Annotated in this window: 55 protein-coding genes (2 of these 55 only partly in view); 33 read left to right on the top strand and 22 right to left on the bottom strand. The window is 71.3% G+C overall.

Annotated features, from left to right (window positions below):
- The 4 genes from BA175_RS28990 to hemB all read left to right on the top strand — a co-directional run.
- Positions 1–309 carry the 3' end of a glutamyl-tRNA reductase gene (locus BA175_RS28990; protein WP_069174535.1) on the top strand. Its footprint begins 1182 nt before the window's first position, so 309 of the gene's 1491 nt are visible here — the last part of the coding sequence; its start codon lies off the left edge, out of view; the stop codon is at positions 307–309.
- Positions 306–1292 carry a hydroxymethylbilane synthase gene (gene hemC, locus BA175_RS28985; protein ID WP_069174534.1) on the top strand — a complete coding sequence of 329 codons (987 nt, stop codon included), beginning with the start codon at positions 306–308 and terminating at the stop codon, positions 1290–1292. Before BA175_RS28990 ends, hemC begins: the two co-directional genes overlap by 4 nt.
- Complete coding sequence (locus BA175_RS28980) at positions 1289–2956, top strand: uroporphyrinogen-III synthase (RefSeq protein WP_069174533.1); 1668 nt, start codon at positions 1289–1291, stop codon at positions 2954–2956. Before hemC ends, BA175_RS28980 begins: the two co-directional genes overlap by 4 nt.
- Before the next feature lie 117 nt (positions 2957–3073).
- Entirely contained in the window at positions 3074–4069 is a 996-nt protein-coding gene (hemB, locus tag BA175_RS28975; RefSeq protein WP_069174532.1) for a porphobilinogen synthase, read from the top strand.
- Positions 4070–4591: 522 nt separating this feature from the next.
- Here hemB and BA175_RS28970 read toward each other — a convergent pair.
- The 3 genes from BA175_RS28970 to BA175_RS28960 form a co-directional block, all read right to left on the bottom strand.
- On the bottom strand, positions 4592–4942 hold the full coding sequence (locus BA175_RS28970; protein ID WP_069174531.1) for a hypothetical protein: 351 nt from the start codon (positions 4940–4942) through the stop codon (positions 4592–4594).
- A 173-nt stretch (positions 4943–5115) separates the two neighbouring features.
- Positions 5116–5679: a dihydrofolate reductase family protein gene (locus BA175_RS28965; protein WP_069174563.1), complete on the bottom strand. Its 564-nt coding sequence runs from the start codon at positions 5677–5679 to the stop codon at positions 5116–5118.
- A 278-nt stretch (positions 5680–5957) separates the two neighbouring features.
- Entirely contained in the window at positions 5958–6722 is a 765-nt protein-coding gene (locus tag BA175_RS28960) for a DUF4232 domain-containing protein (RefSeq protein ID WP_069174530.1), read from the bottom strand.
- A gap of 378 nt (positions 6723–7100) precedes the next feature.
- Between BA175_RS28960 and BA175_RS28955 the strand changes: the two genes are divergently transcribed.
- From BA175_RS28955 to BA175_RS28945, 3 genes are all read left to right on the top strand, one after another.
- A complete protein-coding gene (locus BA175_RS28955) occupies positions 7101–8579 on the top strand; it encodes a helix-turn-helix domain-containing protein (RefSeq protein ID WP_069174529.1) in 1479 nt (492 codons plus the stop codon).
- A gap of 65 nt (positions 8580–8644) precedes the next feature.
- On the top strand, positions 8645–9838 hold the full coding sequence (locus BA175_RS28950) for a phospholipase D-like domain-containing protein (protein WP_069174528.1): 1194 nt from the start codon (positions 8645–8647) through the stop codon (positions 9836–9838).
- Positions 9839–9927: 89 nt separating this feature from the next.
- Positions 9928–10356 (top strand): hypothetical protein, encoded by a 429-nt coding sequence (locus BA175_RS28945; RefSeq protein WP_069174527.1) that lies wholly within the window; start codon positions 9928–9930, stop codon positions 10354–10356.
- Positions 10357–10423: 67 nt separating this feature from the next.
- On the opposite strand, the gene argS is transcribed toward BA175_RS28945, so the two are convergent.
- Entirely contained in the window at positions 10424–12193 is a 1770-nt protein-coding gene (gene argS, locus BA175_RS28940) for an arginine--tRNA ligase (RefSeq protein WP_069174526.1), read from the bottom strand.
- A 144-nt stretch (positions 12194–12337) separates the two neighbouring features.
- On the opposite strand from argS, the gene lysS reads away from it, so the two are divergent.
- Complete coding sequence (gene lysS / locus BA175_RS28935) at positions 12338–14089, top strand: lysine--tRNA ligase (protein ID WP_175420950.1); 1752 nt, start codon at positions 12338–12340, stop codon at positions 14087–14089.
- 88 nt (positions 14090–14177) lie between these two features.
- Here lysS and BA175_RS28930 read toward each other — a convergent pair whose 3' ends face one another.
- From BA175_RS28930 to BA175_RS28920, 3 genes are all read right to left on the bottom strand, one after another.
- A complete protein-coding gene (locus tag BA175_RS28930; protein WP_069174524.1) occupies positions 14178–15608 on the bottom strand; it encodes a DUF2637 domain-containing protein in 1431 nt (476 codons plus the stop codon).
- A gap of 181 nt (positions 15609–15789) precedes the next feature.
- A complete protein-coding gene (locus tag BA175_RS28925; protein ID WP_069174523.1) occupies positions 15790–16647 on the bottom strand; it encodes a DUF3558 domain-containing protein in 858 nt (285 codons plus the stop codon).
- Positions 16648–16937: 290 nt separating this feature from the next.
- The gene (locus BA175_RS28920) at positions 16938–17783 is read right to left on the bottom strand and encodes a hypothetical protein (protein ID WP_069174522.1); all 846 of its coding nucleotides are present in this window, start codon (positions 17781–17783) and stop codon (positions 16938–16940) included.
- Positions 17784–17955: 172 nt separating this feature from the next.
- On the opposite strand from BA175_RS28920, the gene BA175_RS28915 reads away from it, so the two are divergent.
- Positions 17956–19149 (top strand): RtcB family protein, encoded by a 1194-nt coding sequence (locus BA175_RS28915; RefSeq protein ID WP_069174521.1) that lies wholly within the window; start codon positions 17956–17958, stop codon positions 19147–19149.
- 77 nt (positions 19150–19226) lie between these two features.
- Here the strand turns inward: BA175_RS28915 and BA175_RS28910 are convergent, their stop codons facing one another.
- From BA175_RS28910 to BA175_RS28895, 4 genes are all read right to left on the bottom strand, one after another.
- Positions 19227–19985, bottom strand: coding sequence for an SDR family NAD(P)-dependent oxidoreductase (locus BA175_RS28910; RefSeq protein ID WP_069174520.1), 759 nt, complete (start codon positions 19983–19985; stop codon positions 19227–19229).
- 91 nt (positions 19986–20076) lie between these two features.
- On the bottom strand, positions 20077–20412 hold the full coding sequence (locus BA175_RS28905) for a YnfA family protein (RefSeq protein WP_069174519.1): 336 nt from the start codon (positions 20410–20412) through the stop codon (positions 20077–20079).
- A 92-nt stretch (positions 20413–20504) separates the two neighbouring features.
- Entirely contained in the window at positions 20505–21257 is a 753-nt protein-coding gene (locus BA175_RS28900; protein ID WP_069174562.1) for a Mut7-C RNAse domain-containing protein, read from the bottom strand.
- A gap of 334 nt (positions 21258–21591) precedes the next feature.
- On the bottom strand, positions 21592–22032 hold the full coding sequence (locus BA175_RS28895) for a MarR family winged helix-turn-helix transcriptional regulator (protein ID WP_254668017.1): 441 nt from the start codon (positions 22030–22032) through the stop codon (positions 21592–21594).
- A 157-nt stretch (positions 22033–22189) separates the two neighbouring features.
- Here BA175_RS28895 and BA175_RS28890 point away from each other — a divergent pair, with 157 nt between their 5' ends.
- The 4 genes from BA175_RS28890 to BA175_RS28875 all read left to right on the top strand — a co-directional run bounded on the left by BA175_RS28890 (position 22190) and on the right by BA175_RS28875 (position 26799).
- Positions 22190–23374 carry a PP2C family protein-serine/threonine phosphatase gene (locus BA175_RS28890; protein WP_069174517.1) on the top strand — a complete coding sequence of 395 codons (1185 nt, stop codon included), beginning with the start codon at positions 22190–22192 and terminating at the stop codon, positions 23372–23374.
- Between the two features lie 248 nt (positions 23375–23622).
- Positions 23623–25290, top strand: coding sequence for a PP2C family protein-serine/threonine phosphatase (locus BA175_RS28885; RefSeq protein WP_079159869.1), 1668 nt, complete (start codon positions 23623–23625; stop codon positions 25288–25290).
- Positions 25287–26417, top strand: a complete 1131-nt coding sequence (locus BA175_RS28880; protein ID WP_069174515.1) for a cobalamin B12-binding domain-containing protein — start codon at positions 25287–25289, stop codon at positions 26415–26417. The genes BA175_RS28885 and BA175_RS28880 overlap by 4 nt, the downstream gene beginning before the upstream one ends.
- Positions 26377–26799 carry an STAS domain-containing protein gene (locus BA175_RS28875; RefSeq protein WP_069174514.1) on the top strand — a complete coding sequence of 141 codons (423 nt, stop codon included), beginning with the start codon at positions 26377–26379 and terminating at the stop codon, positions 26797–26799. Before BA175_RS28880 ends, BA175_RS28875 begins: the two co-directional genes overlap by 41 nt.
- Positions 26800–26829: 30 nt before the next feature.
- Here the strand turns inward: BA175_RS28875 and BA175_RS28870 are convergent, their stop codons facing one another.
- The 4 genes from BA175_RS28870 to BA175_RS28855 form a co-directional block, all read right to left on the bottom strand.
- Complete coding sequence (locus BA175_RS28870) at positions 26830–27189, bottom strand: STAS domain-containing protein (RefSeq protein WP_069174513.1); 360 nt, start codon at positions 27187–27189, stop codon at positions 26830–26832.
- 122 nt (positions 27190–27311) lie between these two features.
- Positions 27312–27797: an ATP-binding protein gene (locus tag BA175_RS28865; RefSeq protein WP_107407667.1), complete on the bottom strand. Its 486-nt coding sequence runs from the start codon at positions 27795–27797 to the stop codon at positions 27312–27314.
- Between the two features lie 82 nt (positions 27798–27879).
- On the bottom strand, positions 27880–28233 hold the full coding sequence (locus BA175_RS28860; RefSeq protein ID WP_069174512.1) for an STAS domain-containing protein: 354 nt from the start codon (positions 28231–28233) through the stop codon (positions 27880–27882).
- 171 nt (positions 28234–28404) lie between these two features.
- Complete coding sequence (locus tag BA175_RS28855; protein WP_079159868.1) at positions 28405–28989, bottom strand: hypothetical protein; 585 nt, start codon at positions 28987–28989, stop codon at positions 28405–28407.
- 293 nt (positions 28990–29282) lie between these two features.
- Here BA175_RS28855 and hemL point away from each other — a divergent pair, with 293 nt between their 5' ends.
- From hemL to ccsB, 7 genes are all read left to right on the top strand, one after another.
- Complete coding sequence (hemL, locus tag BA175_RS28850; protein WP_069174510.1) at positions 29283–30590, top strand: glutamate-1-semialdehyde 2,1-aminomutase; 1308 nt, start codon at positions 29283–29285, stop codon at positions 30588–30590.
- Positions 30587–31285 carry a histidine phosphatase family protein gene (locus BA175_RS28845; protein WP_069174509.1) on the top strand — a complete coding sequence of 233 codons (699 nt, stop codon included), beginning with the start codon at positions 30587–30589 and terminating at the stop codon, positions 31283–31285. Before hemL ends, BA175_RS28845 begins: the two co-directional genes overlap by 4 nt.
- A 166-nt stretch (positions 31286–31451) precedes the next feature.
- Positions 31452–32708, top strand: coding sequence for a hypothetical protein (locus BA175_RS28840; RefSeq protein WP_069174508.1), 1257 nt, complete (start codon positions 31452–31454; stop codon positions 32706–32708).
- A gap of 67 nt (positions 32709–32775) precedes the next feature.
- Entirely contained in the window at positions 32776–33384 is a 609-nt protein-coding gene (locus tag BA175_RS28835; RefSeq protein WP_069174507.1) for a TlpA family protein disulfide reductase, read from the top strand.
- 4 nt (positions 33385–33388) lie between these two features.
- Positions 33389–34153, top strand: a complete 765-nt coding sequence (locus BA175_RS28830; RefSeq protein WP_069174506.1) for a cytochrome c biogenesis CcdA family protein — start codon at positions 33389–33391, stop codon at positions 34151–34153.
- A 6-nt stretch (positions 34154–34159) separates the two neighbouring features.
- Positions 34160–35866: a cytochrome c biogenesis protein ResB gene (gene resB / locus BA175_RS28825; RefSeq protein ID WP_069174505.1), complete on the top strand. Its 1707-nt coding sequence runs from the start codon at positions 34160–34162 to the stop codon at positions 35864–35866.
- Entirely contained in the window at positions 35863–36942 is a 1080-nt protein-coding gene (ccsB, locus tag BA175_RS28820; protein ID WP_069174504.1) for a c-type cytochrome biogenesis protein CcsB, read from the top strand. Before resB ends, ccsB begins: the two co-directional genes overlap by 4 nt.
- Before the next feature lie 69 nt (positions 36943–37011).
- On the opposite strand, the gene BA175_RS28815 is transcribed toward ccsB, so the two are convergent.
- Positions 37012–38331, bottom strand: coding sequence for an aldehyde dehydrogenase family protein (locus BA175_RS28815; RefSeq protein ID WP_069174503.1), 1320 nt, complete (start codon positions 38329–38331; stop codon positions 37012–37014).
- Positions 38328–39023, bottom strand: a complete 696-nt coding sequence (locus BA175_RS28810) for a type 1 glutamine amidotransferase domain-containing protein (protein ID WP_069174502.1) — start codon at positions 39021–39023, stop codon at positions 38328–38330. The genes BA175_RS28815 and BA175_RS28810 overlap by 4 nt, the downstream gene beginning before the upstream one ends.
- Before the next feature lie 167 nt (positions 39024–39190).
- Here BA175_RS28810 and BA175_RS28805 point away from each other — a divergent pair, with 167 nt between their 5' ends.
- Complete coding sequence (locus BA175_RS28805) at positions 39191–39631, top strand: MarR family winged helix-turn-helix transcriptional regulator (RefSeq protein WP_069174501.1); 441 nt, start codon at positions 39191–39193, stop codon at positions 39629–39631.
- Between the two features lie 116 nt (positions 39632–39747).
- On the opposite strand, the gene BA175_RS28800 is transcribed toward BA175_RS28805, so the two are convergent.
- Positions 39748–40155 (bottom strand): PLD nuclease N-terminal domain-containing protein, encoded by a 408-nt coding sequence (locus BA175_RS28800; protein ID WP_069174500.1) that lies wholly within the window; start codon positions 40153–40155, stop codon positions 39748–39750.
- 90 nt (positions 40156–40245) lie between these two features.
- On the opposite strand from BA175_RS28800, the gene BA175_RS28795 reads away from it, so the two are divergent.
- Positions 40246–41703, top strand: coding sequence for a menaquinone biosynthesis decarboxylase (locus BA175_RS28795; protein ID WP_069174499.1), 1458 nt, complete (start codon positions 40246–40248; stop codon positions 41701–41703).
- Complete coding sequence (gene mqnP, locus BA175_RS28790) at positions 41700–42608, top strand: menaquinone biosynthesis prenyltransferase MqnP (RefSeq protein WP_069174498.1); 909 nt, start codon at positions 41700–41702, stop codon at positions 42606–42608. The genes BA175_RS28795 and mqnP overlap by 4 nt, the downstream gene beginning before the upstream one ends.
- A gap of 28 nt (positions 42609–42636) precedes the next feature.
- Here mqnP and BA175_RS28785 read toward each other — a convergent pair whose 3' ends face one another.
- Positions 42637–43242, bottom strand: coding sequence for a rhomboid family intramembrane serine protease (locus tag BA175_RS28785; RefSeq protein ID WP_069174560.1), 606 nt, complete (start codon positions 43240–43242; stop codon positions 42637–42639).
- A gap of 112 nt (positions 43243–43354) precedes the next feature.
- Between BA175_RS28785 and BA175_RS28780 the strand changes: the two genes are divergently transcribed.
- Complete coding sequence (locus BA175_RS28780) at positions 43355–44020, top strand: UbiX family flavin prenyltransferase (RefSeq protein ID WP_069174497.1); 666 nt, start codon at positions 43355–43357, stop codon at positions 44018–44020.
- A gap of 10 nt (positions 44021–44030) precedes the next feature.
- On the opposite strand, the gene BA175_RS31350 is transcribed toward BA175_RS28780, so the two are convergent.
- Complete coding sequence (locus tag BA175_RS31350) at positions 44031–44183, bottom strand: hypothetical protein (protein WP_175420944.1); 153 nt, start codon at positions 44181–44183, stop codon at positions 44031–44033.
- Positions 44184–44305: 122 nt separating this feature from the next.
- Between BA175_RS31350 and BA175_RS28775 the strand changes: the two genes are divergently transcribed.
- The 6 genes from BA175_RS28775 (at position 44306) to BA175_RS28750 (ending at position 49771) form a co-directional block, all read left to right on the top strand.
- Entirely contained in the window at positions 44306–44761 is a 456-nt protein-coding gene (locus BA175_RS28775; protein ID WP_069174496.1) for an Lrp/AsnC family transcriptional regulator, read from the top strand.
- A gap of 83 nt (positions 44762–44844) precedes the next feature.
- Positions 44845–46008 (top strand): aminofutalosine synthase MqnE, encoded by a 1164-nt coding sequence (gene mqnE / locus BA175_RS28770; protein ID WP_069174495.1) that lies wholly within the window; start codon positions 44845–44847, stop codon positions 46006–46008.
- Between the two features lie 143 nt (positions 46009–46151).
- Positions 46152–46718: a GNAT family N-acetyltransferase gene (locus BA175_RS28765; RefSeq protein WP_175420949.1), complete on the top strand. Its 567-nt coding sequence runs from the start codon at positions 46152–46154 to the stop codon at positions 46716–46718.
- Positions 46719–46804: 86 nt separating this feature from the next.
- Positions 46805–47101 (top strand): DUF4229 domain-containing protein, encoded by a 297-nt coding sequence (locus tag BA175_RS28760; RefSeq protein ID WP_069174494.1) that lies wholly within the window; start codon positions 46805–46807, stop codon positions 47099–47101.
- 396 nt (positions 47102–47497) lie between these two features.
- A complete protein-coding gene (locus BA175_RS28755; RefSeq protein ID WP_069174558.1) occupies positions 47498–48853 on the top strand; it encodes a dicarboxylate/amino acid:cation symporter in 1356 nt (451 codons plus the stop codon).
- Positions 48854–49150: 297 nt separating this feature from the next.
- On the top strand, positions 49151–49771 hold the full coding sequence (locus BA175_RS28750; RefSeq protein ID WP_069174493.1) for a TetR/AcrR family transcriptional regulator: 621 nt from the start codon (positions 49151–49153) through the stop codon (positions 49769–49771).
- 19 nt (positions 49772–49790) lie between these two features.
- Here BA175_RS28750 and BA175_RS28745 read toward each other — a convergent pair whose 3' ends face one another.
- Positions 49791–50762 carry a MaoC family dehydratase gene (locus BA175_RS28745; protein WP_069174557.1) on the bottom strand — a complete coding sequence of 324 codons (972 nt, stop codon included), beginning with the start codon at positions 50760–50762 and terminating at the stop codon, positions 49791–49793.
- A gap of 4 nt (positions 50763–50766) precedes the next feature.
- Positions 50767–52086 (bottom strand): 3-oxoacyl-ACP reductase, encoded by a 1320-nt coding sequence (locus BA175_RS28740; RefSeq protein WP_069174492.1) that lies wholly within the window; start codon positions 52084–52086, stop codon positions 50767–50769.
- A 75-nt stretch (positions 52087–52161) separates the two neighbouring features.
- Here BA175_RS28740 and BA175_RS28735 point away from each other — a divergent pair, with 75 nt between their 5' ends.
- The 3 genes from BA175_RS28735 to BA175_RS28725 all read left to right on the top strand — a co-directional run.
- Positions 52162–53439 (top strand): acetyl-CoA C-acetyltransferase, encoded by a 1278-nt coding sequence (locus BA175_RS28735; RefSeq protein WP_069174491.1) that lies wholly within the window; start codon positions 52162–52164, stop codon positions 53437–53439.
- Between the two features lie 342 nt (positions 53440–53781).
- A complete protein-coding gene (locus BA175_RS28730; RefSeq protein ID WP_069174490.1) occupies positions 53782–55692 on the top strand; it encodes an AMP-dependent synthetase/ligase in 1911 nt (636 codons plus the stop codon).
- 284 nt (positions 55693–55976) lie between these two features.
- Positions 55977–56570 carry the 5' portion of an APC family permease gene (locus tag BA175_RS28725; RefSeq protein WP_069174489.1) on the top strand. 975 nt of this gene lie beyond the right edge of the window, so the window shows 594 of its 1569 coding nt (coding positions 1–594); the start codon lies at positions 55977–55979; its stop codon lies off the right edge, out of view.

Raw genomic sequence — 56570 nt, 5'->3', positions numbered from 1 at the left:
GCCCACATCACGCCGACCGTGGTCGCCCTGCGCACCATGGCCGCCGATGTGGTGGCCGGCGAGATCGCGCGGCTCGACGGACGCCTCCCCGACCTGGACGAGAAGCAGCGCGCCGAGATCACACAGACCGTGCGCCGCGTCGTCGACAAGCTCCTGCACGCGCCCACCGTGCGGGTCAAGCAGCTCGCCAGTGAGCCCGGCGGCGCCGGGTACGCCGACGCGCTGCGGGAACTCTTCGACCTCGACCCGCAGACGGTGGCCGCCGTCTCCCGGGCAGACCTGAACGACCCGAATAGAGGGCGGTCATGACCGACAACTCACCCCTGGGCGGGGAGACCACCGAGCCGCTCCGGCTCGGCACCCGGCGCAGCAAGCTCGCCATGGCGCAGTCCGGCATCGTCGCCGAGGCCGTCGGCGAGGTGACCGGGCGCGCCGTCGAACTGGTCGAGATCACGACGTACGGCGACATCTCCCGGGAGCACCTGGCGCAGATCGGCGGGACCGGCGTGTTCGTCGCCGCCCTGCGCGAGGCGCTGCTGCGCGGCGAGGTGGACTTCGCCGTCCACTCGCTCAAGGATCTGCCGACCGCACAGCCGGAGGGCCTCGTCCTGGCCGCCGTACCGCAGCGCGAGGACCCGCGCGACGTACTGGTGGCGCGGGACGGGCTGACCCTCGGGCAGCTGCCGTCCGGTGCCCGCGTCGGCACCGGTTCGCCGCGCCGGATGGCGCAGCTCAACGCGTACGCCCGGTCGCACGGCCTCGACATCGAGACCGTGGCGATCCGTGGCAACGTCGACACGCGTATCGGTTTCGTACGAAGCGGTGAGCTGGACGCGGTGGTTCTCGCCGCCGCCGGGCTCAGCCGTCTCGGACGGACCGGTGAGGTGACCGACTTCCTGCCGGTCGCCACCGTCCTGCCCGCTCCCGGTCAGGGAGCACTGGCGATCGAGTGCGCTGCGAGCAGCGCCGACCTCGCCGCAGCTCTCGCCGAGCTCGACGACCCGCACACCCGGGCCGCCGTGACCGCCGAGCGCGCCCTGCTCGCCGCCCTGGAGGCCGGCTGCTCCGCACCTGTGGGTGCGCTGGCCGACCTCCTGGTCGACGGGCAGACTGTCAACGAACTGCGCCTGCGCGGTGTCGTCGGTTCCCCCGACGGCACCAGCATGGTCCAGCTGTCCATCACCGGTTCCGTCCCCACGTCGCACGACGACGCGGCGGCCCTCGGTCGCGAACTCGCGGCCGAGATGCTTGCCAAGGGTGCGGCCGGTCTTATGGGGGAGCGAGCACTTTGAGCCCCACCGGCCCCGTCGTATCCGACTTCCCTGTCCTGCCCGCAGGGCACGTCACCTTCCTCGGCGCCGGTCCCGGCGACCCGGGACTGCTGACTCTTCGCGCTGTCGAGGCGCTCGCGAGCGCGGACGTCCTTGTGGCGGAACCCGACGTTCTCGACGTCGTTCGCTGCCATGCGCGGGCAGGGGTGAGCACGCCTGAGATGACGGTTGTTGACATGGCGTCAGCAGCCGCCGGGGTCCCCGTCCTCAGGGATGCCGCCAATCTTGTCATGGAGGCCGCCAAGGGCGGCAGGCGGGTCGTCCGTGCTGTCGCCGGCGACCCCGGTATGGACGGCGACACGGGTGCGGAGATGCTCGCCTGCGCCGCCGCGGGTGTGCCCTTCGAGGTGGTTCCCGGTGTGGCGAACGCCGTCGGCGTGCCCGCGTACGCCGGGGTGCCGCTGCGGGACGCGCAGGGCGCCGATGTGCGCTTCGTCGACGCCCGTAACGCCTCGGACCGCTGCTGGGCCGAGGTCGGCGCGAGCGACGCGACGGCCGTCGTGTCGGCGTCGCTCGACTCGGTGGGCGCGGCCGCCGGTGAGCTGGTCTCGGCGGGCCGCAAGCCCGACACCCCGCTCACGGTCACGATCGCGGGCACCACGACGCGCCAGCGGACCTGGACGGCGACCCTCGGGACGATCGCCCAGGTGCTGAAGCAGGCGAAGGTCCTTCCGTCGCCGGACGGGCACCAGCCGGTCATAGCCGTGGTCGGGGAGCGCAGCTCCGCCGCCCGGCGCGACCAGCTGGCGTGGTTCGAGTCCAAGCCGCTGTTCGGCTGGAAGGTGCTCGTGCCGCGTACGAAGGAGCAGGCGGCGTCGCTCTCCGACCAGCTGCGTTCGTACGGTGCGGTGCCCCACGAGGTGCCGACGATCGCCGTGGAGCCGCCGCGTACGCCCCAGCAGATGGAGCGCGCGGTCAAGGGCCTGGTGACGGGCCGCTACGAGTGGATCGCCTTCACCTCGGTGAACGCGGTGAAGGCCGTGCGGGAGAAGTTCGAGGAGTACGGGCTCGACGCCCGTGCCTTCGCCGGGATCAAGGTCGCGGCCGTGGGTGAGCAGACGGCGGCCGCGCTGATCGACTTCGGTGTGAAGCCGGACCTGGTTCCGTCGGGTGAGCAGTCGGCCGCCGGTCTGCTGGAGGACTGGCCGCCGTACGACCCGGTCTTCGACCCGATCGACCGGGTGTTCCTGCCGCGGGCGGACATCGCCACGGAGACGCTGGTGGCCGGGCTCATCGAGCTGGGCTGGGAGGTCGACGACGTCACCGCGTACCGCACGGTCCGCGCCTCGCCGCCGCCGGCCGACACCCGGGAGGCGATCAAGGGCGGCGGGTTCGACGCGGTGCTCTTCACCTCGTCCTCGACGGTGCGCAACCTGGTGGGCATCGCGGGCAAGCCGCACAACGTGACGGTGATCGCGTGCATCGGTCCGGCCACGGCGAAGACCGCGGAGGAGCACGGCCTGCGGGTCGACGTGCTGTCCCCGGAGCCTTCGGTGCACAAGCTGGCCCAGGCGCTGGCGGACTTCGGCGCGCAGCGCCGGGACGCGGCGAAGGAGGCCGGTGACCCGGTGACGCGGCCGAGCGAGCGCCGTCCTGGTGCGAGACGGCGCCGGACGACGACCTGACCGGCCGGAGCGGATGTGCGGGGCCCGGTCGCTTCCTTGCGGAGCGGCCGGCCCCCGCTGCTTTTTCCGGCCGGGCTGTCGGTAAACCGGTGATGTGTGCGGGTCTAGTCTCGAAGGATGACTGAGTACGGTAACTTCCCCGGCTCGCGGCCCCGCCGGCTGCGGACCACCCCCGTCATGCGCCGTATGGTCGCCGAGACCCGGCTCGACCCGGCGAACCTGATCCTGCCCGCGTTCGTACGCGAGGGTATCGACGCCCCGGTCGCCATCTCGGCCATGCCCGGCGTGCAGCAGCACACCCTGGACACGCTGCGGAAGGCCGCCGTCGACGCGGTCGCGGCCGGGGTCTCGGGGATCATGCTCTTCGGCGTACCGCTGGACGGGAAGAAGGACGCCCGGGGCACGGCGGGAACCGATCCGGAGGGCATCCTCCAGGCCGGCCTGCGAGCGGTCCGCAAGGAGGTGGGCGACGATCTCGTGGTCATGTCCGACCTGTGTCTGGACGAGTACACCGACCACGGCCACTGCGGGGTGCTGACCGAGGACGGTCGCGTCGACAACGACGCCACGCTGGAGCGGTACGCCGAGATGGCCCAGGTCCAGGCGGACGCGGGTGCCCACGTGGTGGGTCCGAGCGGGATGATGGACGGCCAGGTCGGCGTGATCCGCGACGCACTGGACCAGACGGGCCACGAGGACGTGTCGATCCTCGCCTACACCGCGAAGTACTCCTCCGCCTTCTACGGCCCGTTCCGTGAGGCGGTCGGCTCCTCGCTCAAGGGCGACCGCAAGACCTACCAGCAGGACCCGGCGAACATCCGTGAGTCGCTGCGCGAGCTGGCGCTCGACCTGGAGGAGGGCGCCGACATGGTCATGGTCAAGCCCGCCGGCCCGTACCTCGACATCCTGGCCAAGGTCGCCGAGTCGGTGGACGTGCCGGTCGCGGCGTACCAGATCAGCGGCGAGTACGCGATGATCGAGGCCGCCGCCGAGAAGGGCTGGATCGACCGCGATGCGGCGATCATGGAGAGCCTGCTGGGCATCCGGCGGGCGGGCGCGCGGATGATTCTGACGTACTGGGCGACGGAGGTCGCGCAGCGGCTCGGGCGCTGAGGCCGGGCGTCTCCGGGCATCCGGCCACCGCGGGCCTGACGACGACGTCCTGGCCGGGCCGGTGGTGCCCGACGAGCGGACCGGGCGGCGGGGGAGCGCGGCGTTCGTCGGTCCGGGTGCGGCCGAACGTGATGCCGAGGGCTGCCGGCCGCGGGGTGGTTCGCGCGTGGTGCGGACGCAGCCCGTCTCGTCGGTGCCCTGGTCGCAGGGCTGCCCGCCCAGGGCGGCTCACCGGTCGGCTTCGTCCGCCGCCGTCGCACGGACGGGAGCCCGCCCCAGGCGCCCGCCGCCCCGCCGCCGCCCCGCTGCCGCCCGGTGCCGGTCGGCCCGCCGGGCGAGCGACGGGGGGATGCGCCGGGCGCGGGGCACCCGGTCGGGCCGAGGTCCTGCGGCGGTCTCCGCCGCACCTGCCGGCCGTCTGAGCGCGGGGGCCGGAGGCCTCCGTCGCACTGCCCGCCGAACGGGATGTCCGTGCGCACGCCGGGGGACTCCGCGGCCTGCTCGACGCTCCCTGACGCCCGGTCAGGGCCAGTCGACGAGGCCCATGAAGGCGACGAAGGCGCACAGCACGACGGCGGGGGCGGCGCACGCGAGCAACACGCGGGCCGGATCGCGCCGTCGGCGCCAGGGCAGGGCCCAGCTCGCCACCAGCACGACCAGGGACAGCAGCAGGCCCACGCGGAGGACACCCCAGCCCACGGCGAACGAGTCGGTGAAGCGGTCGGCGGCGGCGCCGTTGCACGCGTCGCAGGCCATGGGGGAGAGCGCACCGTAGAAGAGCGCCGTCCCCGCTGCGGGCAGGGTGAGAAGTGTCGAGAGCAGGGGTGCGATCCAGGCGTGAGGGCTACGGGGATCGAGCAGGTCGTCGGGCATGTGTACGAGTCAACCGGGGTGGGCGAGCGGGCACATGGGCGCTCCTACTCAGTCCCACCGGAACGACCACGTCTCCTGGCCCACGAGGCACTTCTGGGCCCGCCGCCGTCGCTTCCGCCGGACGTGCCCCGTTCGTGTGGCTGCTCATCGTCGTCCTGGCGTGCGACGGACGCTCAGCGTCTCGTCTCGTACCTGGTGAGGATCACGCCGCAGGGAAGCGTCCGCGTCTCCACCAGGTTCAGGTTCACCCAGCTGTCCAGCACGGGGAAGAACGGTGTGCCGCCGCCCACCAGGACCGGCGCGGTGGCCAGCACGTACTCGTCGATCAGCCCGGCCCGCACGGCCGCTCCGGCGAGCGTCGCGCCGCCGATGTCCATCGGGCCGCCGTCCTCGGACTTGAGCCGGGCGATCTCGGCGACCGCGTCGCCGGTGACCAGGCGGGTGTTCCAGTCGACCTCGTCGGTCGTCGAGGAGAACACCACCTTCTCCCTGTCCCGCCAGCGGCGCGCGAACTCGATCTCCTGCGGGGTGGCGTCGGGCCGCTGGTCGCCGGTCGGCCAGTGGGAGCTCATCGTCTGCCACAGCTTGCGTCCGTACAGCGACAGGCCGGTCGCCTGCAACCGGTCGGACCAGAACTGGAACAGCTCGTCGCTCGGCACGCTCCATCCGATGTCGTCGCCGGGCGCGGCGATGTAGCCGTCCAGGGACAGGTTCATGCCGTAGGTCAGTTTCCGCATGGGCTCCAGCCTTCCGCACCCCGGTCTCACGCGTACGGACCGGCGCGCGGGAAGCCACCGCCGTCGGCAGAGGGCGGTGGCACAGGAGGTGGTCCGGACGCGCGTGCGGTGCACGAGCCGGTGGCCGTCCGGGTTCTCCATGGCGACCCCGAGGCGTTCTCGTTTTCCGTACGGATGCGGGGACAGGGCCGGGGGCGTGCCGCCGTGAACGCCCGCAGCCACGCCGGGATCGGTCACCAGGCGTGGCTGCGCGGAGGACGGGGCTCCCGGGGGTGGGATCAGTACATCAGGGCGTCGTCCATCTCCGTCTGCCAGTAGGTGACGGCCAGGGTGCTGTCGACGTAGACCGGCTTGGCGAGCGGGACGCGCGCCGAAGTGCCGGTGGAACCGGAGCCCTCACGGCCCTGGAAGCTGACCGTCAGGTCCTTCGTGGAGTAGCCGCCCGTGCCGCTTCCGTCGGCGGAGGAGGTCATGACGCCGGAGTAGGCGGACTCCCCGGGGCTGAGGGTGACCACGGCCTGCGGCTTGCTGTCCTCGAAGACGTCGGGGACGGCCTGTGCCTCGCCGAACCGCAGGAACGGGTAGTAGTAGGCGTTGCAGGCCTTCGAGCCGGTGTTCGTCACGGTGAGCAGCATGTGGTTGACGGGGCGGGTGACCGCGGTGAGCGTCACCTTGGTGTTCCCGCCGTGACACGCGAGGGTGACGGGACCGCTGTCGCTGCCGGTGCCCTTCGGCCTGCTCGCGACGGGCTGGGCGTGGGCCGATCCGGAACCGGATCCCGAGCCCGAACCGGAACCCGAGTCGGAGCTCGCGGCGGAGTCCTGACCGGCGTTGCCCGAAGCCGAACCGGTGGAACCCTTGCCCTGGTCGGCAGGCGCCTCGCGGCCGGCCGGCGGCTGCTCGGACGGGGCGGCGGCCGCCGGGGCGGAGCTGTCCGCCGCCTGGCCGTCCTGCTGACAGGCGGTCAGTGTGACCGCGGCCAGCAGTGCGGCGGTGGCGAGGGCGGAGGTGCGGGCGGCGCGGCGGACGTGACGGTTGCGCATGAGGTGGTTCTCCCCGTTCAGAAGGTCGGTCGTGCCCGGGGCGCCGCTTTGGCGCACCGGGCCGTGCTGGATGTACTGGACAATGACGAGTGGTCAGAGGTGGCACAGGAGCGTGACGACGGTCGCTGTGGAGGCGATCAGCACTCCTGTGGCGACCGCGTCCGTCAGGCTCAGTCCGAAGCGGGTACGCACTGCGTCTCCCGGGGTGGACGAGGGTGGGGCCGGCGGTGTGCCCCCATCCTGTCCGGCGCTGGAAGCCGGGGGCAACGGCTCCTGGCCGGCATGGGACGGTGGAACGGCGAAACACCCTCTGACCTGCGCAGACAAGTCCTCCCTGGAACGCGTTCCCGGGACGGATCAGAGGGAGGAACGGTCGGGGTGGGTACCGAGATCCAGGATTTCGCGGCAGAGCTGAGTGGGCTCAAGGAGCGTTCCGGGCTGAGTTACGGAGCGCTCGCCCGGAAGCTGCACATGAGCACGTCGACGGTCCACCGGTACTGCAACGGCGACGCCGTGCCGCCTGACTACGCGCCGGTCGAACGCTTCGCCCGGGTGTGCCGGGCGACTCCCGACGAACTCGTCGGACTGCACCGGAAATGGATCCTGGCCGACGAAGCGAAGCGGCGGGGGGCGCGGAAGGCGGGGGCAGGTGCCGCGGCCGAGCCCGCCGCCGCAGCGGAGCCCGGCCCCGGCCCGTCGGAGAGCGTCACCCGCCACGAGGAACCGGAGCCCGAACCGGAGCCCGAACCGGAGTCCACGCCGGAACCAGAACCGGAACCGGTCCCGGAAGGGGCGCAGGACGCGGGGCGGGGTGCGGTACGGGAATCCGGTCCCCGGCCGGTCGAGGGTCCGGTCTCAGGGCCCGCACCCGGGGACGTCGAGGCTGCCGAGGAGTCGCGCGCGCCGGCCGGGGCGGAGCCCGCCCGGCGGCCCTCCCGGCGCCGGCGTGTTCTGCTCGCCGCGGTGGCCCTCGTCGCGCTCACCGTGCCCGCCGCCCTCGTCGTCCGCGGCCTGACGCACGACGTCGACGGCTTGGGACGTACCGAGGCCGCGGACGTGACCGTCCCGGTCGTCCCGAGCGTCAGTGGGAACGGGAGCCGTACCGCCGGCGTGTCCGCGACGCCCAGCCCGCCGGTCTCCCCGTCGGCCGGCGACAGCCCTTCCGCCTTTCCCTCGTCCCCTTCCTCCGCCTCCGCCGGAGCCCCGGCGCGGCAGGGCGGCGGGGCGGACGGGCGGGGCGTCCCCGTGAGCGCCGTCATCAGCTCGTACAACTGGGAGTCGCCCTGCGGGCAGTACTACCTGCTCGACCGTGACCCCGGCACCGTGCCGCCACCGCCCGCGCCCCAGGACACCCGCAGCTGGGCGAGGGCGCTCGGCGGTGTGGACGGGGGCGACATGCTGCTCGAACTCACCCTCCAGGGGACGTCGCGGGAAGCGGTGGTGCTCAAGGACCTGCATGTGCGGGTCGTGGGGCGCGAACCGGCGCTCACCTGGCCCGCGTTCTCGATGGGGGACGGCTGCGGCAGCGGTATCACGCCGCAGACCTTCGACATCGACCTGGACGAGAACCTGCCGCGCTCACGGCCGGTCGCGGGGCAGCACGGCGACGTCGTCGTACCGGCCAAGGACTTCCCGTACCGGGTGAGCTCCACGGACGTGGAGGTGTTCGACCTCGACGCCCATGTGGAGGGCCACGACGTGACCTGGTACCTGGAGCTGGAGTGGAGCAGTGGCGGCCGCAGCGGGACCCTGCGCATCGACGACAACGGCAAGCCGTTCCGTACGAGCAGCCTCACGGGCCGGCCGGAGTACCGCTACCGGCCGGACACGGCCCGCTGGGAGGAGCCCGAACTCTGATCGGCTGCGGAGGGGTGCGGAGTACAGTCGGAGAACTCCCATTTTCTCCCTTCGGCAGGTGCCCCATGTTCAGTGACACAGACCACAGACCGGAATCCGGTTACCCCGAGCGCATCCTGCGGTTGCGGCGACGGCTGGAGCGGCTGATCGGTATCGCCGCCACGGAGGGCAACGCTCTGCTCCCGCTCCACAACGGGGACGAGATATTCGCCGCGATGCTCGGCGCGATCCGTGACGCCGAGCACACCGTGGACATGATGACGTTCGTGTACTGGCGCGGTGACATAGCCCGCGAATTCGCCGAGGCGCTGTCGGAGCGGGCCCGCGCCGGGGTGCGGGTGCGGCTGCTTCTGGACGGCTTCGGCAGCCGGCTGATCGAGAAGGACCAGTTGGCGACGATGGACGCGGCCGGCGTGGAGGTGGCGTGGTTCCGCAAGCCGCTGTACCTGTCGCCGCTCAAGCAGAACCACCGCTGCCACCGCAAGGTGCTCATCACCGACGAGGAGACGGCGTTCACCGGCGGGGTGGGAATCGCCGAGGAATGGTGCGGCGACGCCCGGAACGAGCACGAGTGGCGCGACACCCACGTGCAGGTGCGCGGCCCCGCGGTGGACGGTCTCGCCGCCGCGTTCGCCCAGAACTGGGCCGAGTGCCACGCGGAGCTGTTCACCGAGCGTGACCGGTTCATCGAGCTGCGTCCGCAGGGCGATGCGATCGTGCAGGTGGTGCGTGGTTCGGCCAGCTTCGGGTGGCAGGACATGCAGACCCTGCTCAGGGTGGTCATGGAATCCGCCGAGGAGCGGGTGCGGCTCACCACGGCGTACTTCGCACCCGACGACTACTTCGTGGAACTCCTCTGTGCCACGGCGGGGCGGGGGGTGACCGTGGAGATCCTGCTGCCCGGCCCGCACACGGACAAGCGGGTGTGCCAGCTGGCGGGCCAGCACCACTACGAGGAGCTCATCGGCTGCGGTGTGAAGATCTACGAATACCAGCCGACGATGATGCACACGAAGTCACTGACGGTGGACCGGGTGGCCTCGCTGATCGGCTCGACGAACTTCAACCGGCGCTCGCTCGACCACGACGAGGAAGTGATGCTCGCCGTGCTGGACCAGGAGTTCACCGCGGTCCTGGACGGTCACTTCGAGGAGGACCTGACGAGGAGCGAGCTGATCGAGGGCGGCCGGTGGAAGCGCCGCTCCCCGGTGCAGCGGGCGCGCGAGGCCGCCGTCCTGCCGATCCGCCGCTGGCTGTGACGGACGCGTCCCGGCGCTTCGGGTGTGCCGGCCCCGGCGGGGGGCATACGGGCCTTCACCTGCCGTCCGTCAGGTGAAGGGAGTGCGCCATGAGCGAGTCCGTCCAGGCACCACCGGAAGCGGCTGCGGTGATCACGGAGCCGGTGCCCGACCTGCAGCTGCAACTGCTGATCCAGCTGCTGGACAGAGAGCTGCGGTCCAGTCTGCCGATCACCCTGACCCTCACCGGCGGTGTGCTCCACGGGGACGTGATCGGTCACGAGGCGTGGAAGGCCGACTGGGCGAGGAGTCTGCGCCAGGTCGAGGGCGAGGGCGCCAACCTGATCGCGGAGTTCCCCGAGAGCGTGGACCAGGGAATCCGGGAGCTGGTCGCGGGTGAGGGAGCGGGGCACCTGCCGCGCTGGATCCACCTGAGGGACGTCACGCTCCTCCTCGGCGGCACGGGAACGCTGCACCTGCCCCTGTGGCGCGGGCGGCTGGCGGACGTGTCGGGATGGGCGCTGGGCCGGCCCCAGTAGGACGTCGGGCCGCCGGGTGCGGGGCCCGGCACGCGAGGTGCCGGGCCGCAGGCCGACGGACGGCGCGTCAGAGGCGCTCGGGCGTCCTGATGCCGAGGAGCCGCATGCCCTGGTGCAGGGTGCGGGCGGTGAGTTCGACGAGGAACAGCCGGTTCTCGACGACCTCCGCCGGATTGTCCTCGCTCAGGACCTGGCACTGGTCGTAGAACGTGGTGAGGTGCGAGGCCAGCTGGTACAGGTACGCCGCGAGCTTGTGCGGCTCGTACCCCTGGGCGACGTCGGCGAGGACCTCGCCGAACTGATCCAGGTGCAGGCCCAGCGCGCGCTCGGCCTGTGCCAGTTCCAGCTCCGGGTGCGCGGCCGGCCTCGCCTCGCCCGCCTTGCGCAGGATGGAGCGGATCCGGGCGTAGGCGTACTGGAGGTACACCGAGGTGTCGCCGTTCAGCGACACCATCTGGTCCAGGTCGAACTTGTAGTCCCGCACGGCCGAGGTCGAGAGGTCCGCGTACTTCACGGCGCCGACGCCGACGTACCGGCCGTTCTCGGCGATCTCCTCCTCGGAGAGGCCCACCTTCCCGGCCTTCTCGCGCACCACGGCGGTGGCCCGCTCGACGGCCTCGTCCAGCAGGTCCTCCAGCCGGACGGTGGTGCCCTCACGGGTCTTGAACGGCTTGCCGTCCTTGCCGAGGACGGTGCCGAAGGCCAGCTGGTGCGCCTTCACGTCCTCGTTCAGCCAGCCGGCGCGGCGGGCCGTCTCGAAGACCATCTTGAAGTGCAGGGACTGCCGGGCGTCCACCACGTAGAGCAGGGTGTCGGCCCCGAGGTTCCGGACGCGGTCCCGGATCGCGGAGAGGTCGGTGGCGGCGTAGCCGTAGCCGCCGTTCGACTTCTTGACGATGAGGGGGACCGGGTTGCCGTCCGGGCCCTTCACGTCGTCGAAGAAGACGCACAGCGCACCCTCGGAACGGACGGCGACGCCCGTCTCCTCCAGGATCCGGCAGGTCTCCTCGAGCATGTCGTTGTAGCCCGACTCGCCGACGATGTCGGGGTCGTCGATCTCCATGTCGAGCTTGTCGAAGACGGAGTAGAAGTAGATCTTCGACTCGTCGACGAAGCGCTGCCAGTGCGCCAGGGTCTCGGGGTCGCCGGCCTGGAGGGCCACCACACGGTCACGGGAGCGGGCCTTGAACTCCTCGTCGGAGTCGAAGAGGACCCGCGACGCCTTGTAGACGCGGTTGAGGGACGACATCGCCGCCTCGCCGTCCGCCTCGTCACCCTCGTGCTTCAGCTCGCCCGGGTGCTCGAAGAGGTACTGGATGAGCATGCCGAACTGCGTGCCCCAGTCGCCGATGTGGTGGCGCCTGATCACCTTCTCGCCGGTGAACTCCAGGATCTGGACCATGGCGTCACCGATGACGGCCGACCGGAGGTGGCCGACGTGCATCTCCTTGGCCACGTTCGGCTGGGCGTAGTCGATCACGGTCGTGCCCGGGGCGGACTTCTCCGGGACGCCGAGCCGGTCGCCGTCGGCGGCACGTGCGGCGAGCGTCGTGGTGATCGCCCGGTCGGTGAGCGTCACGTTGAGGAAGCCGGGGCCGGAGACCTCGATGTCCTTGATGAGCTCACCCGCCGGGAGGGCGACCGTGACCTGGGCGGCCAGCTCCCGCGGGTTGCCCTTGAGCTTCTTGGCGAGCGCGAGGATGCCGTTGGCCTGGAAGTCGGCCCGCTCGCTTCGTCGCAGCAGCGGGTCCGCGGCGCCGGCCTCCGGCAGAGCTGCCGTCAGGGCGTCCGCGAGCTGCTGCTGGAGCGTGGAAGCGAGGGAGGGGACCGAAGCCATGAGCGGCTGCCGTTTCCGTAGGGGGCGAAGGATCACCCCAGTATCCCACGGGGTGCAAAGCCGTTTTCGCGCTGCGGGTGGCACCTGGGAGAATGGGGGTGCCCCTGACGGGGTGCCCCTACGAGTCCTACACGAGAGAAGGACGTGCCGACCGTGGCTTCGAGTCAGAGCAGCACCGAGACCGACTGGGTCTCCCGCTTCGCGGACGATGTCATCGCCGAATCGGAGCGACGTGCGCCTGGCAAACCGGTCGTCGTCGCGTCCGGCCTCTCCCCCTCGGGCCCGATCCACCTGGGCAACCTCCGCGAGGTCATGACGCCGCACCTGGTCGCCGACGAGATCCGCCGTCGCGGCCACACCGTGCGTCACCTGATCTCCTGGGACGACTACGACCGCTACCGCAAGGTGCCGAACGGCGTCGCGGGCGTCGACGGGTCCTGGGCCGAGCACATCGGCAAGCCGCTGACCTCGGTGCCCGCGCCGGCCGGGTCGGCGTACCCGAACTGGGCGGAGCACTTCAAGGCCGCCATGACCGAGGCGCTGGACGAGCTCGGCGTGGAGTACGACGGCATCAGCCAGACCGAGCAGTACCTGGCGGGCACGTACCGCGAGCAGATCCTCCACGCGATGCGGCACCGCGCCGACATCGACGCCGTCCTGGACCGCTACCGCACCAAGAAGGACGGGCCCGCGGGCGGAGGGAAGAAGCAGCAGAAGAAGGTGGACGAGGCCGAGCTGGAGGCCGCCGAGGGCTCCGGCGCGGCGAGCGAGGACGACGGCAGCTCGAACACGGCCGGCTACTTCCCGTACAAGCCCTACTGCGGCAACTGCGAGAAGGACCTCACGGTCGTCACCGCCTACGACGACGACACGACCGAGCTGAACTACACCTGCTCGGCCTGCGGCTTCGCCGAGACGGTCCGGCTGAACGAGTTCAACCGCGGCAAGCTCGTCTGGAAGGTCGACTGGCCGATGCGGTGGGCCTACGAGGGCGTGATCTTCGAGCCCAGCGGGGTGGACCACTCCTCGCCCGGTTCCTCGTTCGTCGTCGGCGGACAGATCGTGCGGGAGGTGTTCGGCGGTGTCCAGCCGATCGGCCCGATGTACGCCTTCGTCGGTATCTCCGGCATGGCGAAGATGTCCTCCAGCAAGGGCGGTGTGCCGACCCCGGCCGACGCGCTGAAGATCATGGAGGCGCCGCTGTTGCGCTGGCTCTACGCGCGCCGCAAGCCCAACCAGTCCTTCAAGATCGCCTTCGACCAGGAGATCCAGCGGCTCTACGACGAGTGGGACTCGCTGGGCCGCAAGGTGGCCGACGGCTCGGTGCTGCCCGCCGACGCCGCCGCCTACGCCCGTGCCGTCGGTACGGCCGCCGGTGAGCTGCCCGCCACGCCGCGCCCGCTGCCGTACCGGACGCTCGCGTCCGTCGTGGACATCACGGCCGGTGCCGAGGACCAGACGCTGCGGATCCTGAGCGAGCTGGACCCGGAGAACCCGCTGACCTCGCTCGACGAGGTACGGCCCCGGCTGGACCGCGCCGAGAACTGGATCTCCACCCAGGTCCCGGCGGAGGCCCGCACGATCGTCCGTGACGAGCCGGACAAGGAGCTGCTCGGCTCCCTGGACGAGCAGGGCCGCGAGTCGCTGCGGCTGCTCCTGGAAGGACTCGACGCGCACTGGTCGCTGGACGGGCTGACCACGCTCGTCTACGGCGTGCCGAAGGTGCTGGAGGGCCTGGAGCCCGATGCCGGTCCCACGCCCGAACTGAAGGTCGCCCAGCGGTCCTTCTTCGCGCTGCTGTACCGGCTGCTCGTCGGCCGGGACACCGGGCCGCGGCTGCCCACACTGCTGCTCGCGGTGGGTGCGGACCGGGTCCGCAGGCTCCTCGGCGCGTAACCCGCAGCCCGGGACACCGCCGGGCGGGCCGTTCGACGGCCCGCCCGGTTCTCCTTGTCCGCGTACCGCGCTCCCCCCGCGCGCTGCGTCACGCGATGTGGTCGGCGGACATCTCGTTGTCGAACCGCTGCCGGAAGCCCGGCAGCAGGCGGCGCAGGAGGGCGCCGCTGCGGGGGTGGCGGACGTTGTGGCCGTCGGCGAGGTGGATGTCGAGCACCGCGGCATTGGGATAGGCCTGGTGCTGGTGGGTGTAGGCGGCGAACACCTCGTAGGCGATCTCGCCGAACTCGGCCTCCGCCGCGGCCCATTCCGCCTCCTGCTGGGCGTCCCGGGGCTGCTCCGGCTCCGGAGGGGCCTGCTGCTCCGGAGCCGGACGGGCCGGCTGCGCCGTCTCGGCCCGCTGCTCCCGCGGGTCCTGCTCCGCGGCCGGGCCGGGCTGCGGTTCGGCGGCCCGGGGGTGCGGGAACGCGCCGATGGTGCCCACGTTGCCGAGCGGGCGGGTACGCCCGGGCCCGGACGGGATCTGTACCGGGGTGGGCTCCAGGCCCTCGACGTACGTCGGGTTGTACGCACTCTCGTAGGCGTCGTCCGGCACCTGGGGAGCCGCGAACCACGGGCTGTCGTGGGAGCCGGGGCCCTCCTCGGGCCGCTCCCCCTCGTGCGCCCGGTCCTGCTGGTCGGCCGGCCGGCTCTGCTGGTGCTGCTCGTCGAGCAGGGGCTGCCGCCGGTGGTGTTCCGGCTGCGGTCCTCCGTCCCCCTGCTGCGGGGCGTACGCGAGCTGCGGCGCCTCCTGCCGGGGCTCCACCGCGGGCGCGGGCGGCAGGAGGGCGGGCTCGATGCCCGCGGCGGCGAGGCCCGCCGGAGCGGTCTCGGCGAGCGGGACGCCGTACTTCGCCAGGCGCAGCGGCATCATCGACTCGACGGGCGCCTTGCGGCGCCAGTTGCGGCCGAACCGGGCCTGCAGACGGGCCTGGTAGATCAGCCGGTCCTGTTCGAGCTTGATGACCTGCTCGTAACTGCGCAGCTCCCACAGCTTCATGCGCCGCCACAGCTTGAAGGTGGGGACGGGGGAGAGGAGCCACCGGGTGAGGCGGACGCCCTCCATGTGCTTGTCCGCCGTGATGTCCGCGATCCGGCCCACGGCGTGGCGGGCGGCCTCGACCGAGACGACGAACAGCACGGGGATCACCGCGTGCATGCCGGTGCCCAGCGGGTCGGGCCAGGCGGCGGCGCCGTTGAAGGCGATCGTCGCCGCCGTCAGCAGCCACGCCGTCTGGCGCAGCAGCGGGAACGGGATGCGCATCCAGGTCAGCAGGAGGTCCAGCGCGAGCAGGACGCAGATACCCGCGTCGATGCCGATCGGGAAGACCAGCGAGAACTGGCCGAACCCCTTCTCCTCCGCCAGTTCGCGCACGGCGGCGTACGAGCCCGCGAATCCGATCGCGGCGATGAGTACCGCACCGGCGACCACGACCCCGATGAGTACTCGGTGTGTGCGTGTCAGCTGCATCGCGGCCACCCGCTGTCCCCTCCCGACTTCGTTGGACCGGCCCCCGTTTCGGCATCCGGCGCGCCACAGCCTGGCACATGCATGCGAGGCGTGGTGCGTGGGGAGGGGGCGGAGCCCGGGCCGCCAGGGCGGTCCGGGCTCCGTGGAAGTGCCGCTGCGCAGGGGTGTTCGCGTCCCTGCGGTCTCCGGTCTACGACTTCGCGGTCGCCCTGACGGACGTCTTGCCCGTCGACTTCGCCGTCGTCCTGCCGGACGACGTGGCCGGCGTCCTGCCGGCGGCGGTGTCCGACTCCTTCGCCGACGACGTGGGGGAGGCCGGGGCCGAAGGCGTGCCGGCGGAGGGCGCACCGGCGGCGTCCACCGCCGCGACGGCTTCCTCGGCGGCCTTCCGGGCGTCCTTCAGGATGTCTCCGGCGTCGGGGGTCTTCGCTCCGGCGTAGCCGGCACCGTTGTAGGTGAGGCTGACGACGACGTTGCCCGTACGGGCCAGGACGGTCGCGTACTTGAAGTCCTCACCCGTCTTGGTGAGGTCGTAGGTGACGGTCGTGGCCTGCTCGCCGATGCCGGGGGTGGCGGTGGCGGCCACCTTCTTGGCGCCCTCGGCCGCCTGCGCCTTCGCGACCTGCTTGGTGTACTCCTCCGTCGCCCGCCGGGCACCGCTGCCCAGGGACTGGTCGGACTCGAACCGGGTGAAGCCGACGTCCAGCCAGCGGTACTGCGAGCCCTTGACGCCGTTGTCGTCCAGGCCGTTCCAGGAGCAGCTGCCGCGGGTCGCGGTGTCGCTCGACTTGCCGGGCGTGCCGCCCTTGTTCTTCGTCTTCGGGACCAGGGACTCGACCGTCTTCCGGCCGATCGACGTGCAGGCGTCCGGGAGGCGGGCGTACTTGGCGGCCTCGACGGTCGGTTCCGTCTTCGTCGCGCTCGGCGCGGGGGAGGAGGCCGAGTCCTTGGCGTCGCCGGAGTCCGACGAACAGCCGGCGACGACGAGTATCACCGGTACGGCGGCGCAGGCGAGTATGCGGGACAGTCGCGGGGCTGATCGGTGCATGGTTCCTTCACTCGGGCGGTACGGCGGTCTCGGTCGTGCGGGCGGTCGGCTGTGCGTCGTTCCGGCTGCGGGGCACTCCCGCCGGGGGAGCTCCTGCTGCGGATCGGCCGGTGTGGCCGTCGTGTCGTAGGTCGGTCGGCGTGTCTGATCTCGTCGGGCTTCGGTCGGCCGGAGCGGCCGGGACCCGGTGCTCCGGACGGCCACGGTACGACGGACGGTGGCGGCGCGGCGCCCCGGGCAGGGGTCCGGGGTGTGTGACGGATCCCCTGCCGGGGCCGGTTCCGTGCCGGTCACTCGTTGAGGGTGTCCGCCAGTCTCCGGGCCAGGGCCTGGGCCTTGTCCTGCAGTTCCCTGCTGTCGGGCACCTTGGCGACGACGGCGGGCTGCTCGCTGTACAGGACGGTGACGATGACGTTCGATGTGCGGAATACCACGCTCACGGTGCGGTGCTGGGCCGTCGATCCGGCCCGGGTGAGTACGTCGTCGAGGAACGCGGCGTCCCCGAGACCGTCGAGCAGCCGGGGCCGGAGTTCCTCGTCCGGACCGGTGCCGGTGGCGTCGCCGGGGTCGGTGCTGCTGTCGGAGCCCGCGTCGTTCCCGGCGTCACCGGACGGTTTCGCGGAGGGGGTGGCGGAGGCCGGGCCGCCCGGAGAGCCGGAGGCGGGCGGGCCGGGGGTGCCGGAGGCGACGTCCGTGGTGCCGGACGCCGCCGGCAGGTCTGCGGCGTCCTCCTGGGCGGCGTACACCTCGCGGGCGCGGTCGTCGTCGCTCACCGCGGGGTCGTAGGACACCACACGCTCGAAGTCGATGGAGAGGTTCCGGGAGGCGTCCGGGGCGTCCGACTTCCAGCGGCAGCCGACCTTGCGGTCGGTGTCGTAGGTGACGGTGGCGGTGCCCTCGTACACCTTCTCCTGCTGTTCCTCGGGCAGTTCGGCGGCGCCCGGCAGCAGGTCCCTGAGGGTGGAGCGGGGCACGGCGCGGCAGGATTCGGGCAGTGTCCGGTACTTGCCGGGAGGTGCGGCCGAGACCGTCGGGCTGCCGGCTTTGCTGTCGGCGCGGGTGTCGTCGGCGTCGGAACCGGCGCTGCAGCCGGCGACGAGCGCTGCGAGCAGCGCGACGCCGGGTACGTACGCCATGTGTCGCACGATCCCAGGCTCCCTTCGGTACGGAAAACAGGTTGCCGCCCGATGGCGGCCGATGGACACAATGTGTATCGCACGCGCCGCTGTGAATGCCGGTCGGCCGACCGATATGCCGACCTTGGCACCGGTTTTGCGCTTCAGTCTTTTCCGGGGGAATCGGGGAGTTATGTCGTATGTAGAGGTGCCGGGCGCGAACGTACCCATCCGTATGTGGGCGGACCCGGCCTCGGTGGAGGACGCCGCGATGGGGCAGCTGCGGAACGTGGCCACGCTGCCCTGGATCAAGGGCCTCGCCGTCATGCCGGACGTCCACTTCGGCAAGGGCGCGACGGTCGGCTCGGTGATCGCCATGCACGGCGCCGTCTGCCCGGCGGCGGTGGGTGTGGACATCGGGTGCGGGATGTCGGCGGTGAAGACGTCGCTGACGGCGAACGACCTGCCGGGTGATCTGTCGCGGCTCCGGTCGAAGATCGAGCAGGCGATCCCGGTGGGCCGCGGGATGCACGACGACATGGTGGATCCGGGCAGGCTGCACGGGTTTCCGACCTCCGGCTGGGACGACTTCTGGTCGCGGTTCGACGGAGTCGCCGACGCGGTCAAATTCCGGCAGGAGCGCGCCACGAAGCAGATGGGGACGCTCGGAAGCGGTAATCACTTCATCGAGTTCTGCCTCGACGAGGCGGGGGCCGTGTGGCTGATGCTGCACTCCGGGTCCCGGAACATCGGCAAGGAACTCGCCGACTTCCACATCGGGCAGGCTCAGAAGCTCCCCCACAACCAGGGCCTCGTCGACCGCGATCTGGCGGTGTTCATCGCCGACACCCCCCAGATGGCGGCGTACCGCAACGACCTCTTCTGGGCACAGGAGTACGCCAGGTACAACCGGTCGATCATGATGGGTCTCTTCCAGGACGTGGTCCGCAAGGAGTTCAGGAAGGCGAAGGTCACCTTCGAGCCGGTCATCTCCTGCCACCACAACTACGTCGCGGAGGAGCGCTACGACGGCATGGACCTGCTGGTCACCCGGAAGGGGGCGATCCGGGCGGGTTCCGGGGACCTCGGCATCATCCCGGGCTCCATGGGGACCGGTTCGTACATCGTGAAGGGCCTGGGGAACGCGAAGTCGTTCAACTCCGCCTCGCACGGGGCCGGGCGCCGGATGAGCCGGAACGCCGCGAAGCGGAGGTTCTCGACCAAGGACCTGGAGGAGCAGACCCGGGGTGTGGAGTGCCGCAAGGACTCGGGTGTGGTGGACGAGATCCCGGCCGCGTACAAGCCGATCGAGCAGGTCATCGACCAGCAGCGGGACCTGGTCGAGGTCGTCGCCAAGCTCAGGCAGGTCGTCTGCGTGAAGGGCTGAGACCGCCCGCCGCCCCGTCCGCCCCGTCCCGTCCGGCCCCGGACCGCATGCGGTCCGGGGCCGGACGCCGTCGGAGGTCAGAGGGTGCGGTGGACCTTGGAGTTGGAGGCCTGGGCGCGGGGGCGGACGACCAGCAGGTCGATGTTGACGTGGCTGGGACGGGTGACGGCCCAGCGGATCGTGTCGGCCACGTCGTCGGCGGTGAGCGGGGCGTCGACGCCCGCGTAGACCTGGGCCGCCTTCTCGGTGTCACCGCGGAAGCGGGTCGTGGCGAACTCCTCGGTCCGGACCATGCCGGGGGCGACCTCGATCACCCGGACCGGGGTGCCGACGATCTCCAGGCGCAGGGTCTCGGCCAGGACGTGCTCTCCGTGCTTCGCGGCGACGTAGCCGCCGCCGCCCTCGTACGTGGAGAGCGCGGCGGTGGAGGAGAGGATCACGACCGTGCCGTCGCCGCTCGCGGTGAGGGCGGGGAGCAGCGCCTGGGTGACGTGGAGGGTGCCGATGACGTTGGTCTCGTACATCCGGCGCCAGTCGGCGGGATCCCCGCTCGCCACCGGATCGGCGCCCAGCGCACCGCCCGCGTTGTTGACGAGGACGGCCAGGGAGCGGAACGCGGTGGCGAACTCGTCGACGGCCGCGCGGTCGGTGACGTCCAGCGCGTAGGCCGTCGCCTGGTGGCCCGCCTCGGTGAGCTCGGCGGCCAGCGCCTCGATGCGGTCCTTGCGGCGGGCGGTGAGCACCACGCGGTAACCGGCGGCGGCCAGCTGCCGGGCGGTGGCGGCACCGATGCCGCTGCTCGCGCCGGTGACGACGGCGATGGGGGTGGCGGCCATGGCGAACTCCTCGGACAGCTGATCGGTACGGGCCAAGGATAGGCAGGCCGTCCGGACGCGGGGCCGTCGGCCGGTGACGTCCGGCCGGGTCTCAGTGGTTGCGGGGCGCGTACATGATGAGTGCCATGCCGGCCAGGCAGACCAGCGCGCCGATGACGTCCCACCGGTCCGGGCGGTAACCGTCGGCGGCCATGCCCCAGGCGATCGACCCGGCGACGAACACCCCGCCGTACGCGGCGAGGATGCGGCCGAACTCGCCGTCCGGCTGGAGCGTGGCCACGAAGCCGTACGCGCCGAGCGCGAGGACGCCCGCGCCGATCCAGATCCAGCCGCGGTGCTCGCGGACGCCCTGCCACACGAGCCAGGCACCCCCGATCTCGAAGAGCGCGGCGACGGCGAACAGGGCGACGGAGCGGGCTACGAGCATGGGACCAGCGTTTCACGTGGAACCGGAGCCGGATCGTGGGCCGTGCGCGTGTGACGGCAGGGCGGCGTGACCACTCCGCCCGGGTCCGGGCCTCAGAGGGCGGGCCCGGCCCCGCTCCCCGTGCCGCCGAACTCGCGCACCGCCTCCGCCACGATGGTCTCCAGACGGCTGTGGTGGGCGCCCCGCCAGTAGACCCGGCCGCAGGCGGTGCACTGCGCGAACACGTCGTAGGTCCGCTGGGTGCCCTGCTCCAGCAGGCCGCTCACGGAGTCCTTGTCCGCCTCCGTGAGCTCCCCGTTGCAGGCGGTGCAGCGGGTCCAGGGAGCGAGCGGCGGGGCGAAGCGGCTCAGCACGTCGCGCAGCTGCTCCTCGGGACGGTCGCTGTAGAGGTAGGCCCCCGCCCAGATCTCCCTGCGCCGGAGCAGTCCCCGGTCGCGGGAGAGCAGCACCCGCCGCTCCTTCGCCGAGAGGGCCGCGAGCGCGGGGTCTCCGATGTCCGTGCTCCCGTACGCCGCGTCCACGCCGAGCAGGCGCAACCGGCGGGCCAGCGTGCCCAGATGGACGTCGAGCAGAAAGCGCAGGGGCGCGCCGGGGACTTCCTGCGGGCGCCGCACGGCGCGCACCTCGATCCGCTCGCCCGCCTGCGGGATGTGGGAGGCGGGGACCGGCATGCCGTCGACGAGGAGCTGCCCGGCCTCGGTGAGCGGGATCCCGAGGGACTCCACGACGTGTCCCAGGGTCGAGGATCCGTCGGTGACGACGGTGGTGCGCCCCCGGCGGCGCTCGTGGGCGACGAAGAGCCGCAGTTCGGGGGCCACTTCGAAGGCGATCTCGGGTCCGTTCACCCGGTCAGGATGCCACTGCGCGGGCTGGGGGGAGAGGCCGGGGACGCGCTCCGCCCCGGCGGAGAGAGGACGTTCGGAGCCGGCCGTCGCCACGGGGCCCGAGGGTTGTCCCGCAGCCCCGGTGGATCAGCGCGCCGCGTCGGATGCGGTGCGTCGCACGGCGGAGGGGCGACGGCATACGGACGTATGTGGACGTGAACGGGATGTATGGGGATGTTCCGACAGGGCGGCGAGGTGCCGTAGCTGTCGTCGCGCGCCCGCCGTGCAGCGCGGGACGCCCCTCGGGCGCGGACGGGCGTGGCCGCCGGGGCCAGGGGCCGGTGCGGGATCCGGGCTACGCGCTGTGCCGGCGTTCGTACGGCCGGTCCACCGTCCGCGGCGGACCGCCGATCGCGGCGCAGAACGCCGAGAGACCGACGGCCAGCGCGCGGCGGTCGGCCGGGGTCATGCCGTCCATGGTCAGCCGCAGGAACTCCGCGCGGCGGAGCCGGAGCGTGCGCAGGTGGACCGCGCCCGCCTCGGTGAGCCGCAGCTGTATCTCGCGGCGGTCCTCGGCCCGCGGCGACCGATGGAGGAATCCGGCGGCCTGGAGCCGGTCGCACAGCCGGCTCACCGAGGGTGCGGCCATCGCGAGGTGCCGTCCCAGGCTGCGCATGTTGATGCCCGGTTCCCGTTCGACGGCGTACAGCACGCGGGTCTGGGTCGGTGACACGGGTGCGGTGTCGAAGGCGTCCCTGCCGCGCTCCCAGGCGATCTCGATCATTTCCAGAAGCATGACGGCCTCCGGAGCGCCGGCAGATACGTCCCGGGCCGCGGGGATGGAATCCTCACACATGTGACACTCCCGAGTGAGCCTCTGCCGACCGTGGTGGCCGACCGGTGCGAGCAGTCGCAGATTCGACGATAAGCCAACGAAAGCAGGACGTGTACAAGTGGAGAGACCCAGCGCGGTCGAACGCGAGCTGCGTGAGGCCGCGCCGCACCAGATCCTCGAGGCGCTCCGGACCCATCTCGGGCTGCGGTTCCAGGCGGTGGCCGTGGAGCTGCTCATGGCCGACTACGCGATGTCCCGGTTGCAGCCCATAAGTGATCTGCCGCACACCCGCGACGCGTTGCCGGTGCGCGTCGGCGCGCCGGGCCGGGCCTTCGGGGCCCAGCGCGCGCACTGCGAGCGCGACCCGGCGGGCGCGACCACGACCGTCTACCTGCCGGTCAGTGTCCGCGGCGACCGGATGGGTGTGCTGAGTGTCACCCTCCCCGACCGGGGGGACGAGGGCCCCGGCGCCCGGGAGCTGGACGAGCTGCAGGCCTGCGCGGACGCGCTCGCCCACGAGGTCGTCGTCGCGGAGCGGGACACCGACGTCTTCCTCCGGGCCCGGAGGGTGGAACGGCTGACCCTCGCCGCCGAGATGCAGTGGCAGCTCCTGCCGGGGCGGTCGTGCTCCCGCCCGGAGTACGCCATCGGTGCTCAGCTGGAGCCCGCCTACGACATCCACGGCGACAGCTTCGACTGGTCCGCGTCGGCCGACGAACTCATCCTCACCGTCAACAACGGGATGGGCGAGGGCATAGACGCGGCGATGCTCACCAACCTGGCCGTGAGCGCACTGCGCAACGCCCGCCGGGCCGGGCTGAGCCTGGCCGACCAGGCGTACCTGGCCGACCAGGCGGTCTTCGGCCAGCACCACGGGGAGCGGTTCCTGGCCGCGCTGCTGCTCCGCTTCCATCTGCCCACCGGGCATGTGCAGATCATCGACGCGGGATCGCCCCGCATCTGGAGGCTGCGGGCAGGGGCCGTCGAGGCCGTCGAACTGGAGGCCCAGATGCCCCTGGGGATGTTCCAGGACACGGTGTACACGGTGCAGGACTTCACCGTCGAGCCCGGCGACCGGCTGCTCTTCCTGAGTGACGGGGTGTACGACGTGCTGTCACCGGCGGGGGAGAGGTACAGCCTGCGCGCGCTGTCCAGGGTGATGACCGACACACGGCTGCTGCCGGCGTCCCAGGTTCCGACCGTGGTGCTGGACACGTTGCTGGGGCATCGCGGCAGCAGTCCGGCGCTGGACGACGCCCTGGTCCTGTGCCTGGACTGGCACGGCCGCCCCGGGGCCGGCTGAGCAGGGCGTCCGCCGGGTCGGCGCATCCGGCACACCGCACCGGCGGGCAGTGGGAGCCGCAGCCCACCGGTGCGGTGTGTTTTATGGTTGTTTTCCGGGCGAAGAGGGCGTGGACGCCCGGCTTGCACCCTTCCCCGCGCGGGAGGCGGGTTGCCATTCGGGCCCCGGTTGGGCAATGGTTGCCGACGGGAAAGTATTTTTCGTCCACTGGGAAGGTGGTGCGACCCGCTCCCGGCGGGTCCCCCCTCATGGCTCCTCCGAAGGAACACATCGCTGCGAAAGCTCGCCGGCCCTCCGCTGCACAGTGGGGCCCGGCCCCGTACCCGGTGATCGTCGCCGACAGGTCCGGAACACTCATCGACGTCAATCCTGCCGCGGCGGCGTTGCTGGAAGGCGCTGCCCCGGGGGCCCCGCTGGCGCGGGCTGTGCCGTCCTGGCTGGTACGGGCCCACGAGGAGACGGTGCGTGAGGCTGCCGGCCAGGAGGGCGGACCCCAGCGCAGCGGTTTCCGGGGAGAGATCGGAGCCCTGAGTTTCGAGGCCCATCCGAGCCGGGGCCTGGAGGGGCACGTGGTGTGGTGGCTGGTGGACGACACCGACCGCCGCCTCGCCGAGGAGCAACTGGCCACGGAACGGCAGCGCACCACCTTCCTCGCCGAAGCGTCGAACGTGCTGCTGGCGTCGCTGAACGCCGATCGCTGCATGCGGGTGACCGCCCAGCTGGCCTCCCAGCACCTGGCCGAGGCGGCGATCGTCATCGCACCCGCCTCGGGCCGGAAGCTGCCCATGGCGGTCGCCGTGGAGGGCCGCGCGGCGACTCACGGCACGGTGACGGCCGACCCGGCGGAGGTTCCCGGTCTGAGCGAGGCGCTGCAGGGCTTCCCGCCCGTCCCCTCCCGGTGGATCGACCCCGGCCTGCTGCCCACGTGGCTCATCCCGGAGGACTTCACCGGCCCCGTGGGGTCGGCCGCCGTCACGCCCCTGCCGGGGCACGGTGTTCCGGCCGGTGTCCTGGTGCTGCTGCGCAGTGCCGGTTCCGCCGAGTTCAAGGAGCACGAGGAGGTGTTCGCCCGCCTCTTCGCGGCCCGGGCCGGCGCGGCGCTGTCCGCCGCGCGGCTGTACGCGGAACAGAGCGACATCACCCGTACCCTGATGCGCGACCTGCTGCCGCCGCAGCTGTCCCGGGTGAACGGGGTCGAGTTCGCCGGCGGCTACCAGCCCGCCGCGGCCCGGGACCGGGTGGGCGGTGACTTCTACGACGTCCACCCGGGCGGCGCCCCCGGCGAGCCGTCCCTGGCGGTCCTGGGCGACGTGTGCGGGAAGGGCCTGGACGCGGCCGTACTCACCGGCAAGATCCGCAACACGCTCCAGGCGCTGACGCCGATGGCGGACGACCACGAGCGGATGCTGCGGCTGCTCAACGGAGCGCTCCTCAACTCCCACCACACCCGCTTCGCCACCCTGGTGCTGGCTACGGTGCGGCGCACGGAACACCGGGTGCGCCTGCGCCTGACGTCGGCGGGCCACCCCGCCCCGCTGGTGATCCGCAACGACGGCCGGGTCGAGGAGGTCGACACCCAGGGGACCCTGGTGGGGGCGCTGCCCCACATCGAGGCCCGCACCGTGGAGACCGATCTCCAGCCGGGCGAGACCTGCCTCCTCTACACCGACGGCGTCACCGAGGCGCGCGGTGGGCCCCTCGGCGACGAGCTGTTCGGCGAGGAGCGTCTGAGGCGGGCCCTGGCCGAGTGCGTGGGCATGCCGGGCGCGGCCGTGGTCGAGCGGATCCAGATGCTCGCCTCCCAGTGGCTGCACGACGGCCGGCACGACGACATGGCGCTCGTCGCCATCACCGCCCCGCCGACCAACCATCTCAGTGCGGTGGACGGCCACACACGGGGCAGGTACACGGCATGACTTCGCACGTATCCGCCACGCCCCTGGTGCGCGGCCTGCAGGACCGGTTGTGGACGGCGGTGATCGCCCGGGACGAACACGCCGCCGCCGAGGTGGTGTTCACCGCCATCGAGAACGGGATCGACGCGGAGACCGCGTTGCTGGACGTCATCGCCCCCGTACAGGCGCGGGTCGGCGCGGAGTGGGCGGCCAACCGCCTCGGTGTGGCGCAGGAACACGCGGCGAGCGCCATAGCCGAGCGGGTCATCGCCGCGCTGGCCCACCACCCCGCGGTACGCACCGCCCCGCGACTGGGCCGCATCGCCGTGGCCTGCGTGGACCAGGAGTGGCATGTGCTGCCGGCCCGGCTGCTCGCCGAGGTCCTCACGCTGCGCGGGTGGCAGGTCGACTTCCTGGGCGCCCAGGTGCCCACGCCGCACCTGATCAGCCATCTGCACACCTACGGCGCGGACATGGTGGCCCTGTCCTCCTCGATCCCCACCCGGCTGCCCGCGGCACACGCGGCGATCACCGCCTGCCAGGCCGTGGGGGTGCCCGTACTGGCGGGCGGGGCGGCCTTCGCGTCCGACGGCAGGTACGCGCGCCTGCTGGGCGCCGACGCCTGGGCGCCCGACGCGCGTTCCGCGGCGCGCCTCCTGGAGGACGGCATCGAGACTCCCGTGCTGACCGCCGGCCGCCAGCAGATCGACGATCTGCCGCACCTCGGTGACCAGGAGTACACGCTCGTCGTCCGTAGCCGGCCTCAGCTCGTGCGGGAGGTGCTCGCACAGCTCGAGAACCGTTTTCCCGAGGCGGCGGCCTACACGGAACAGCAGCGCGAGCACACGGCCCAGGACATCGCCCACATCGTCGACTACCTGGGCGTGGCCCTCTACATGGACGACGCCGAGCTCTTCACCGGCTTCCTGACCTGGACCGCGGGCGTACTCGAGGCCCGGCGGGTGCCGGGCCGGTCGCTGCGGCCGGTCCTCGACGTCCTGAAGGCAGAGCTCAAGGACTTCCCCCGTTCCACCCTGCTGCTCGACCGGGGGCGTTCCGTGCTGGACGCTCTCCTGGTGTCCGGCGGCCCCGACACCGGAGATTCGGATGACCGACTTTCCCAGTTCGCCCTTCACCCTGACAGCTGAGGCCGGTCCACAGACCGTACGCCTCCGTCTCGCCGGTGACCTGGACTACGACACCAGCGAGCGGCTGGTGGAGCGTGCCGTCGGCTGCCTCGCCGCCGACCCCGGCCCGCGTGAGCTCCTCCTGGACTGCTCCCGGCTGCGGCTGTGCGACTCCATGGGGATCTCCGCCCTCCTGATGGTCCACCGCGCCACGAGCTCCCGCGGGGTGGGGCTGCGCCTGGAGAGCCCGCCCGACTTCCTCCGCAGGATCCTGGAGATCACCGGGATACGGGAGCTCTTCGGCTCCGATGCCACCGGCCGGCAGTCCGAGCACCCGGAGGACGCCACCGTCCCCGCCGGTGCCCAGCAGCAGCCCGTTCCGCCGCCCACCCCCTCCGGCTGAGGGCTGAGGCGCCGTGCGGCGCCGACCGGGTCAGGAAGCGCCCAGGGCGGCGTCGAGCGTCGGGTAGGTCCTGAGGACCCGCTCGACCCCCGCGGTGCGCAGCAGTCGCGTCAGGATCGGTCCGGGGGCGGCGATGCGCAGGTCCGTCTCCTGGTGCACTCCGAGGAGAAGGCTGAGGAAGGACGAGTCCGCGAAGGTGACCGCGGAGGCGTCCAGTACGACGACCTTGTGCCCGCCCACGGCCTGCCACATGGCCAGGAAGAGCGGATCTATGGTGTCGGTGTCGAGGTCGCCCTGAGCCCTGATGACCCAGTGGCCGTTGATCTCGCGTTCGCCGGTCACCACCTGCGGGCCGGCGGGCGCGGAATCGTCGAGCGGCTCATGGACCATGTGGTCAATTATGCCGCCTTCCGGGGTCCCGCCGCGTACCCGCCCCACCCGGGGTGGCGGACGTCGGGACCCGGCGTGCGACCGCCGTGCCCGCCGCACGGATTCAGGGGGGACGTCTCCGTTCAGGTGAGGGCGATCAGGGCGGCGATGCTCTTACCGCCGGGCCGGTAGGTGACGGACACCCGCTTCGTCAGACGGCGCACCAGGAGCCATCCGTAGCCCCCCACCGAGGCCACGGCGGGATCGCGCTCCGTGGTGATCGGTGGCTGCGTACTCGCGTCCTCGACGGTGACGAGGAGACCGCCGTCGACGATCTCCGCGGTGAAGCCGGTGAGCCCGCCGCCGTGCTTGACGGCGTTGGTCACCAGCTCCGAGGTCACCAGCAGCGCGTCGGCCACCACGACGTCGGCCGGGCCCTCCCCGGACAGCCCGCAGAACTGCGCTTCCAGGAGCCGGGTGACGATGTCACGCGCGGCGGCGGCGTTCCGCGGCACGCCGCGTGCCGGGCCCGCGCCCGGCGGTTTCTCCGGCCGGGACGGGACGGCGGCCTTCTCCGGCTCATCGCCCGGGCCCCTGGCGTCCCACGGCACTTCTCGTTCCCCGTTCATTACCTCTTGCGCCTGCCCGGCCGCTTCCCGGTCACACGTACCGCTGGACGGCGGGCCTGTGTCCGGTGCGGCCCGGAGGCGGTCAGCATGTCAGCGCCGCGTCCACGCTCTCCGCGAAGCGGAAGGCGCCCGTGGTGCCCGACACCTCGAAGAGCCGGCGCACTTCCGTCCGGAGCGGTCCGGCGAGCACCAGCCGCACCCCGGCCTCGGTGTGCCCGCGCTGGGCGTCCAGCAGCACGTGCAGCCCCGTCGAGTCGGCGAACGCCAGTCCCGACAGGTCGGCCACGGTCAGCCTCCCGCCCGTGCTCGCGGCCCCTTCCAGCGCCTCCACCAGCAGGGTAGGACCCGACCATGCGTCGAGCGTTCCCCGGACCCGGATCAGGACGACACCGTCGTCCGTCGTCTCCACGACCACACGCAGTTCATCAGCCGCCATACGTCCTATGCTCCACCACCGCGGACCGAGCGGAACACGGGGTGGGGCCATCAGGCCCGCCCCGCCGCACCACCGGTCCTCGTGGTCCCTCTTCTCGCTCGTCGCATCAGCGCGGCCGGCACGCCGGCCGGCGCGGGATCCGGCCGCCCGCCCGCCTGGTGTGGCCCCGGATCAGGGCCACACCAGGCAGTACGCCTGATGTCCCGCGTCGTGCAGCCGGTAGGAGAAGTCCTGCCACTCGTGGAGCAGCTGGTAGACGTTGAACGCGTCACGGGGGCCGCCGCGGTCCGGGACCGTCGACCAGATGAAGGCGGCCGCGCCGACGGACTCCTCGCCGACGTCCCGCAGCGGGTCGACGACCGTCATCGGGAGCTTGACCACCGCGTAGTCGGGGTGGAGCACGACCAGCTCCAGCGGGGGGACCTTGTGCAGGGGTATGCCCTGTATACCGGTGAGGACCATGGCGGCCACCGTCTCCGGCTTGATCTTGCTGAACATGCCCCCCATGCCCAGCTCGTCCCCGCCGAGCTCCTCGGGCCGCATGGAGATGGGCACGCGTGCGGCAGTGGCCCCGTCGGGGGCGCCGAAGTACTTGTAGGTCACCCCCACCCTTCCGCTGCTCCTGCTCCCCGGTTCCCCGGCACCGGCCGCCCGGTCGTTCCGGGCCCGCTCGGCCCCGCGCCGGTGCCGCCCTCGCCGGGCAGGCTCGGGCCCCAGGTCGTCGGTCCCTTCGCCCACTCCGCCACCGCGATGCATATCTCATCCACCCGACTACTTCTTAGGAGACACAGCCTCGCCGCGCAACCCGATCACCGTCTCAGTGACCTCCCCAGCGAACGTGCGGTGAAACACCTGTCCGCAGGACCGCGTGTGCCTCTGACACCATGGCATGTGTGAGCTTTCCCTATGACGCCCCAGTTTCGCAGACGCGAGGAGACTGACGCCCTTTCGTTGTACGAGCCTCATACGGGGAGAGTGCGCTCCCTGCTCACCGGTGGCCGGAGGTTCCGGCCCTGCCCCGAACCCCCGAATCGCAGATCAGGACCAAAGTGGCGTATTCATACGAAGCACCAGTTTCACAGTCGCTGTTCGACCGCGCGTCCCTCGTGACGCCCGGCGGCGTGAACTCCCCCGTACGCGCGTTCCGGGCCGTGGGCGGCACGCCCCGGTTCATGGTGTCCGGTACGGGGCCCTACCTCACCGACGCCGACGGCCGTGAGTACGTCGACCTCGTGTGTTCCTGGGGGCCGATGATCCTCGGACACGCCCACCCGGAGGTCGTCGCCGCCGTACAGGAGGCCGTGGGACGCGGTACCTCCTTCGGTACGCCGGGGGAGGGCGAGGTCGCGCTCGCCGAGGAGATCGTGGCGCGGATCGAGCCCGTCGAGCAGGTGCGGCTGGTGTCCTCCGGCACCGAGGCGACCATGTCCGCGATCCGCCTCGCCCGTGGTTTCACGGGCCGGGCGAAGGTCGTGAAGTTCGCCGGGTGCTACCACGGGCACGTCGACGCGCTGCTGGCCGCCGCGGGCTCCGGGGTCGCCACCTTCGGGCTTCCCGACACTCCCGGTGTGACCGGCGCCCAGGCCGGTGACACGATCGTGCTGCCGTACAACGACCTGGAGGCCGTGCGCGCCGCGTTCGCCGCGCAGCCGGGCGAGATCGCGTGCGTGATCACCGAGGCGTCCCCCGGGAACATGGGTGTCGTGCCGCCCGGGGACGGTTTCAACGCCGGGCTGAAGGAGATCTGCGCCGCCGAGGGCGCGCTGTACATCTCCGACGAGGTGATGACCGGTTTCCGTACCTCCAAGGCCGGCTGGTACGGCATCGACGGGGTGCGGCCCGACCTGATGACCTTCGGCAAGGTCATGGGCGGCGGCTTCCCCGCCGCGGCCTTCGGGGGGCGCGCCGACGTGATGGCGCACCTGGCCCCCGCCGGTCCCGTCTACCAGGCGGGCACCCTGTCCGGGAACCCCGTCGCCACCGCCGCCGGCCTCGCCCAGCTGCGGCTGCTCGACGACGCGGCGTACGCGAAGGTCGACGCGGTCTCCGCCGAACTGCGGGCCCTGGTGAGCGAGGCGTTCACCAAGGAGGGTGTCGCGCACACGGTGTCGGCGGCGAGCAACATGTTCTCCGTCTTCTTCACCGACCGCCCCGTCCGCGACTACGAGGACGCGAAGAAGCAGGAGGCCTTCCGCTTCACCGCCTTCTTCCACTCGATGCTGGAACAGGGCGTCTACCTGCCGCCCTCCGCGTTCGAGTCCTGGTTCGTCTCCACCGCCCACGACACGCAGGCCGTCGAGCGGGTCGCCGCCGCCCTGCCCGCGGCGGCGCGCGCCGCATCGGAGGCCACCGCATGAGCGCGAACAGCACGGACCCGGCGAAGGACATCACCGTCGTCCACCTGATGCGCCACGGTGAGGTGCACAACCCGGACGGCGTGCTCTACGGGCGCCGCGCCGGCTACAGCCTCTCCGAGCTGGGGCGGCGGATGGCCGACCGGGTCGCGGAGCACCTGGAGAAGCGCGACATCACGTACGTCGTCGCCTCCCCGCTGGAGCGTGCCCAGGAGACGGCCACCCCGATCGCCACGTCCCACGGCCTGGACCTGGCCACCGACGAGCGGCTCATCGAGGCTGCCAACGTCTTCGAGGGCAAGACCTTCGGGGTGGGCGACGGCGCGCTGCGCAAGCCGGAGAACTGGCGTCACCTCACCAACCCGTTCAAGCCGTCCTGGGGCGAGCCGTACATCGAGCAGGTCGTACGGATGATGGGTGCCCTGGACGCCGCGCGCGACGCCGCCCGCGGCCACGAGGCGGTCTGCGTCAGCCACCAGCTGCCGATCTGGATCGTGCGCAGCTTCGTGGAGCGGCGACGGCTGTGGCACGACCCGCGCAAGCGGCAGTGCACGCTGGCCTCGCTGACGAGCTTCACCTATCAGGGCGACAAGATCGTGTCGGTCGGGTACACGGAGCCGGCCAGGGATCTGGTGCCCGCGCACCTGCTGGCCGGGGCGAAGCCTGTCAAGGGGAAGTCGAAGGCGTTCGGGGCGTAGGACCCCTGCGCCCGGCGTCCCGGCCGCCGTTGTGTGGAGGACCCGTAAGGGTTACATCGCGTAACAACTTTTATGATTATCAGCGGAACCGTCGTGTTGGTTGCCTCATCTAAGCCTTCGCCAGTTTGTATGGCAATGAGGTAAAACGACCGTAGATGGGGACGCTATGCGCGACATCAACCGAAGGGGCCTGCTCGGGGCGGGACTCGGGGCCGCAGCCGCACTCTCGATGGCCGGCTGCGGCTCCTTCGGCTCGTCGGACAACGGACGGCCGGGACCCGAGAAGAGCCCCAAGGGGGACAAGGGGACCCACGGGAACGGCGGGGGCCCTCCCAAGAAGAACGTCAGGCTCATCGGTGACGGCTCCACGGCCGACACCGGAAAGCAGCCGAATCAGCCCACCGCGCCGGTTCCGCTGGAACCCGGCCAGAAGCCGCCGCAGTTCGTGATCTTTTCCTGGGACGGGGCCGGAGAGGTCGGCAACGGCCTCTTCCCGCGCTTCCTGGAACTCGCGAAGGAACACGATGCGGCGATGACCTTCTTCCTCTCCGGGCTGTACGTGCTGCCCGAGTCGAAGAAGTCGCTCTACCGCCCGCCCAACAACCCCCGGGGCGCGTCCGACATCGGCTACCTCAGCGACGACCACGTCAAGCAGACCCTCACCCACGTGCGGCAGGCCTGGCTCGACGGGCACGAGATCGGCACCCACTTCAACGGGCATTTCTGCGGCGGTTCCGGATCCGTGGGGAACTGGACGCCCGCGCAATGGCAGAGCGAGATCGAGCAGGCGGTCTCCTTCGTCACCGAATGGCGGACGAACACCGGCTGGCAGGACGTCGAGCCGCTGCCCTTCGACTACCGCAAGGAACTCGTCGGCGGACGCACTCCCTGTCTGCTCGGCCAGGAGAATCTCCTGCCCACCGCGAAGCAGCTGGGCTGGCGCTACGACGCCAGCTCACCCGGCGGCCTGCAGGTGTGGCCCGAGAAGCGCGACGGGATCTGGGACCTCCCCCTGCAGGGCGTGCCCTTCCCCGGCCACTCCTTCGAAGTCCTTTCCATGGACTACAACATCCTCGCCAACCAGTCGAACAATTCGACCAACGGCATGCCCTCGCGTTATCCCGGCTGGCGTACCCAGGCCACCGACGCCTACCTCGCGGGTTTCGACCGCGCCTACGAGACGAATCGCGCCCCTTTCTACGTCGGCAACCATTTCGAGGAGTGGAACGGCGGTATCTACATGGACGCCGTCGAGGAAGTGATCAAAAGGATCGCGGGCAAGCCGGATGTGCGCCTCGTCTCATTCCGGCAGTTCGTCGACTGGCTCGACGTCCAGGATCCGGCGGTACTCGCGAAACTGCGTACGCTCGAGGTCGGTCAGGCCCCCGCCGGCGGTTGGAACGCCTTCTTTAAACAGGCTTGACAAGGGGCTTTACGGGCATCGAGGGGGGTGCGGAAGATCCCCGGAACTGCCATGCGAAACTTTTCACATGAGCTCTGGACGCCGCGCACCCCGACGCCGCTTCACCCTGCTCGCCGCCACCGCGGTGGCCGGTGCCCTGACGCTGTCCGCGTGCGGCGGGGACGACATCAAGTCCGGCGGCGGCGGTAACACGAACTTCGTCACCGGCAGCGGCGGCATCTCCACGGTGGCCAAGGGCGAGCGCACCGCCGCGCCGAAGCTCGACGGCACCACTCTGGACGGCAAGGCCCTCGACGTCGCCGACTACAAGGGCAAGGTCGTCGTCCTGAACGTCTGGGGCTCCTGGTGCGGGCCCTGCCGCCTGGAGGCCAAGCACTTCACCAAGGTCGCCGCGGAGACCGAGGGCCAGGGCGTGCAGTTCGTCGGCATCAACACCCGGGACACCCAGAAGTCCCTGGCGGTCAACTTCGAGAAGGACTTCGGCGTCACCTACCCGAGTCTGTACGACCCGACCGGAAAGCTCATCCTCCGCTTCCCCAAGGGGACCCTGAACCTGCAGACCATCCCCTCGACCGTGGTCATCGACCGCCAGGGGAAGGTCGCCGCCCGCAAGCTGGGCGGCCTCGACGCGGAGAAGCTGCACGAGATGATCGACCCGCTGATCGCGGAGAAGTGATCCGGTGTTCCAGCTCGCCGCGTACACGGGGGACAACGAGACCGTCCTCAGCGGGGCCCTCCTGGTCGCCCTGCCCATCGCCCTGCTCGCCGGCCTCGTCTCCTTCTTCTCGCCCTGCGTCCTGCCCCTCGTGCCCGGCTATCTGAGTTACGTCACCGGCGTCAGCGGCACCGACCTGGCGGAGGCCCGGCGCGGCCGGATGGTCGCGGGCGCCTCGCTGTTCGTGCTCGGCTTCACCGTCGTCTTCGTCTCCGGCGGCGCGCTGTTCGGCTACTTCGGCCAGAACTTCCTGGAGCACAGCGCGCTCCTCACCAAGGTCCTGGGCGTGCTGATGGTCCTCATGGGGATCTTCTTCATGGGCCTGATGCCCTGGATGACGCAGCGTGAGTTCCGTATCCACAAGAAGCCCGTGACCGGTCTGCTGGGAGCCCCGATACTCGGCGCGCTCTTCGGGATCGGGTGGACGCCCTGCCTCGGGCCGACCCTCTCCTCCGTCACGGCCCTGGCCATGCAGCAGGGGACCGCCGGACGCGGGGCCGTCCTGTCCGTGGCGTACTGCGTCGGTCTCGGCCTCCCCTTCGTCCTGGCGGCGGTCGCCTTCCGTAAGGCACTCGGCGCGTTCGGCTGGGTCAAGCGCCACTACGCCTGGGTCATGCGGATCGGCGGCGGCATGATGATCGTGACCGGGGTGCTCCTGCTGACGGGCGCCTGGGACACGCTCATCCAGGAGATGCGAGTCTGGTCCGACGGCTTCACGGTGGGGATCTGAGTTTTCATGAGCAACCTGAACACCACGGACGAGCGCGACCTCGGCGGGGCCGGAGAACAGCTCTCCACCGCCCCGCGTGAGGAATCCGCCGCCACGGTCCCCGCGATGGGCGTCATCGGCTGGGCCCGCTGGTTCTGGCGCCAGCTCACCTCGATGCGGGTCGCCCTGATCCTGCTCTTCCTGCTGTCGCTGGGTGCCGTCCCGGGATCGCTGATCCCGCAGAACAGCGTGGACGAGATGAAGGTGCAGACCTTCAAGGAGGCCCACACCACCGTCAGCCCGCTCTACGAGAAGCTGCAGTTCTTCGACGTCTACAGCTCGGTGTGGTTCTCCGCGATCTACATCCTGCTGTTCGTCTCGCTGATCGGCTGCATCGTCCCGCGCACCGGCCAGTTCGTCGGCCAGCTGCGCGCCCGGCCGCCCGCCGCCCCGAAGAAGCTGACCCGGCTGCCCGCCTACGCCACCTGGCGCACCGAGGCGGACCCCGAGCGGGTCCATGAGGCCGCGCTCGCCGTCCTGCGCGGACGGCGCTTCCGCTCGCATGTCGCCGGGGACGCCGTCGCCGCGGAGAAGGGCTACCTCCGCGAGGCCGGCAACCTCCTCTTCCACGTCGCCCTGATCGTCATGCTGGTCGCCTTCGCGAGCGGGCAGCTGTTCAAGTCGGAGGGCGGCAAGCTGGTCGTCGAGGGTGACGGGTTCTCCAACACCCTCACCCAGTACGACGACTTCAAGTCCGGTTCGCTCTTCGACACCGAGGACCTGACCCCCTTCAGCTTCACCCTGGACGACTTCGTCGGGACGTACGAGCGCAGCGGCCCGCAGCGTGGCACGCCCCGCACCTACGAGGCCCGGGTGACGTACTCCGAGGGCGCGGACGGCAAGGAGCGGAAGAAGGTCATCCGGGTCAACCAGCCGCTCGTCGTCGACGGCACGAAGGTCTACCTCAACGCCCACGGCTACGCCCCCGTCCTCTCCGTCAAGGACGGCAAGGGCAAGGAGGTCTACCGGACCGCCGTCCCCCTGCTGCCCATCGACAACAACGTCACCTCCACGGGTGCGGTCAAGGTGATGGACGGCTACCGCGACAGGAACGGCAGGAAGACCCAACTGGGCTTCCAGGCCTTCTTCGTCCCGACCTTCGCCGGTGACGGCCAGGGGACGATGTTCTCGCAGTTCCCCGGAGCCGACTACCCGGTCCTCGCGCTCAACGGCTACCACGGCAGCCTGGGCGTCGACTCCGGACTGCCGCAGAACGTGTACCAGCTCGACACGTCCAAGATGACGGAGTTCAAGGACAGCAACGGCGACAAGCTCAAGAAGCGGCTGCGCCCCGGCGAGACCATGAAGCTGCCCGACGGCGCCGGTTCCATCACCTTCGAGGGTGTCGAGGAGTGGGCCAGCTTCCAGATCTCCCGCCAGCCGGCCAGCGGCTGGGCGCTCGCGGGTGCCGTCGCCGCGATCGCCGGTCTCGCCGGTTCGCTCTTCATCCAGCGCCGCCGGGTCTGGGTCAGGGCCGTGCGGGGCGCGGACGGTGTCACCGTCGTCGAGATGGCGGGCCTGGGCCGCAGCGAGTCCGCGAAGCTCCCCGAGGAGCTGGGCGACCTCGCGCTCGCACTCCACACCGAAGCGCCCACCGCTCCCGGACCCGAGCCCGAGCCCGGGTCCGGATCCGATCAACCTTCCGAAGAACCTGCCGAAGGGGCTGAGAAGTGAATCTCGCCGCCGCAACCAACGAGAATCTGGCGCACACCAGCAATGTGCTGATCTACTCGTCGATGGCCGTCTACACCCTGGCCTTCTTCGCGCACATCGCGGAGTGGGTCTTCGGCAGCCGCAGCAAGGTCGGCCGTACGGCCGCCGCGCTGAACGCCCCGGCCGCCGCCGCTTCCCCGGTGAAGGTGCGGGTCGCCCGGCGCGGAGGCACCGCGGTGCTGGACCGCCCCGAGGTCATCACCCGTTCCGCAGCCGGGACCCGGGACGTCCCGGACGGCCCGGGTGCCGCGGGCGGCACGTTCAAGGGTGACCTGTGGGGGCGTATCGCGGTCTCCCTGACGGTACTGGCCTTCGCGGTCGAGGCGGGCGGGGTCCTCACCCGCGCCCTGTCGGTGCAGCGCGCCCCCTGGGGCAACATGTACGAGTTCTCGATCACCTTCTCCACGGTGGCCGTCGGCGCCTACCTCGTCCTCCTGGCGCTGAAGAAGAACGTGCGGTGGCTGGGGCTGATGCTGGTCACCACGGTCCTGCTGGACCTGGGCATCGCCACCACCACGCTCTACACCGCCAGTGACCAGCTGGTACCCGCCCTGGACTCCTACTGGCTGTGGATCCACGTCTCCACCGCCATCATCTGCGGCGCGGTCTTCTACCTCGGCGCGGTCGGCACGCTGCTCTACCTGTTCCGCGACAGCTACGAGAACAAGCTCGCCAACGGCGGTACGCCCGGCACCTTCGCCCGGTCCGTCCTGGAGCGGCTGCCCGCCGCGGCGACGCTCGACAAGTTCGCGTACCGGGTCAACGCGGCCGTCTTCCCGCTGTGGACGTTCACGATCATCGCGGGCGCGATCTGGGCCGGCGACGCCTGGGGCCGCTACTGGGGCTGGGACCCCAAGGAGGTCTGGTCCTTCATCACGTGGGTCGCGTACGCCAGTTACCTGCACGCCCGCGCGACGGCCGGCTGGAAGGGCCGCAAGGCGGCCTACCTGGCGCTGCTCGCCTTCGGCTGCTGGCTCTTCAACTACTACGGCGTGAACATCTTCGTCACCGGAAAGCACTCCTACGCCGGGGTGTGACCGGGACGTACACGCCGCGAGGGCGCGACCGCACACCTGCGGTCGCGCCCTCGCGGCGTCGTATCGGGCTCAGCCCAGTGGCGTGTCCAGGACCGCCTTGCGGTGGCTGAACGTCTCCAGCGAGTACCTGCCGTGGTAATTGCCCATGCCGCTCTCACCGACCCCGCCGAACGGCAGGTCCGAAACGGTCAGGTGGGCCAGCGGCAGACCCATGCCCACCCCGCCCGACGAGGTCTCGGTCAGCAGCCGGTCGCGTACGGCGGGGGAGTGCGTGAACGCGTACAGCGCCAGCGGCTTGTCCCGGTCGTTGATGAAGCCGATGGCCTCGTCGAGGCCGTCCACCGTGATGATCGGCAGTACCGGGCCGAAGATCTCCTCGCGCATGACGGGGGCGTCGGGGGAGACGTCGGCCAGCACGGTGGGCGCGATGTACTTCCCGGAGCGGTCGTGGGCGCCGCCCGTCACCGTCCGGCCGGAGTCCAGCAGTCCCACCAGCCGGTCGAAGTGACGCCCGTTCACGATGCGGCCGTACTCGGGGGACGCGGAGGGGTCGGGGCCGAACCGCTCCTCGACCGCCGCGGCGAGCGCCTCGGCCAGAGGGGCGGCGGTCTCCGGATCCGTCAGCACGTAGTCGGGGGCCACACACGTCTGGCCGGCGTTGAGGAACTTCCCGGAGACGAGCCGGGAGGCCACGGTCCTCAGATCCGTGTCACGGTCCACGAAGGCGGGCGACTTGCCGCCCAGCTCCAGCGTCACCGGCGTCAGGTGCTTCGCCGCGGCGGCCATGACGATCCGGCCGACCGTGCCGTTGCCCGTGTAGAAGATGTGGTCGAAGCGCTCGGCGAGCAGCGCGGTGGTCTCCGGAACCGCACCCTCCACCACGGCGACCGTCTCCGTGTCCAGGTACTCCGGCAGCAGCCGGGCCACGGCCGCCGAGGTCGTGGGAGCCAGCTCGCTGGGCTTCACGACCACGGCGTTCCCCGCCGCGAGCGCTCCGACGAGGGGCGCCAGCAGCAGCTGCACCGGGTAGTTCCAGGGAGCGATGACGAGGACGACGCCGAGCGGGTCCTGGACCGTGTGGGCGGTGGCCCCGGCGAGGGCCGCCGGTACGGGGGCCGGCTCGGGCTCCAGCCAGCCCGCGAGGCGCTCCAGGGTGTGGTCGATCTCGCGCACCGTGAAGTCGATCTCCGTCCGGTACGCCTCCTTGCGGCTCTTGCCCAGGTCGGCGTGGAGCGCCTCGGCGAGCTCGTCGCCGTGCTCGGTGAGCAGGGCGCGCAACCGGGTCAGCTGCGTGGTGCGCCAGTCGAGGTCCCTGGTGCGGCCGGTGCGGAAGGCCGCGCGCAGGCGGGCGACGAGACCGGCCGCGGACCCGGAGGTGCCGACGGTCACAGGGCCTCCAGGATCTCGCGGGCCAGCTGTTCGGAGGAGGCCGGGTTCTGGCCGGTGTGCAGGTTGCGGTCGTGCACGGTGTGCGGTCCCCAGGCCTCCCCGGCGGAGTAGCGGGCACCCAGCTCGGTCAGCCGGTCCTCCAGCAACCAGGGCGCCTTGTCCGCGAGGCCGGCCTGGGTCTCCTCGACGTTGCTGAAACCGGTCATGCGGTAGTCGGCGAAGGGCCAGCTGCCGTCCTCGCGACGGGCGGGCAGCAGGGCGGCGGGGGCGTGGCACAGGACGCCCACCTGGATCCCCGAGTCCAGCGCCGAGGTCAGGAGCCGGCCGGAGGCCTCGTTGACGGCCAGGTCCTCCATGGGGCCGTGGCCGCCGGGGTAGAAGACGACGTCGTACGAGGTGGGGACGGTGTCCTCCAGCCGGGCGGGGATGCGGAGTGTCTCGTCGATCGAGGCGAGGTAGGAGGCGACGGCGTCGGCCTGCTCCTGGCCGCCGTTGACCTCGGCGGCCAGGCTGGAGGCGTCCACGGTCGGGGCGACGCCGCCCGGGGTGGCGATGGTGATGTCGAAGCCCGCCTGGGCGAAGACGCGGTGCGGGGCGGCCAGCTCCTCGGCCCAGAAGCCGGTGGGGTGGGCGGTTCCGTCCTTGAGGGTCCAGTGGTCGGCGCCGGTGAGGACGAAGAGTACGGAGGGCATGGGGGGTGCTCCCTACGACAAAGAAGGTGGTGCTCGGGGGAAGCTTGATATGCTCAAGCAACAGGAGCCAGGTAACTGCCAAAAGTTGGGCATGTCAAATGAATGCGGCTGCGTGGCGTCTCTTCCAGGCTTCCGGACCACGCGTACCGATCGAAGGATGACCGACCATGACGACGGAACCGGCACCCCGCGCCGTCCCTACCCCGGACGAGCTGCTGGAACCCCTCGCGCTCGTCGTCCGCGGTCATCACGACGACCTCACCGCGGTCGCGGCCCGGCACGGTCTGAGCACCTCGCAGGCGCGCGCGCTGATCGCGCTCGGAGAGCCCATGCCCATGAGCGCCCTGGCCCGGCACCTGGTGTGCGACGCCTCGAACGCCACCGGGCTGATCGGGCGGATGGAGAGCCGCGGCCTGGTCACCCGGGCACCCGCACCGGGCGACCGCCGCTCCAAGGTGGCCGCCCGCACCCCGGAGGGGACCGAGCTGGCGCACCGCATCCGAGCCGAGATGCGGGTGGTACACGGTGCCCTGGAGGCCCTCACCCCCCAGGAGCGGACGGCGCTGCTGCCCCTGCTCGACCGGCTGGGCCGGCTGCTGTCCCCGTGAAGCGTCTGCCGGCCGCCGTGCCCGCGTGCCGTGCGCTGCGGCCGGACCGGCCCGCGCGGAAGTGGGAGGGCCCGGGCGGCGGGAGCGGCGCGGGCCCGGGCGGTGTGGGACGGCCCTCAGGAGGTGGCGGGCGGAGCGGACTCCCCCGGTCCCGCGTTGCCCTCACGGCGCCTGATCTCCTCTTCGCGGCGGCGCAGGTCCGCCTCCCAGTCCTTGAGGAGGGACTCGTCCTTCTTGTTCTCCTCCTGCAGCGCCTTCAGGAATTCCGGATTGTCGTCGGGTGCCACCCAGGTGGTGCGGTGGTGGCGGTGCCACTCGGACGGCGTACGGCCCCCGGCGGGCACGTGGCGCACTTTGCCCGCGGCGAACCAGACGATCGGACCCACGATCCAGAACAGCAGGATGATGAAGACCCAGGCCAGTTTCGGCAGGTGCCTGGCCTCGTCCTCAGGGGTGTTCAGGCAGTCGATGAACGCGTAGATCGTCAGTGCCAGCGGCAGAAGGTAGATCAGGGCCCGCAGCATGGTGGAAGGATCCCCCGAGATGAGGTGAGGGGGCGCACTGTCCCGCCCCGGTGACGGGCCCAGGGTAGCGGGTGGCCGATACTGGACAGCATGGCTTACGACGATCTTCGCTCCCTGCTCCGGGCCCTGGAGCGCGAGGGCGATCTCAAGCGCATCAAGGCCGAGGTCGACCCGCATCTGGAGGTCGGCGAGATCGTCGACCGCGTCAACAAGGCGGGTGGCCCGGCGCTGCTCTTCGAGAACGTCAAGGGGTCGTCCATGCCCTTGGCCATGAACGTCTTCGGGACGGACCGCCGACTGCTCAAGGCTCTCGGCCTGAAGTCCTACGCGGACATCGGCGACAAGATCGGCGGACTGCTCAAACCCGAACTGCCGCACGGCTTCGTGGGGGTACGGGAGGCGTTCGGCAAGCTCGGCTCGATGGCCCATGTGCCGCCGAAGAAGGTGAAGTCCGACAACGCCCCCGTCCAGGAGGTCGTCCTCACCGGCGAGGACGTCGACCTGGACCGGCTCCCCGCGCTCTTCACCTGGCCCGAGGACGGCGGCTCCTTCTTCAACCTCGGCCTCACGCACACCAAGGACCCCGAGACCGGCGTGCGCAACCTGGGGCTCTACCGGCTCCAGCGCCACGACAAACGCACCATCGGGATGCACTGGCAGATCCACAAGGACAGCCGCAACCACTACCAGGTCGCCGCCAGGCGCGGTGAACGGCTGCCCGTGGCCATCGCGTTCGGGGCGCCGCCGGCCGTGACGTACGCCTCCACGGCGCCGCTGCCCGGGGACATCGACGAGTACCTCTTCGCCGGCTTCATCCAGGGCAAGCGGATCGAGATGGTCGACTGCAAGACCGTCCCCCTCCAGGTCCCCGCCCAGGCGGAGGTCGTCATCGAGGGGTGGCTGGAGCCGGGGGAGATGCTGCCCGAGGGGCCTTTCGGCGACCACACCGGCTTCTACACACCGCAGGAACCGTTCCCCGCCCTGAAGATCGACTGCGTCACCATGCGCAGGCGGCCGCTGCTGCAGTCGATCGTCGTGGGCCGGCCCCCGACCGAGGACGGACCGCTGGGGCGGGCCACCGAGCGGTTCTTCCTGCCGCTCCTGAAGGTGATCGTGCCGGACATCGTGGACTACCACCTTCCGGAGTCGGGCGGCTTCCACAACTGCGCGATCGTCTCCATCGACAAGAAGTACCCCAAGCACGCCCAGAAGGTGATGAGCGCGGTCTGGGGCGCGCACATGATGTCGCTGACCAAGCTGATCGTGGTCGTGGACTCCGACTGCGACGTCCATGACCTGCACGAGGTCTCCTGGCGTGCGCTCGGCAACACCGACTACGCCCGCGACCTCACGGTCGTCGAGGGCCCGGTCGACCATCTCGACCACGCCTCCTACCAGCAGTTCTGGGGCGGCAAGGCGGGCATCGACGCCACCCGCAAGTGGCCCGAGGAGGGATACACCCGGGACGGCGGCTGGCCGGCCATGGTCGAGTCGGACCCGGATACGGCGGCGAAGGTCGACCGCCGCTGGAAGGAGTACGGACTGTGAGCGCTTCCGCCTCCGCCGCCGTGCCGCAGCCGCGCAGCACGCCGCGGGCGTTCCTGCGGCTGGTGATGATCGAGCACTCGGTCTTCGCCCTGCCCTTCGCGTACATCGCCGCGCTCACCGCGATGTTCCGGCTGGACAAGGAGATCCACTGGGGCACGCTGCTGCTCGTGACGGTGGCGATGGTCGGACTGCGGACCTTCGCCATGGCCGCCAACCGGATCATCGACCGGGAGATCGACGCCCGTAACCCGCGGACCGCGGGACGCGAGCTGGTGACCGGCGCGGTCACGGTGAAGTCGGCGTGGACGGGCGCGATCGTCGCCGTCGTCGTCTTCCTCGGAGCGGCGGCCCTGCTCAACCCGCTCTGCCTGGCTCTGGCCCCGGTCGCCGTCGTCCCCATGGTCGTCTACCCGTACGGCAAGCGGTTCACGAACTTCCCGCACGCGATCCTCGGACTGGCCCAGGCCATGGGGCCGGTCGGCGCCTGGCTGGCGGTCACCGGGAGCTGGTCGTGGGACGCGGTGATCCTGGGGCTGGCCGTCGGCATCTGGATCGGCGGCTTCGACCTGATCTTCGCCTGCCAGGACGTGCAGGCCGATCGGGCGCACGGCGTGCTCTCCTTCCCCGCACGCTTCGGGATCCCGGCCGCGCTCTGGGGCGCCCGGGTGTGCCACGCGGTGACGACCGGTCTGCTCGTCTGGTTCGGCCTGGCGACGGGCGCGGAACTTTTCTACTGGGTCGGCATGGTGATCGTCGCCGTGGCCTTCGTGTACGAGCACCGGGTGGTGCGGCCGCACGATCTGTCCCGGCTGAACCGGGCGTTCTTCTCGGTCAACGGCTTCATCGGCATCGCCCTGTTCGCCTGTGCGCTGCTGGACCTGCTGGTGCGCGGCCTCACCCCGTGACGGCCGGCCACCCGCCGGGCGGCGGGGCTCAGGCCGTGAGGTACCCCTCAGGCCGCTGGATGCGGCGGGGGCGGCGGAAGGCGAACGCGGACACGACCCCGCCGATGAGCCCGAAGAGGTGGCCCTGCCAGCTGATGCCGGAGTCGGTCGGCAGCACGCCCCAGAGCAGCGAGCCGTAGACCCCGGCGATGATCACGCCGACCACGATGTCGAGCGGGCGCCGGTCCACGAAGCCCCGGACCAGCAGGTAGCCGAAGAGCCCGAAGACGACACCGGACGCGCCCAGCGTGATCGTGTTCGGCGGGGCCGTCAGCCAGACGCCGAGGCCGCCGGTCACGACGACCACGAGCACGACGCCGGCCAGTCTGCGTATCCCGGCGAGCGCGGCGATGAAGCCGAGGACCAGCAGCGGGACGCTGTTGGAGGCGACGTGCTGCCAGCCGTCGTGCAGGAACGCGGAGGGCACTATGTCGGCCAGCTCGGCCGGTTCGCGCGGACTGATGCCGTAGGTGTCCAGGGAGTGGCCGGTCAGCGCGTCCACGCCTTCCAGGACCCACAGCAGCGCGATCCAGGCGAGCATGACCGCTCCGGCCGTGACGGCGCGTGCGGTGGCCCCGGTGCGTGGCTCCGGCATGCTCACCCCCTGCTCATGACTGTTCTCCTGTCCGTTGCAACGTACGGAGCCCTGCCTCGGTTCCTGGAGCCGGACGGCGGCTAGGCTCGGACGTGTGGAATCCAGGACTTCAGTGACTCAGCAGCGGCGCAGGCCTTGGATTGTCGGGGTGTCGGGCGCATCGGGTACCCCCTTCGCGGCCTCTGTCCTGCGAGGACTGCTGGCCGCGGGGGAGAGCGTGGACCTGGTGGTGAGCCGTGCCTCACGGCTCACCCTGCTGGACGAGACGGGCATCCCGTTCCGCGACGCCCACTGGCGGGAGGACCTGGGGAGCTGGCTGGCCCGGGGCGCGGACGGGAAGCCGGACACCTTCCGGCCGGACGTCCGTGACGTGCGGCACTGGGCGGCGGGTGACCTGGCGGCCGGGCCGTCCTCGGGGTCGTACCCGGCCAAGGGGATGCTGATCGTCCCGGCGTCCACGGCCTGCGTCGCCGGGGTGGCGCTCGGACTCTCGAAGGACCTGCTGCAGCGGGCGGCGAGCGTGACGCTCAAGGAGCGGCGGACGCTGGTCGTCGCGGTGCGCGAGACGCCGCTGAGCGGCTCGACACTCAAGCAGATGGTGGCGCTCGACGAGGCGGGCGCCGTGGTGCTGCCCGCCTCTCCGGCGTTCTACGCGGGGGCGAAGCACATCCAGGATCTGGTGGACTTCGTCGCCGGGCGGGTGCTGGACGCGGCAGGCGTGCCGCACCAGCTGTACCGCCGGTGGGAGGGGGAGCTCGGTGGCGGCTCCCGCGACTGAACCGGTGGGGTCAGCGCTTCTTGGCCGCGCGGCGGGCGCGGGTCCGGGTCCGGTCGACGCGGTGGGCGGCGGCGGGCTCGTGGGCACGCGAGCGGTTGGCCAGGTCCTGCAGCTCGCGCATTCGGGCGTAGGCCATCTCGATCGAGTACACGGTGTCGTTCACTCCTGAAGATTCGAAAGCGTTTCTTGGATGATCTGGAAGATTTATAGGGCCTGGACCCTGTTGTGCCTTAGATTCTACACGTAAACTCGCGGTACTGCTGAACAATGGAAGGTTTCAGTCATATGGACGCGGTGGACAGGCAGCTCATCCAGGCCCTCAGAGAGAACGGCAGGGCCTCGTACGCCGAGCTGGGGCGGCTCGTCGGGCTCTCCGGCCCCAGCGTCACCGATCGCATCAACCGGCTGGAAACCGCCGGTGTCATCACCGGCTACCGCGCCACCGTCGACTCCGCGTCGCTCGGGCTGGGGGTCACCGCGCTGATCGGGATCTCCCTGTCCGACGCGGCCGACCACGAGGACGTCGCGCACCGGCTGAAGGACCTCGCCGAGATCGAGGACTGCTGGTTCATCGCGGGCGACGACTCCTACATGCTCAAGGTGCGGGTCGGTGACGTGGACGGCCTGGAGAGGACGATCCGCAGACTGAGCGGGACGAAGGGCGTCTCGCGGACCCGCACCACGATCGTGCTGTCGACCAAGTGGGAGAACCGGGTCGGGGAACTCCCGGGCGAGTCCTGACGCCGGACGCTGGTGCCTCCGGCGGGAAGGCGGAGGAGTACGGTGGGCCGAAGTCTGTTACGTAGAGGTATGGGAGGCCACTGGTGGACGCGGGACTCAAGCGCGAGCTGGAGGAGAAGGTCCGGGCCGGCGAGCGGCTGACCCGCGAGGACGGGATCGCGCTCTACGAGTCCGACGACCTGGCGTGGCTCGGCGGTCTGGCGCACGAGGTGCGTACGAGGAAGAACGGCGACGTCGTCCACTTCAACGTCAACCGCCACCTCAACATGACCAACGTGTGCACCGCGTCCTGCGCCTACTGCTCGTTCCAGCGCAAGCCGGGCGAGAAGGACGCGTACACGATGCGCATCGAGGAGGCCGTCCGCCTCGCCAAGGCGATGCAGGGCGAGAACCTCACCGAGCTGCACATCGTCAACGGCCTCCACCCCACCCTTCCCTGGCGCTACTACCCCCGCTCGCTCAGCGCGCTGAAGGAGGCCCTTCCCGAGGTGGCGCTCAAGGCGTTCACCGCGACGGAGATCCACCACTTCGAGACGATCTCGGGGCTGTCGGCGTCCGAGATCCTCGACGAGCTGATCGAGGCCGGTCTGGAGTCGCTCACCGGCGGCGGGGCGGAGATCTTCGACTGGGAGGTCCGCCAGCACATCGTCGACCACAACACCCACTGGGAGGACTGGTCGCGCATCCACCGCCTCGCGCACGAGAAGGGTCTCAAGACCCCGGCGACGATGCTGTACGGGCACATCGAGGAGCCCCGTCACCGCGTCGACCACGTGCTGCGGCTGCGGGAGATGCAGGACGAGACCGGCGGCTTCCAGGTCTTCATCCCGCTGCGCTACCAGCACGACTTCGTGGACATGAAGGACGGCAAGGTCCGCAACACGCTCCAGGCGCGCACGACGATGGCGACCGGCGCCGAGGCGCTGAAGACCTTCGCGGTCTCCCGGCTGCTGTTCGACAACGTCCCGCACGTCAAGGTCTTCTGGGTGATGCACGGGGTGCAGACCGCCCAGCTCGCCCTCCAGCACGGTGCGGACGACATGGACGGGTCGGTCGTCGAGTACAAGATCACGCACGACGCGGACGACTACGGCACGCCGAACAAGCTCGGCCGTGAGGACCTGCTGGAACTGATCCGGGACGCCGGCTTCCGTCCCGTCGAGCGCAACACCCGGTACGAGATCCTCCGTGAGTACCCGGGCCCGGACGAGGGGCGGCGCGAGTCGCCGCAGCCGATGCGCGTCTGACGCACGGGGACCGCCCCACGCCCGTGCCCGGTGCGGAGGTCCCGCTCCGCGCCGAAGGCCCCGGCCCGCCGTCCCCGGGCCGGGGCCTTCTCGCGTGGTGGACAGGCGCGAACGCCGGCAGGAGTAAGGGTTAATCTTCCATCATGGCACTTACTTTCGACGTGGATCCCGCGGTCGACCGGGGGTTGCGGGACGGCATTGCCGCGCTCTGGGCCGATGTCAGCAACGCCGGCGGGGCGGTCGGCTTCGTCCCGCCCGTCACCGTGGAAGAAGTGCGGCCCGAGCTGGTCAGGCATCTGTGCGGCATGGCCGAGGGGCGGACCACCCTGGTGGTGGGCCGGGACGAGGACGGCAGGGTTGCCGCCACCGCGTTCCTCACACGCAACACCCACCAGCTGATGCGCCACTGGATCGGCGTGTACACCGTGATGGTCCACCCGCGCCTGCAGGGCAGGGGCCACGGCCGCGAGCTGATGGCGGCCGTGGCGGACGCCGCCCGCGCGGCCGACGGCATCGAGGCCGTCCGGCTCACCTGCCGCGGGGGCACCGGTGCCGACCGCTTCTACGCGTCCTGCGGGTACAAGGAGGTCGGCCGCGTCCCGGACGCCATCCGGGTGGCCGAGGACGACTACCGCGACGACGTCATCATGCTGCTCCCGCTCCTCGGGGGACAGGGCGCGGTGCGCCGTGGAAGCAACCCTGCGAACTGATCGCATTCGGGGCATGCTTCACTGGTCGGGCAGGATTCGCAGACTGCACGACCGCAGGAACGTCGGACGTAGAGAGAAGGCCAGCCGTGTCCGCTGCCAAGCCCAGCGCAACGATCCGGTACACCGCGCTGCGTGTGCTGATCTTCGTCGGTTGCTTCTTCGTCGCCGGTGTCGCGGTCCACTTCGGCCTGCTGCCTTCCGGAGCCGGCGGCTCCAACGCGGTCTGGGTCGTCCTGCTGGGTCTGCTGCTCTCCGCGCCGCTCAGTTACGTGCTGCTGCGCAGGCAGCGCGACGAGATGTCCGCGCAGCTGATCTCCACGGTCGACCGCACCAAGGCCCGGCTCGAGGCCAACCGCACCCGCGAGGACAGCGTCACCCGGTAGGCGCCGCCTACGCTTCCCCACGCCCGTACGCCGTACGGACCGGACCCCGGTACCGGAGCATCAGCTCCCGTGCCGGGGTTCCGGCGTGTACGGGGGCGGTACCGCGAAGGCGGAGGGAGGGCACGGTCAAAGGGGAGCTTTGAGGTTCCCAAAGTTCAAGTGTTAACGTATTCGACGTGAACGCTGCAGCGCGCCCCCGCTACGCCATGAGCCCTCCGCTCGTGGCGCGCCTGCATGTCGATCTCTGCCGCTGTATGTCCGCGGTCTGTTGCCGCAACGTCTGAACCGGCATCATGCAGCGGCGCCGCTCCTGGCGCGGGCGCCGCACCCCGTCCCCGTCCGACCGCACGGCCGTACGTCTCGTACGCTCCGTTGCGCCTCCTCAGGAGTGTGTTCGTGTCCGCGAATTCCGCGCCCCCCGCCGCGAGCGGCGCCGGTGAGCCGTCCGGCTCCGGCTTCCGCATACCCAGCGTCCCCTTCTGGGCCCAGATCGTCGCCGGTCTCGTCCTCGGTGTCCTGCTCGGCTGGCTCACCCGCAGCCAGGACATCGGCTGGCTCTACACCACGCTCGACAAGATCGGCCACATCTTCGTCCAGCTGCTGAAGCTGGCCGTCGCACCGCTCGTCTTCTTCGCGATCATGGTGTCGATCACCAACCTGCGCAAGGTCAACAACGCCGCCAGGCTGGCCTCCCGCACCCTGCTCTGGTTCATGATCACCTCGTTGATCGCGGTCGCCATCGGCCTCGCGATCGGCCTGATCACCAACCCTGGCTCCGGCACCGGCCTCACCCCCAAGGACGGCGCCAAGCCCGAGAACGCCGGCTCCTGGCTCGACTTCCTCACGGGCATCATCCCGACGGACGTCATCACCCCGTTCACCGAGCTGAACGTCCTGCAGATCGTCTTCATGGCCGCCGTCGCCGGTATCGCCGCGCTCCAGCTCGGCGAGAAGGCCAAGCCCATCCTCACCCTCAGCGAGTCCGTCCTGGAGCTCCTCCAGAAGGCCCTGTGGTGGGTCATCCGCCTCGCCCCCCTCGGCACCGTCGGTCTCATCGGCTACGCCATCGCCGACTACGGCTGGGACCTGATCGGCAAGTACGCCACGTTCACCGCCGACGTCTACATCGGCTGCGCCCTGGTGCTGTTCGGCGTCTATCCGCTGCTGCTGGCCACGGTCGCCAAGGTCAGCCCGCTGCAGTTCTTCAAGGGCGCCTGGCCCGCGATCCAGCTGGCCTTCGTCTCCCGTTCCTCGGTCGGCACCATGCCGGTCACCCAGCAGGTCACGGAGCGTCTCGGCGTTCCTAAGGAGTACGCCTCCTTCGCCGTCCCGTTCGGCGCCACCACCAAGATGGATGGCTGCGCCGCGATCTACCCGGCGCTGGCCGCGATCTTCATCGCGCAGATCTTCGACGTCCAGCTGGGCATCGGTGACTACATCCTGATCGCGTTCGTCTCGGTGATCGGCTCGGCGGCCACCGCCGGTCTCACCGGCGCCACGGTCATGCTGACCCTCACCCTGTCGACCCTGGGCCTCCCGCTGGAGGGTGTGGGTCTGCTGCTCGCGATCGACCCGATCCTGGACATGATGCGCACCGCCACGAACGTGGCGGGCCAGGCGCTGGTCCCGGTGATCGTCGCTGCCCGCGAGAAGATCCTCGACCACGACGCGTACAACTCGGCGTCCGCCTCCCCGGTCGACGAGGCCGGCCCGCGCGACGCGGAACCGAAGGGCGTTCCGGTCACCGCCTGAGGGCCGGCCCGCGCCGTAGCCGTCGTCGCGCGCCCGCCGTGCACCGCGGGCCGGCCCGTGGCGGCGATCGCGCCATGCGCCCCGTCCTCACCGAGGACGGGGCGCACGCGTCTGTGCGCGCCCGTTGGGGGAGGTCCGTGGGGAGCGCGGCGAGCGGGGTGGGGCGACAACCGGCCACCGGGGCCGGGGAGCGACGCGGGAACAGGACGGGGTCGGAGCGGCGCCGTAGTCTTGCCGAGGAGCAGGGCAGCGGGGGCGGGAGGAAAGTCCGACGTGAGTGCAGTGAAGAGCAAACGCATGCCACGCGCGGTGCGGGAGCAGCAGATGATGGACGCCGCGGTGCGGACCTTCGGGCAGCGCGGGTACCGCGCCGCCTCGATGGACGAGATCGCGGAGCTGGCCGGAGTGTCCAAGCCACTGGTCTACCTGTACCTGAATTCCAAGGAAGAACTCTTCACCGCCTGCATCCGCCGCGAGGCGAAGGCGCTGATGGAAGCCGTGCGGGCCGCGGTGGAGCCGGGACTGCCGGCCGACCGGCAACTGTGGGCCGGGCTGCGCGGGTTCTTCACGCACACGGCGGAGAACCCGGACGGCTGGGCGGTGCTGCACCAGCAGGCGCGTGCGCAGGGCGAGCCGTTCGTCAGCGAGGTCGGTGTGCTGCGCGAAGAGATCGTTGCGTTCGTGACGGGTCTGATCGGGGCGGCGGCGCGTGAGTCGCACTACGATCCGGCCCTGCCCGACCGGGATGTCGCCGGGCTCGCGCAGGCGCTCGTCGGGGCCGCGGAGGCGCTCGCGGGGTGGGCGAACGTCACGCCGGGCGTCTCGGCCAAGGAGGCCGCGGCCACGCTGATGAACTTCTCCTGGGCGGGCCTGGAGAACCTCATGCACGGCCGTGGCTGGCAGCCCCGGGCGGACTGACCGCGAGACCGGGGCCCGGTCAGCCCTCCCGCGTCACCCGGCCCGTGAGGTGGACGCGTCCGGCGCCGCGCACCTCGAAGGCGGGGCCGGCGGCGGCGTACGTCACGGTCGCCGGCAGCAGGACGGGGGCCCTGAACTCGGCGCGTACGGTACGGATCCGGCCGGACCCGGACGCCTCGGCCTCGGCCAAGCAGCGGGCGACGGTCCACATGCCGTGCGCGATGTGCCGGGGGAAGCCGAACAGCCGTGCTGTCAGGGGGTGGAGGTGGATGGGGTTGCGGTCGCCCGACGCGGCGCCGTACCGCCGTCCGAGGTCGCCGGGCAGCCTCCACTCGGCGACTGCCGGCAGCGCGTCGCGGGCCGGGCCGGTGGGGGAATCGCCGGCCGGATCGATGGCGGGATCTCCGGCCCGGACGGCCGCGTTCGCTTCCGCCTCCACCTCCGCCGCTGCCGCTGCCTCCGCCTCCGCGACCGGTCCGCCGGCCGCGGGCGAGGACGGTGCGGGACCTCGCGGGGTGGCCGTCGCGGGTGCTCTCCCGGTGGAGTACCGCGACAGATAGCCGCTGCGCGACTCCCAGACGAGCTCGCCGGACAGCCGCGCCTGCGTCACCACCGTGACCTCGGTCCCCCGGCGATGGGGCGTCAGCTCCTCGGCGTACACGGTGAGTTCGGGGGCGTCCGCCGGGTGGAGCGCCCGGTGTCCGGTGATCTCGATCCGGGTGTGGACGAGCCCCAGCACCGGCAGGGGGAAGGCCCGGCCCGTCATGATGCGCATGGCCAGCGGGAACCCCAGGACGTGTGGGTAGGTGAGCGGCAGCACGTCCCGTTCGGTGAAGCCGCAGATCCCGCGGTACGAGGCGAGGCGGCCGGGGACGATCCGCGCGGCCGGGAGCACCGCACGGGCCGGGGGGAGCGCGGCGCCGGAACGCCCCGCCGACTTGAACGGCGAGGTCACGGCACCGCGTACGAGGGACACGAGCAGGCCGGTCACGGCGTCACGCACCCAGCAGGCTCTGGCCGCAGACCCGGACGACCTGGCCGTTCACGGCGCTGGAGGCGGGCTGGGCGAACCAGGCGGTGGTCTCGGCCACGTCGACCGGAAGCCCGCCCTGGGCCAGGGAGTTCATCCTGCGGCCCGCCTCGCGGATGAGGAGCGGGACGGCGGCCGTCATCTTCGTCTCGATGAAGCCCGGGGCGACCGCGTTGACGGTGACACCGTGGGCGGCGGCGGCGCGCGGGGCCAGGGAGCGGACGAGGCCGATGATGCCCGCCTTGCTGGCGGCGTAGTTGGTCTGGCCGGTGTTGCCCGCGATCCCGGCGATGGACGCGGTGGCCACCACACGCCCGCCGCGCCGGACGGTCCCCGTGTCCAGGAGGGTGTCCGTGGTGCGCAGGACGCTGTCCAGGTTGACCTCCAGGACCGAGTCCCAGCGGTCGGCCGGCATGTTGGCGAGCCTGCGGTCCCGGGTGATGCCCGCGTTGTGGACGAGGATGTCGAGGCCGTCCGGTGCGGCCGCGGCGATCAGGCCGGCGGCGTCGGGGGCGGTGATGTCCAGCTCCAGCGCGCTCGCGCCGAGGCGGTCGGCGGTACGGACGAGGTCCTCCCGGGCCTGGGGCACGTCCAGGCAGATGACCCGGGCGCCGTCCCTGGCCAGCACGGAGGCGACGGCGGCACCGATGCCCCGGGCGGCCCCGGTGACCAGCGCCGTGCGGCCGGCCAGCGGCGCGGCCCAGTCGGGGACCGGGTCCGGTGCGGCGTCGGTGAGCTCGACCACCTGGCCGCTGACGTACGCGGAGCGCGGGGACAGCAGGAAGCGGAGCGTGGACTCGGCCGAGGCGGCGGCCCCCGGGGCGATGCGGAGCAACTGGACGGTGGCGCCCTTGCCGATCTCCTTGCCCAGGGAGCGTACGAACCCTTCGAGGGCCTGCTGGGCCGCCGCCTGATGGTGGTCGTCGGCGGACGGCGGCGTGCCGAGGACGACGACACGTCCGCCGGGGGCCAGTGACCGGACGACGGGGTGGAGGGCGGCGTGCACGCCGCCGAGCCCGGCGACGGTGGTGATGCCGGTCGCGTCCAGGACGACGGCCGCCGGGCGCTCCGCCTGCGCGGTGACCTCCAGGCCGCTCGCGGCGAGTACCGGACCGAGCGTCTCCGGGTGGGCCGTCGTACCGGCCGTGAGGTGCAGCAACGCCCCCTCCAGCGCGGGTGTCGCCACCGTCCACCGGCGGAGCGGGGTGGGTCGGGGCAGTCCGAGCCCCCGGGTCAGGAAGCGTCCGGGCGCTGTGCCGGTGAAGCGGAGATAGCGGTCGGCCATTGTCCGGACTCCCTGCTGGTCGTAGATTTACTCCGGAGTAAGGTTACTCAAGGGTCAGGATCTGGTCGAGATGAGTTGGTCGAGTTGATTCCCCTCGCACTTCCGCAGCCGCGCCGGGTCGCGGTCATCGGCGGCACCCGCATTCCCTTCGCCCGCTCCGACGGCCCGTACGCCCGGGCCTCCAACCAGGAGATGCTCACGGCCGCGCTGGACGGACTGGCCGAGCGCTTCGGCCTGCGCGGGCAGCGGGTCGGCGAGTTCGTGGCCGGAGCGGTCCTCAAGCACAGCAGGGACTTCAACCTGGCCCGTGAGACGGTCCTGGGGTCGTCCCTGGATCCGCGCACCCCGGCCTACGACGTGCAGCAGGCCTGCGGAACCGGTCTTCAGGCGGTCGTCGCGGCCGCGAACAAGATCGCGCTGGGTGCCGTCGACTCGGCGGTCGCGGGCGGCGCGGACACCACGAGCGACGCCCCCCTGGGCGTGAACGACCAGTTGCGCAGGATCCTGCTGGAAGCCCGCCGGGCGAGGTCGGCGGCGGGCCGGATCAAGGCGCTGGCGGCCGTACGCCCCCGCCACCTGATCCCGGACATCCCCCGCAACTCCGAGCCGCGCACCGGGCTGTCGATGGGCGAGCACGCCGCGGTCACCGCCCGGAAGTGGGGCATCGGCCGCGAGGAGCAGGACCTGCTGGCGGCCACCAGTCACCAGCGGCTCGCCGCGGCGTACGAACGCGGCTTCTTCGACGGCCTCGTCGTCCCGTACCTCGGCCTGGAGCGCGACCAGAACCTGCGCCCCGGCTCCACGCCCCGGAAACTCGCCACGCTGAAACCGGTGTTCGGCACCGACCACCCCGACGCGACGATGACCGCGGGCAATTCGACCCCGCTCTCCGACGGGGCCGCCACCGTGCTCCTGTCCAGCGAGGAGTGGGCGGCGGAACGCGGCCTGGAGCCGCTGGCGTACCTCTCGCTCCACGAGACGGGTGCCGTGGACCACGTGAACGGCGAGGACGGGCTGCTGATGGCGCCCGCGTACGCGGTACCGCGCCTGCTGGAGCGGGCCGGTCTCACGATGGCGGACTTCGACCTCTTCGAGATCCACGAGGCCTTCGCCTCCCAGGTCCTCGCCACGCTGGCGGCCTGGGAGAAGCAGGGTCTGGCACCCGTCGACAGGGCGAAGCTGAACGTGGCGGGCTCGTCCCTCGCCACCGGCCACCCGTTCGCCGCGACCGGCGCCCGGATCGTGGCGACCCTGGCCGCGCTCCTCGCCGAGCGCGGCGGGCCGGGCCGTGGCCTGATCTCCCTCTGCGCGGCGGGCGGCCAAGGGGTCACGGCCATCCTGGAACGCCCGTGAGGGGAGTAGTTCCGGGGCGGATCAGGGCCGGCCGGGAACACCCCGGACGGCCCTGACCACCGGGCACCCGCCGCACGGATCCGCCCGCGTACGAAGCGCAGCCCGCAGACCCGCAGACCCGCAGACCCGCAGACCGCAGACCGCAGCCCCGCAGACCCGCAGCCCGGCAGTCCGCACTCCGTAGACCCGCAGTCCGGCAGCCCGTAGACCCGCAGTCCGGCAGCCCGCAGCCCGTAGATCCGCCGGCACACAGCCCGTGTACGACCCCGCGCACCCAGCAGCCGCACCGGCGCCGGACCCAGGGACGGGACCGGCGCCCGCCCCGATGTCGAGGAGTCGCCCGTGTCCACGCCCAGCTCTGCCGCCGTACCCGGTGTTCCCGTCCTCGTCGAGCCGACCAGGGTCAGAGGGGCGGACGGCACCGTACGGGAAGCGTCCGTGCCCCGGTTCGCGCCGATCGTCCGGAGCGGTTCGCTCGCCGAGATCCCGTTCGACAACGCACGCGAGGCCCCGTCCGAAGCCGTCCTCAGCCGCAAGCGCGCCGACGGCAGCTGGCAGGACGTCAGCGCCGCCGACTTCGCCGCGGAGGTCCTGGCCGTCGCCAAGGGTCTCGTCGCGGAAGGTCTCCAGCCCGGCGACCGGGTCGCGATCATGGCCCCGACGACCTACGAGTGGACGCTGCTCGACTTCGCCTCCTGGGTGGCCGGACTGGTCACCGTTCCCGTCTATCCCACCTCGTCCGCCTTCCAGACCCGCTGGATACTCCAGGACTCCGGAGCCGCCGCCTGCGCGGTGGAGGGCAAGGAGCTGGGGCGGATGGTCAGTCTCGAGCGGCAGCAGCTCGGGGACCTGACCCACCTCTGGCAGTTGGACACCGGTGTCATCGGGCGGCTGAAGAAGCTGGGCAGGCACATCCCCGACGCCGTCATCGCAGCCCGCCGCGCCACCCTGGGGCCCGACACCCCCGCCACCCTCATCTACACCTCGGGCACCACAGGCCGCCCCAAGGGCTGCGTACTGACCCACGGCAACTTCTTCGCCGAGGTCGACAACGCCATCGCGCTGCTCCACCCGGTCTTCACGTCGGTGTCCAAGCGCCCCGCCTCCACCTTGCTGTTCCTGCCCCTCTCGCACGTCTTCGGCCGGATGGTCGCCATCGGCTGCATGCGGGCCCGGGTCCGGCTCGGGCACGCCCCCTCCATCAGGACCGAGGACCTGCTGGCGGACCTGGCCGGATTCAGGCCCTCCTTCCTGCTGGCCATCCCGTACGTGCTGGAGAAGGTCTACAACACGGGCCGGGCCACCGCCGAGAAGATGGGCCGCGTCTCCTCCTTCGACCGCGCCGCCCGCGTCGCGGAGCGCTACGGCGAGGCGGTCGAGGCAGCCGAACACGGCACGGGCCCCGGCCCCGGACTCGGGCTGCGCGCTGCCCGCGCCCTCTACGACCCGCTGGTCTACCGGCGCATCCGGGCAGCGCTGGGCGGACAGGTCCGGTACGTGATCTGCGGCGGCTCCCCGCTGGGGAGCCGGCTCGCCGCCTTCTACGCGGGAGCGGGCATCCAGATCTTCGAGGGCTACGGCCTCACGGAGACCACCGCCGCCGCCACGGTCACCCCGCCGCTCAAACCCCGGCTGGGCACGGTGGGCTGGCCGCTGCCCGGTACCGCCGTGCGGATCGCCGACGACGGGGAGGTCCTGCTCAGGGGCGGCCAGGTCTTCCGGGGCTACTGGGACACCGCCCGCAACGAGGCCGTCCCGGACCGGGACGACGGCTGGTTCGCGACCGGCGACCTGGGCGCGCTCGACGAGGAGGGCTACCTCACGATCACCGGCCGGAAGAAGGACATCCTCATCACGTCCGGCGGCAAGAACGTCATCCCGGCGCCCCTGGAGGACTGGCTGCGGGCGCACCCGCTGGTGAGCCAGTGCATCGTGGTCGGCGACAACCGCCCGTTCGTGAGCGCCCTGATCACCTTGGAGCCCGACGGGCTGGCCCACTGGCGCAGGATGCGGAAGAAGGAAGGCGTTCCGCTGTCCGAGCTCGTCCGTGACGAGGAACTGCGCTCGACGCTCCAGCGCGCGGTCGACGAGGCCAACCGGCTGGTGTCGCGCGCCGAGTCGATCCGTACGTTCACCGTCCTGCCGAAGGACTTCACCGAGGAGAGCGGGCATCTCACCCCCTCCCTCAAGCTGAAGCGGGACGCGATCACCCGGGACTTCGCGGAGGAGATCGAGGCTCTGTACCGGGGATGAAACCGGGGGAGGCCGGAGCCGGGCGGCGCGGGCCGAAGGGAACCGGGAGGAAAGGGAGGGTGGCCGAAAAGTAGCGCCGGAAAATTTTGAATGGGGCCAAAACGGACAGGGGTGCGATTACCGTACGGCGCCCTGCAAGGCTGCGGCCTGTCAAACGGCAGGCGTGAGCCGTCGGTGACCTTCGATAGGCCGGGTAGCGAGCTGCGTACGGTTTCCAACTCAAGGGTGAGACAGGGGAGTCTCACCCTCCGGATGTGGATATCGCAGCGCATAGCGTCCTCTCCATGACTCAGCTGGACGCGCGGCCACAGGCCGGAGACACGGTAAGGGGAAGCGCCCCGGCCGACGGCGGCGTACGCGGAAAGGGCCTCGGCGGGAACTCCGTCGGCCTGATGGGCAGCGCCGTCATCGGCGTCTCCACGGTCGCCCCCGTGTACTGCCTGACCTCCACGCTCGGCTCCACCGCCGGCGAGGTCGGGGTCCAGATGCCCGCCGTGTTCCTGGCCGGATTCCTTCCCATGCTGCTGGTCGCCTTCGCCTACCGGGAACTCAACAAGGTCATGCCGGACTGCGGCACCTCGTTCACCTGGACGGTGAAGGCCTTCGGGCCGCGCCTGGGCTGGATGTGCGGCTGGGGCCTGGTCATCGCGACGATCATCGTTTTGTCCAACCTGGCGGGCGTCGCCACCTCGTACTTCTGGCTGCTGGCCGGCGAGGTCTCGGGCAGCGCCGAGATCGCCGCCCTGGACGACGACAAGGCCGTGCACATCCTGACCTGCCTCGTGCTCATCGCGGTGGCGACGGCGATCAGCTACCGGGGGATGACGGCCACGAAGGGCGTCCAGTACGCCCTGGTCGGCCTGCAGCTCGTCGTCCTC

This window comes from Streptomyces griseus, assembly GCF_001715295.1.
Classification (GTDB): domain Bacteria; phylum Actinomycetota; class Actinomycetes; order Streptomycetales; family Streptomycetaceae; genus Streptomyces; species Streptomyces griseus_G.
The sequence above is the reverse complement of the archived record's forward strand: the minus strand, read 5'-3'. Positions and strand labels throughout refer to the sequence as shown.

Excerpts from the sequence above, each read along its gene's own strand:
- hemC (WP_069174534.1), top strand. The coding sequence starts at position 306 with ATGACCGACAACTCACCCCTGGGCGGGGAGACCACCGAGCCGCTCCGG.
- hemB (WP_069174532.1), top strand. The coding sequence starts at position 3,074 with ATGACTGAGTACGGTAACTTCCCCGGCTCGCGGCCCCGCCGGCTGCGG.
- BA175_RS28970 (WP_069174531.1), bottom strand. The coding sequence starts at position 4,942 with ATGCCCGACGACCTGCTCGATCCCCGTAGCCCTCACGCCTGGATCGCA.
- BA175_RS28965 (WP_069174563.1), bottom strand. The coding sequence starts at position 5,679 with ATGCGGAAACTGACCTACGGCATGAACCTGTCCCTGGACGGCTACATC.
- BA175_RS28960 (WP_069174530.1), bottom strand. The coding sequence starts at position 6,722 with ATGCGCAACCGTCACGTCCGCCGCGCCGCCCGCACCTCCGCCCTCGCC.
- BA175_RS28950 (WP_069174528.1), top strand. The coding sequence starts at position 8,645 with ATGTTCAGTGACACAGACCACAGACCGGAATCCGGTTACCCCGAGCGC.
- BA175_RS28945 (WP_069174527.1), top strand. The coding sequence starts at position 9,928 with ATGAGCGAGTCCGTCCAGGCACCACCGGAAGCGGCTGCGGTGATCACG.
- argS (WP_069174526.1), bottom strand. The coding sequence starts at position 12,193 with ATGGCTTCGGTCCCCTCCCTCGCTTCCACGCTCCAGCAGCAGCTCGCG.
- BA175_RS28925 (WP_069174523.1), bottom strand. The coding sequence starts at position 16,647 with ATGCACCGATCAGCCCCGCGACTGTCCCGCATACTCGCCTGCGCCGCC.
- BA175_RS28920 (WP_069174522.1), bottom strand. The coding sequence starts at position 17,783 with ATGGCGTACGTACCCGGCGTCGCGCTGCTCGCAGCGCTCGTCGCCGGC.
- BA175_RS28915 (WP_069174521.1), top strand. The coding sequence starts at position 17,956 with ATGTCGTATGTAGAGGTGCCGGGCGCGAACGTACCCATCCGTATGTGG.
- BA175_RS28910 (WP_069174520.1), bottom strand. The coding sequence starts at position 19,985 with ATGGCCGCCACCCCCATCGCCGTCGTCACCGGCGCGAGCAGCGGCATC.
- BA175_RS28905 (WP_069174519.1), bottom strand. The coding sequence starts at position 20,412 with ATGCTCGTAGCCCGCTCCGTCGCCCTGTTCGCCGTCGCCGCGCTCTTC.
- BA175_RS28895 (WP_254668017.1), bottom strand. The coding sequence starts at position 22,032 with ATGCTTCTGGAAATGATCGAGATCGCCTGGGAGCGCGGCAGGGACGCC.
- BA175_RS28885 (WP_079159869.1), top strand. The coding sequence starts at position 23,623 with ATGGCTCCTCCGAAGGAACACATCGCTGCGAAAGCTCGCCGGCCCTCC.
- BA175_RS28880 (WP_069174515.1), top strand. The coding sequence starts at position 25,287 with ATGACTTCGCACGTATCCGCCACGCCCCTGGTGCGCGGCCTGCAGGAC.
- BA175_RS28875 (WP_069174514.1), top strand. The coding sequence starts at position 26,377 with ATGACCGACTTTCCCAGTTCGCCCTTCACCCTGACAGCTGAGGCCGGT.
- BA175_RS28870 (WP_069174513.1), bottom strand. The coding sequence starts at position 27,189 with ATGGTCCATGAGCCGCTCGACGATTCCGCGCCCGCCGGCCCGCAGGTG.
- BA175_RS28865 (WP_107407667.1), bottom strand. The coding sequence starts at position 27,797 with ATGAACGGGGAACGAGAAGTGCCGTGGGACGCCAGGGGCCCGGGCGAT.
- BA175_RS28860 (WP_069174512.1), bottom strand. The coding sequence starts at position 28,233 with ATGGCGGCTGATGAACTGCGTGTGGTCGTGGAGACGACGGACGACGGT.
- BA175_RS28855 (WP_079159868.1), bottom strand. The coding sequence starts at position 28,989 with ATGCATCGCGGTGGCGGAGTGGGCGAAGGGACCGACGACCTGGGGCCC.
- BA175_RS28845 (WP_069174509.1), top strand. The coding sequence starts at position 30,587 with ATGAGCGCGAACAGCACGGACCCGGCGAAGGACATCACCGTCGTCCAC.
- BA175_RS28840 (WP_069174508.1), top strand. The coding sequence starts at position 31,452 with ATGCGCGACATCAACCGAAGGGGCCTGCTCGGGGCGGGACTCGGGGCC.
- BA175_RS28835 (WP_069174507.1), top strand. The coding sequence starts at position 32,776 with ATGAGCTCTGGACGCCGCGCACCCCGACGCCGCTTCACCCTGCTCGCC.
- resB (WP_069174505.1), top strand. The coding sequence starts at position 34,160 with ATGAGCAACCTGAACACCACGGACGAGCGCGACCTCGGCGGGGCCGGA.
- BA175_RS28810 (WP_069174502.1), bottom strand. The coding sequence starts at position 39,023 with ATGCCCTCCGTACTCTTCGTCCTCACCGGCGCCGACCACTGGACCCTC.
- BA175_RS28805 (WP_069174501.1), top strand. The coding sequence starts at position 39,191 with ATGACGACGGAACCGGCACCCCGCGCCGTCCCTACCCCGGACGAGCTG.
- BA175_RS28800 (WP_069174500.1), bottom strand. The coding sequence starts at position 40,155 with ATGCTGCGGGCCCTGATCTACCTTCTGCCGCTGGCACTGACGATCTAC.
- BA175_RS28795 (WP_069174499.1), top strand. The coding sequence starts at position 40,246 with ATGGCTTACGACGATCTTCGCTCCCTGCTCCGGGCCCTGGAGCGCGAG.
- BA175_RS28785 (WP_069174560.1), bottom strand. The coding sequence starts at position 43,242 with ATGCCGGAGCCACGCACCGGGGCCACCGCACGCGCCGTCACGGCCGGA.
- BA175_RS28775 (WP_069174496.1), top strand. The coding sequence starts at position 44,306 with ATGGACGCGGTGGACAGGCAGCTCATCCAGGCCCTCAGAGAGAACGGC.
- BA175_RS28765 (WP_175420949.1), top strand. The coding sequence starts at position 46,152 with ATGGCACTTACTTTCGACGTGGATCCCGCGGTCGACCGGGGGTTGCGG.
- BA175_RS28750 (WP_069174493.1), top strand. The coding sequence starts at position 49,151 with ATGCCACGCGCGGTGCGGGAGCAGCAGATGATGGACGCCGCGGTGCGG.
- BA175_RS28740 (WP_069174492.1), bottom strand. The coding sequence starts at position 52,086 with ATGGCCGACCGCTATCTCCGCTTCACCGGCACAGCGCCCGGACGCTTC.